The sequence below is a fragment of the Roseivirga thermotolerans genome, from assembly GCF_014653175.1.
GTDB lineage: Bacteria > Bacteroidota > Bacteroidia > Cytophagales > Cyclobacteriaceae > Roseivirga > Roseivirga thermotolerans.
On record NZ_BNAG01000003.1, the window covers coordinates 403,701 to 461,371 of the forward strand.

Annotated in this window: 45 protein-coding genes, 1 tRNA gene and 1 other RNA gene (2 of these 47 cut by a window edge); 23 read left to right on the forward strand and 24 right to left on the reverse strand. The window is 44.9% G+C overall.

The window, feature by feature from the left end; translation table 11 throughout:
- Positions 1-203: the 3' portion of a zinc-ribbon domain-containing protein gene (locus IE164_RS11815; RefSeq protein WP_189630442.1), read on the forward strand. The gene continues 334 nt to the left of window position 1, outside the view; the window shows 203 of its 537 coding nt (coding positions 335-537); the start codon falls outside the window, past its left edge; it ends in the stop codon at positions 201-203.
- Positions 200-967 (forward strand): CPBP family intramembrane glutamic endopeptidase, encoded by a 768-nt coding sequence (locus tag IE164_RS11820; RefSeq protein WP_189630443.1) that lies wholly within the window; start codon positions 200-202, stop codon positions 965-967. The genes IE164_RS11815 and IE164_RS11820 overlap by 4 nt, the downstream gene beginning before the upstream one ends.
- 22 nt (positions 968-989) lie before the next feature.
- Here IE164_RS11820 and ruvC read toward each other — a convergent pair whose 3' ends face one another.
- Positions 990-1,547, reverse strand: coding sequence for a crossover junction endodeoxyribonuclease RuvC (gene ruvC, locus IE164_RS11825; protein ID WP_370299173.1), 558 nt, complete (start codon positions 1,545-1,547; stop codon positions 990-992).
- Between the two features lie 68 nt (positions 1,548-1,615).
- On the opposite strand from ruvC, the gene IE164_RS11830 reads away from it, so the two are divergent.
- The 15 genes from IE164_RS11830 to IE164_RS11900 all read left to right on the forward strand — a co-directional run bounded on the left by IE164_RS11830 (position 1,616) and on the right by IE164_RS11900 (position 16,429).
- Positions 1,616-2,719, forward strand: coding sequence for a glycosyltransferase (locus tag IE164_RS11830; RefSeq protein WP_189630444.1), 1,104 nt, complete (start codon positions 1,616-1,618; stop codon positions 2,717-2,719).
- Positions 2,720-2,728: 9 nt separating this feature from the next.
- Positions 2,729-2,983: a hypothetical protein gene (locus IE164_RS11835; RefSeq protein WP_189630445.1), complete on the forward strand. Its 255-nt coding sequence runs from the start codon at positions 2,729-2,731 to the stop codon at positions 2,981-2,983.
- 3 nt (positions 2,984-2,986) lie between these two features.
- Positions 2,987-4,213: a GAF domain-containing SpoIIE family protein phosphatase gene (locus IE164_RS11840; protein WP_189630446.1), complete on the forward strand. Its 1,227-nt coding sequence runs from the start codon at positions 2,987-2,989 to the stop codon at positions 4,211-4,213.
- Entirely contained in the window at positions 4,200-4,823 is a 624-nt protein-coding gene (locus tag IE164_RS11845; RefSeq protein ID WP_189630447.1) for a polysaccharide deacetylase family protein, read from the forward strand. The genes IE164_RS11840 and IE164_RS11845 overlap by 14 nt, the downstream gene beginning before the upstream one ends.
- A gap of 2 nt (positions 4,824-4,825) precedes the next feature.
- Positions 4,826-5,911, forward strand: coding sequence for a glycosyltransferase family 2 protein (locus IE164_RS11850; protein WP_189630448.1), 1,086 nt, complete (start codon positions 4,826-4,828; stop codon positions 5,909-5,911).
- Between the two features lies 1 nt (position 5,912).
- Positions 5,913-6,680 (forward strand): TatD family hydrolase, encoded by a 768-nt coding sequence (locus tag IE164_RS11855; protein ID WP_189630449.1) that lies wholly within the window; start codon positions 5,913-5,915, stop codon positions 6,678-6,680.
- Positions 6,673-7,734 (forward strand): asparaginase, encoded by a 1,062-nt coding sequence (locus tag IE164_RS11860; RefSeq protein WP_189630450.1) that lies wholly within the window; start codon positions 6,673-6,675, stop codon positions 7,732-7,734. The genes IE164_RS11855 and IE164_RS11860 overlap by 8 nt, the downstream gene beginning before the upstream one ends.
- Positions 7,735-7,823: 89 nt before the next feature.
- Positions 7,824-7,911 (forward strand) — tRNA-Ser (locus IE164_RS11865).
- Between the two features lie 155 nt (positions 7,912-8,066).
- A complete protein-coding gene (locus tag IE164_RS11870) occupies positions 8,067-8,861 on the forward strand; it encodes a MotA/TolQ/ExbB proton channel family protein (RefSeq protein WP_189630451.1) in 795 nt (264 codons plus the stop codon).
- Positions 8,862-8,885: 24 nt separating this feature from the next.
- The gene (locus IE164_RS11875; RefSeq protein WP_189630452.1) at positions 8,886-9,248 is read left to right on the forward strand and encodes a hypothetical protein; all 363 of its coding nucleotides are present in this window, start codon (positions 8,886-8,888) and stop codon (positions 9,246-9,248) included.
- A gap of 4 nt (positions 9,249-9,252) precedes the next feature.
- Entirely contained in the window at positions 9,253-9,915 is a 663-nt protein-coding gene (locus IE164_RS11880; protein WP_189630453.1) for an ExbD/TolR family protein, read from the forward strand.
- A gap of 1 nt (position 9,916) precedes the next feature.
- Positions 9,917-10,378: an ExbD/TolR family protein gene (locus IE164_RS11885; protein WP_189630454.1), complete on the forward strand. Its 462-nt coding sequence runs from the start codon at positions 9,917-9,919 to the stop codon at positions 10,376-10,378.
- A 138-nt stretch (positions 10,379-10,516) separates the two neighbouring features.
- On the forward strand, positions 10,517-11,812 hold the full coding sequence (locus IE164_RS11890) for an MFS transporter (RefSeq protein WP_189630455.1): 1,296 nt from the start codon (positions 10,517-10,519) through the stop codon (positions 11,810-11,812).
- 147 nt (positions 11,813-11,959) lie between these two features.
- Entirely contained in the window at positions 11,960-12,688 is a 729-nt protein-coding gene (locus tag IE164_RS11895; RefSeq protein WP_189630456.1) for a hypothetical protein, read from the forward strand.
- 93 nt (positions 12,689-12,781) lie between these two features.
- Positions 12,782-16,429: a DUF8578 domain-containing protein gene (locus IE164_RS11900; protein ID WP_189630457.1), complete on the forward strand. Its 3,648-nt coding sequence runs from the start codon at positions 12,782-12,784 to the stop codon at positions 16,427-16,429.
- A gap of 194 nt (positions 16,430-16,623) precedes the next feature.
- Here IE164_RS11900 and IE164_RS11905 read toward each other — a convergent pair whose 3' ends face one another.
- Positions 16,624-17,397: an AMP nucleosidase gene (locus IE164_RS11905; protein ID WP_189630458.1), complete on the reverse strand. Its 774-nt coding sequence runs from the start codon at positions 17,395-17,397 to the stop codon at positions 16,624-16,626.
- 32 nt (positions 17,398-17,429) lie between these two features.
- On the opposite strand from IE164_RS11905, the gene IE164_RS11910 reads away from it, so the two are divergent.
- Together IE164_RS11910 and IE164_RS11915 are read left to right on the forward strand one after the other, a co-directional pair.
- Positions 17,430-17,888, forward strand: a complete 459-nt coding sequence (locus tag IE164_RS11910) for a type I restriction enzyme HsdR N-terminal domain-containing protein (RefSeq protein WP_189630459.1) — start codon at positions 17,430-17,432, stop codon at positions 17,886-17,888.
- A gap of 19 nt (positions 17,889-17,907) precedes the next feature.
- Entirely contained in the window at positions 17,908-19,002 is a 1,095-nt protein-coding gene (locus IE164_RS11915; RefSeq protein WP_189630460.1) for an alkane 1-monooxygenase, read from the forward strand.
- A gap of 43 nt (positions 19,003-19,045) precedes the next feature.
- On the opposite strand, the gene IE164_RS11920 is transcribed toward IE164_RS11915, so the two are convergent.
- The 15 genes from IE164_RS11920 to ald all read right to left on the reverse strand — a co-directional run bounded on the left by IE164_RS11920 (position 19,046) and on the right by ald (position 42,991).
- The gene (locus IE164_RS11920; protein ID WP_229838648.1) at positions 19,046-20,050 is read right to left on the reverse strand and encodes a formylglycine-generating enzyme family protein; all 1,005 of its coding nucleotides are present in this window, start codon (positions 20,048-20,050) and stop codon (positions 19,046-19,048) included.
- 175 nt (positions 20,051-20,225) lie between these two features.
- On the reverse strand, positions 20,226-20,825 hold the full coding sequence (locus IE164_RS11925) for a dioxygenase family protein (protein WP_189630462.1): 600 nt from the start codon (positions 20,823-20,825) through the stop codon (positions 20,226-20,228).
- Positions 20,826-21,432: 607 nt separating this feature from the next.
- Positions 21,433-23,265: a family 43 glycosylhydrolase gene (locus tag IE164_RS11930; protein WP_229838649.1), complete on the reverse strand. Its 1,833-nt coding sequence runs from the start codon at positions 23,263-23,265 to the stop codon at positions 21,433-21,435.
- Between the two features lie 81 nt (positions 23,266-23,346).
- Entirely contained in the window at positions 23,347-24,099 is a 753-nt protein-coding gene (locus IE164_RS11935; protein WP_189630463.1) for a sulfite exporter TauE/SafE family protein, read from the reverse strand.
- A 3-nt stretch (positions 24,100-24,102) separates the two neighbouring features.
- Positions 24,103-25,617, reverse strand: coding sequence for a sulfatase family protein (locus IE164_RS11940; protein WP_189630464.1), 1,515 nt, complete (start codon positions 25,615-25,617; stop codon positions 24,103-24,105).
- 220 nt (positions 25,618-25,837) lie between these two features.
- Positions 25,838-28,099, reverse strand: a complete 2,262-nt coding sequence (gene bglX, locus IE164_RS11945; RefSeq protein ID WP_189630465.1) for a beta-glucosidase BglX — start codon at positions 28,097-28,099, stop codon at positions 25,838-25,840.
- A 12-nt stretch (positions 28,100-28,111) separates the two neighbouring features.
- Positions 28,112-28,900, reverse strand: coding sequence for a carboxylesterase family protein (locus IE164_RS11950; RefSeq protein ID WP_189630466.1), 789 nt, complete (start codon positions 28,898-28,900; stop codon positions 28,112-28,114).
- Entirely contained in the window at positions 28,890-30,245 is a 1,356-nt protein-coding gene (locus IE164_RS11955) for a glucoamylase family protein (RefSeq protein WP_229838651.1), read from the reverse strand. Before IE164_RS11955 ends, IE164_RS11950 begins: the two co-directional genes overlap by 11 nt.
- 29 nt (positions 30,246-30,274) lie before the next feature.
- Positions 30,275-32,227 carry a glucoamylase family protein gene (locus tag IE164_RS11960; RefSeq protein WP_189630467.1) on the reverse strand — a complete coding sequence of 651 codons (1,953 nt, stop codon included), beginning with the start codon at positions 32,225-32,227 and terminating at the stop codon, positions 30,275-30,277.
- 77 nt (positions 32,228-32,304) lie between these two features.
- On the reverse strand, positions 32,305-34,107 hold the full coding sequence (locus IE164_RS11965) for a LamG-like jellyroll fold domain-containing protein (RefSeq protein ID WP_229838653.1): 1,803 nt from the start codon (positions 34,105-34,107) through the stop codon (positions 32,305-32,307).
- Complete coding sequence (locus tag IE164_RS11970; RefSeq protein ID WP_189630468.1) at positions 34,097-35,638, reverse strand: RagB/SusD family nutrient uptake outer membrane protein; 1,542 nt, start codon at positions 35,636-35,638, stop codon at positions 34,097-34,099. Before IE164_RS11970 ends, IE164_RS11965 begins: the two co-directional genes overlap by 11 nt.
- 17 nt (positions 35,639-35,655) lie before the next feature.
- On the reverse strand, positions 35,656-38,709 hold the full coding sequence (locus tag IE164_RS11975) for a SusC/RagA family TonB-linked outer membrane protein (protein WP_189630469.1): 3,054 nt from the start codon (positions 38,707-38,709) through the stop codon (positions 35,656-35,658).
- Positions 38,710-38,969: 260 nt separating this feature from the next.
- Positions 38,970-40,823 (reverse strand): 7TM diverse intracellular signaling domain-containing protein, encoded by a 1,854-nt coding sequence (locus tag IE164_RS11980; protein WP_229838655.1) that lies wholly within the window; start codon positions 40,821-40,823, stop codon positions 38,970-38,972.
- Between the two features lie 92 nt (positions 40,824-40,915).
- Positions 40,916-41,728, reverse strand: a complete 813-nt coding sequence (locus IE164_RS11985) for an SDR family NAD(P)-dependent oxidoreductase (RefSeq protein ID WP_189630470.1) — start codon at positions 41,726-41,728, stop codon at positions 40,916-40,918.
- Between the two features lie 147 nt (positions 41,729-41,875).
- The gene (gene ald, locus IE164_RS11990; protein WP_189630471.1) at positions 41,876-42,991 is read right to left on the reverse strand and encodes an alanine dehydrogenase; all 1,116 of its coding nucleotides are present in this window, start codon (positions 42,989-42,991) and stop codon (positions 41,876-41,878) included.
- 335 nt (positions 42,992-43,326) lie between these two features.
- On the opposite strand from ald, the gene IE164_RS11995 reads away from it, so the two are divergent.
- On the forward strand, positions 43,327-45,732 hold the full coding sequence (locus IE164_RS11995; protein WP_229838656.1) for an alpha-ketoacid dehydrogenase subunit alpha/beta: 2,406 nt from the start codon (positions 43,327-43,329) through the stop codon (positions 45,730-45,732).
- A gap of 25 nt (positions 45,733-45,757) precedes the next feature.
- Here IE164_RS11995 and IE164_RS12000 read toward each other — a convergent pair whose 3' ends face one another.
- Positions 45,758-46,519, reverse strand: a complete 762-nt coding sequence (locus IE164_RS12000) for a hypothetical protein (RefSeq protein ID WP_189630472.1) — start codon at positions 46,517-46,519, stop codon at positions 45,758-45,760.
- Positions 46,520-46,591: 72 nt separating this feature from the next.
- On the opposite strand from IE164_RS12000, the gene IE164_RS12005 reads away from it, so the two are divergent.
- Together IE164_RS12005 and IE164_RS12010 are read left to right on the forward strand one after the other, a co-directional pair.
- Positions 46,592-47,581: a LuxE/PaaK family acyltransferase gene (locus tag IE164_RS12005; RefSeq protein WP_189630473.1), complete on the forward strand. Its 990-nt coding sequence runs from the start codon at positions 46,592-46,594 to the stop codon at positions 47,579-47,581.
- A gap of 97 nt (positions 47,582-47,678) precedes the next feature.
- Positions 47,679-47,819, forward strand: a complete 141-nt coding sequence (locus tag IE164_RS12010; protein WP_189630474.1) for a hypothetical protein — start codon at positions 47,679-47,681, stop codon at positions 47,817-47,819.
- A 1-nt stretch (position 47,820) separates the two neighbouring features.
- Here IE164_RS12010 and IE164_RS12015 read toward each other — a convergent pair whose 3' ends face one another.
- From IE164_RS12015 to IE164_RS12040, 6 genes are all read right to left on the reverse strand, one after another.
- Complete coding sequence (locus tag IE164_RS12015; RefSeq protein ID WP_189630475.1) at positions 47,821-48,975, reverse strand: sigma-54-dependent transcriptional regulator; 1,155 nt, start codon at positions 48,973-48,975, stop codon at positions 47,821-47,823.
- A 155-nt stretch (positions 48,976-49,130) separates the two neighbouring features.
- Positions 49,131-49,452, reverse strand: an RNA gene (gene rnpB, locus IE164_RS12020) — RNase P RNA component class A.
- Between the two features lie 28 nt (positions 49,453-49,480).
- Positions 49,481-50,353, reverse strand: coding sequence for a hypothetical protein (locus IE164_RS12025; RefSeq protein WP_189630476.1), 873 nt, complete (start codon positions 50,351-50,353; stop codon positions 49,481-49,483).
- Positions 50,354-50,400: 47 nt separating this feature from the next.
- Positions 50,401-51,294, reverse strand: a complete 894-nt coding sequence (locus IE164_RS12030) for a DUF2279 domain-containing protein (RefSeq protein WP_189630477.1) — start codon at positions 51,292-51,294, stop codon at positions 50,401-50,403.
- 17 nt (positions 51,295-51,311) lie between these two features.
- Complete coding sequence (locus IE164_RS12035) at positions 51,312-52,610, reverse strand: cryptochrome/photolyase family protein (RefSeq protein ID WP_189630478.1); 1,299 nt, start codon at positions 52,608-52,610, stop codon at positions 51,312-51,314.
- 40 nt (positions 52,611-52,650) lie between these two features.
- Positions 52,651-57,144, reverse strand: a complete 4,494-nt coding sequence (locus IE164_RS12040; RefSeq protein WP_189630479.1) for a translocation/assembly module TamB domain-containing protein — start codon at positions 57,142-57,144, stop codon at positions 52,651-52,653.
- Between the two features lie 44 nt (positions 57,145-57,188).
- On the opposite strand from IE164_RS12040, the gene tsaD reads away from it, so the two are divergent.
- On the forward strand, positions 57,189-57,671 hold the beginning of the coding sequence (tsaD, locus tag IE164_RS12045; protein ID WP_189630480.1) for a tRNA (adenosine(37)-N6)-threonylcarbamoyltransferase complex transferase subunit TsaD. Its footprint extends 531 nt past the window's final position; the window shows 483 of its 1,014 coding nt (coding positions 1-483); it begins with the start codon at positions 57,189-57,191; its stop codon lies beyond the right edge, outside the window.

Consider the following 57,671-nt stretch of genomic DNA (forward strand, 5'->3'; position numbering starts at 1 on the left):
GCGATAAAGAACCTTTTGGTGCCGGCCTCACGGGTTTGATCGTTTACGGTACAATTGTACTCCTTCAGGCTGTGTTGGAAGGTGCAATTTTTAGAGGGATCGTCTGGAAGATACTCATCATTAGTCTTCTCATTCGCGGGTTAAAGTCGGGGCTTGAAGTGAAGAAGGTGAAGGCTGAATTAAAAGAGTTGGGCATTTCATGACAAACGGAGCTCCGATAGGTCCTTTGCTTACATGCCAGCATTGTGGGGCAGAGCATTTTAACGATTTTCGCTTTTGTGGCCACTGTGGTCAGAAAAAAGAAATAGAAGACAGTCAAAGAAGCCCATTAGAATCCAAAGAGCTTCGAATCATTATCTGGTATGTTTCCAGCTTGCTGCTAATACTCGTGGTCTATCAGACTACTTCTATTCTCGACCAATGGCAGGAGGATTTTGAGTTTGTAGAAATTCTCCTTATTGCACAAACATTATTGTTTGCATACCTGAGTGGAAAGAAAGCATTGAAGCTAGGGTTTAAACCCATTGACCCCGGGGTGATTGGACTGGTTCTTATCTGTGCGGTCCCCGCTGCGGTATTGGTTCACTATTTTGCCGATTTTATTAACTTCAATTTGCTGGGTATTGAGTGGGATTTCCCTCAATATACCATTTATGGATTTGCTTATGCCTTTTTATTTGTGGCTGTTGTGCCTGCTATTTTTGAGGAAATGGCTTTTAGGGGCTTCTTCTTTACCCATATGAAGGCTATGGCAGGTACTCAGGCGGCACTGGTGGTAACCAGCATAGTTTTTGGAATTTCCCACCTTTCCGTCATAAGTCTTTTGTGGTTAATACCTTTGGGCTATGTATTTGGATGGTTAAGACAAAGGTATGGCACAATAGTATATGGCATGTTGGCTCACTTTACTTATAACCTCACCATAGTTGTGCTCGAATACATGCAATACAATCTGGAGTCTTTTTAGTCCATCCACTTGATGGTGCGTCTTACTTCACCCGTCCCGGGTTTTCGCTAATAAAGCTCTTCCAGCTGGCCGAACGGGTTTGGGCCTGACCATTCTGGAAATGATGACAAACTGCCACGGCAAGTGCATCTGTGGCATCGAGCATTTTGGGTAGCTCCTTTATGTTTAGTAAGGTCTGCAGCATAGCTGCTACTTGCTCTTTAGAGGCATTGCCATTGCCCGTGACCGATTGTTTAACCTTTTTTGGGGCATATTCGGTAATGGGTATTTCCCGCGCCAGAGCAGCCGACATAGCCACACCCTGCGCCCGTCCGAGCTTGAGCATAGATTGCACGTTCTTGCCGTAAAAAGGGGCTTCCAGTGCCACTTCATCGGGGTGAAACTCTTCGATAATAGAGGTGACTCTCTCAAAAATCTTCTTGAGTTTGAGTTCGTGGCCAACGTATTTCTTCAGGTGGATGACGCCAAATTGGAGTAACGAAAGCTTTTTGCCTTCTACCTTTAATACGCCATAACCCATCACGCTTGTGCCCGGATCTATTCCTAAAACAATTTTCTCCTGAACGGCCTTGTCTTTCACAAGGGCAATATACGGAATCGGTTTTTTCCGAAGGTTTTTAATTTGTGGCAGATTAGCAATCTTGCAGCATGCTGGCCATAGGGCTTATTCTTACCACCTACATTTTACTCGTTTTACTTGCTCTGAAAAACTGGAGCAAGGTAGATGCGAAATATAGTGGAGGTTCAAAGCCTCCGGCAACAAGTCTTATTGTTCCCTTCAGGAATGAAGTGGCCAACCTGCCCCATTTGGTCAAGTGTTTGGAGCAGCAGAGTCATCCCGATTTCGAGGTCATTTTTGTAAACGATCACTCCACCGATGCAGGAGCAGAGTGGCTCAATAATTACTGTGCTGCTGAAAACAGTGTGTTTCGCTTGATTCACCTCCATGAACAAACCGGTAAGAAGGCAGCTATTGAGAAGGGCGTTGAGGCGGCTAAAAATGAGATTGTGGTGACTACCGATGCAGACTGCTCAATGTCTTCTAATTGGTTAAAGACCGTGGCAGCTCCATTTGGGCTAGGGCAGGTGCAAATGGTTTTGGGTCCTGTAATGCTAACCGGTGAGTGCTTATGGCAAAAAATGCAGTCCATAGAATTCAGCGCCCTGATTGGTGCCACTAAAGTGATGACCGATTACGGGAAACCATCCATGGCCAATGGTGCCAATTTGGCTTACAGGAAGGCTGCTTTCAATGAAGTTGGAGGCTTTGATAATATAAATACCACTCCCTCGGGTGATGATGAGCTGTTGCTACAAAAGGTACAGATGAAGCATCCCAAAGGCGTAGTGTTTTGTGCTTTGCCGGAGGTGCTGGTTACTACCGCTGCTGCTCCCAATTGGCAGGTTTTTCGGGAACAACGTTTACGTTGGGCTAGCAAGTGGAAGGAGAACAAACGAAAAAACACCATAGTGGCGGCTCTGGGTATTGTTCTGGTTCAGTGTGCTACACTTAGTATTCCTATTTTGCCGGTGCTAACCAACTCCACCAGTAGTTGGTTGTGGGGAGTGCTTCTGGCCAAGCTTCTGGCAGAATTTCTGTTTATACGAAAAGTACGTAAAGCATACGCCTTCAAAACTCCATTCCCTTATTTTCTCCTTTGCTTTATTGTATATCCCTTCTATGCCATTTATTTTGGACTTGCCGCTAACTTTAGGAAATTTGAGTGGAAGGGAAGAACTTATTCACCCTGAACTATGACAATGACCGATGCTGAATTTGATGTGATGGATGAGCTTTATTTCGTTCAGCCATATACATATTTGCTGGAAGAACTCACTCTTAAAGAGGAGGAATTAAAAGCTACTTTGCAAAGCCTACTCGAAAAAGGCTATATCAAGTGTTTTTTTAATATGAATGATGAGGTTTTCGAAGAACAGCTGAACTTTGAAAAAGAATATAAAATCTACTATTATCTGGCCACAAAAACGGGGCTTTTGGCTCACAATGGTCGCTAATTTATGAAGCAAGACTCTTTACAAACCAAGTTTTACCAGAAAGAACTGGAGGTTAATGCCCTGTTGGAAATTACGCAGGCTGTAAACAACAACCTGCCCGAAGAAGATCTATACAAAATTTATGAGTTTACCCTGCGGGCCAACCTTCAAATGGAAAAACTTTGTCTGTTTGTAATGGAAGAAGATTGGGAGTGTAAAGTGCAGTTTGGAACCACCAAAGATTTCACTAAAATCCCCTTGGGAGAGGCTTGCCTTCAGGTGAGAAAACCCACGTTTATTGAAAGTGTGTCTTTAGAACAGCCTTGTTTCGATGAGTTTGAAATCATTATCCCTGTTCTGCACAAAGACAGGCTGTTGGCTTTTGTGTTTATAAAGTCTAAAGGAGAAGGAGTTAATGTAGATACCACCTTTATTCAGGCGTTGAGTAATATTATGCTTGTGGCCATTGAGAATAAGCGGTTGGCCAGAAAGCAACTGGAACAGCAGGCCTTTCAGCGCGATATGGAAATTGCCAAAAATGTGCAGAATTATCTCTTTCCGAAAGACCTTCCGGCCACCGATAAAATTCACATTGAGGCATACTATCAGCCTTGTAGAACAGTTGGGGGCGATTATTACGACTACATTACCCTCGAACATGAAAATCAGTTTGTGGTATGTATAGCCGATGTTTCCGGTAAGGGTATTCCTGCAGCCATACTCATGAGTAATTTTCAGGCAGTGCTACGTACCATTTCGCGCACAGCCGAAAATCCCATAGATGTGGTAAAAGAGTTAAACTATCAGCTCTGTGTAAATGCCAATCGAGAGAACTTCATTACTTTCTTTTTGGCGGTTTACGATTATGAAAAGAAAAACCTCCGTTACATAAATGCAGGTCACAATCCGCCACTGCTCATGAACGGGCAGCCCAAAATAGAGCGTCTTACCACAGGAACAACGGTTTTAGGAGCCTTTGAGCCACTGCCTTTTATAGATATGGGCTGCGTTGAAAACTTGGAACACTTCTCGCTGTTTCTTTTTACCGATGGTGTCACTGAAACTTTTAATGAAAATGAAGAGGAGTTTGGCAATGAAAGGCTGGAATCGTTTCTCATAGAAAACTACGACACTCCGCTGGAAGAACTGCACAAGAAGCTTTTAACCGAGCTCAATACGTTCAATGCCGGCAAGACCTTTTCAGACGATCTTACCTTTCTATCTTGTAAGGTGAACAATGCTTCCGTTTAGAACACCCTTTCTTGCGCCCTATGCCTTCCCCAACTTATTGTGGAGGGTAAACACGTTGGAAAAACACATATATCTAACCTTTGACGATGGTCCCATTCCCGGCCTTACGGAGTGGGTTTTGGAACAGTTAAAAACTCATGAGGCCAACGCTACCTTTTTTTGTGTGGGAGAAAATATTGCCAGGCATAGCAGTATTTTCCGGCAAATTATAAGTGAGGGTCACACGGTGGGCAACCATACCCAGCACCATCTGAACGGTAAGAATACCCCCAAAGGTGCCTATTTGGCCGATGTACAGGCCTGTGATGCAACCATGCAGCAACTGCAAGTATCATCTAAATGGTTTAGGCCACCCTACGGCAGACTCACGCGGGCTCAGCGCAAACCTTTGCTTAAAGAAAAAAAAGTGGTGATGTGGGATGTGCTTACGCAAGACTATGATCAATCCCTCAGTGCCGAAACAATTCTTACGAAGTCAATTCAGGCTACACGAAAGGGATCTGTTGTGGTTTTTCATGACAACCTGAAGGCAGAGAAAAACCTCAAAAAGGTGCTGCCCAAGTACATCGATTACTTTAAGCAGGCCGGATATCAATTCAAAGCGCTATGACGATGCTCATAGTTGCGATTACATTGGTATATCTGGTGCTCATACTTACTGAGTTGGTACTGACTTTACTTTTTAGTACTCGATTTAAGAATGTCTCTCAGCAGCCCAACGAGTGGCCTCATGTGTCGGTGCTCATATGTGCCAGAAATGAAGAGCTGAATCTCGATCGTTGTTTGGAGTCTCTTATTCGCCAAGACTATCCCCGTGAGCACATGCAACTCCTGATAGGGAATGATAATTCCGAAGATGGCACAGCAGAGAAAATAGCCGGTTATACAAGTAGTTATTCTTTTATTAAAGAGATCGAAATTACTCATGAAAAAGATGGGCTTATAGCCAAGGCCAATGTGCTCAATCAGCTCATTGATGCTACCGATGATGAGTATATTGTAATTCTTGATGCAGATATGAAAGCCCGACCGGGGTGGCTAAGGAGCATGGTTTCGGCCTTGGGACACAGTCCATTAGTAAGCGGTTATACCCGTATAGATCCGCATAGCTTCCGTGCACAAATTCAGGCTTTCGATTGGCAGATAGTGCTACACAGCATGAAGGCTATGGCCGATACTTTTCGACCTATATCCATACTTGGCAATAACATGGGCTTTAGACGATCGGCCTACGATCAGGTTGGAGGATTCAGAGCACTTGGCCCAACCGATGTGGAAGATTTAGGGTTGTTGCAGCGCTTTCAGAAAGCAGGGCTTTCTACTCTACAACTCATCGATGGACAGGGCAGTGCCTACACACTGCCCCAGGCCACATGGACAGAGATAATTGTGCAGCGGTGCCGGTGGATGAACGGGGTCTTTACTCATCATTGGCTGCTGGCCATACCGGCTTTTTTTGCCCGCTTATGGCTTCCTGTGGCTTTGTTAATGTTCTTCTTCCATCCAGAGGTGGCACTCTTTATAGTTCTTTATGCCTATGGAGCCTCGCTGGTCAAGTATATACAAGTGAGCCATCGTTCGGCAGGAGCGTTTAAACTATTGCTTGGTGAACCTTTTTTTATAAGTCTTTTAGATACTTTTGCGTTGCTGAGAATTCTCATTTTCGGTAAAGTAAGTTGGAAAGGAAGAAAGTTCTGAAATGATAGAAACTCACGCCCATATATACGCAGAGCAGTTTAAAGAAGATATTAGTGAGGTGTTAGAAAGGGCACAAGAAGTTGGTGTTCAAAAAATTATAATGCCCAACATAGACCACACCTCTATAGATGCCATGTTGGAATTGGAGCATCGCAACCCAAGCCTTTGTATAGCCACAATGGGATTGCACCCCTGTTCGGTGAATAAGCATTTTGAGAAAGAACTCTATGTGGTAGAAGAATGGATCAATAAGCGACCCTTTGTAGCGATTGGAGAAATTGGAACCGATCTTTACTGGGATAAAACGTTTAAAGATCAGCAAATAGAGGCGTTCAAAATACAGGCCGATTGGGCTAAAAAACTTAAAAAACCCATTATAATCCATTGCCGCGAATCTCTCGATTTGACCATCGATCTGGTGGAATCAATGAAAGACCAAGAATTTACTGGTGTGTTTCATTGTTTCAACGGCACGGTTGAACAAGCACAACGCATTGTAGATATGGGTTTTTACCTTGGGTTGGGAGGGGTTTCAACCTTTAAAAATGCAGGCATGGATAAAGTAGTGCCGGAGCTGGATGCCCAAAGAATTGTTTTAGAAACCGATAGTCCATATTTGGCTCCGGTACCTTATAGGGGCAAGCGCAACGAGCCGTCATACCTCAATGTAATTGCCCAAAAACTGGCCGATTACCGTCAAGTGTCCCTAACCGACCTGATAGAACAAACTACAGCCAACGCCCGAAAACTTTTCCAAGTCCATGATTAAAGTAAAAAACATAGAGCACTTTGAGTTTACTCAAAAGCCTAAGGCACACATACTCCTTATATATACCGGGGGCACCTTGGGAATGGACTTGAACGAAGAAGGAGCTCTGGTACCTTGTGGTTTTGAGCAGATACTGAATAGAGTACCTGTAATTAAGGAATTGCAGGTTAATATATCGGTAGTGAGTTTTAGCGAACCAATCGACTCATCCAATGTGCAGGTAGAACATTGGCAACTTTTGGCCGGACTGGTTTATGAACACTACGACCACTTCGATGCTTTTCTGATTTTGCATGGCACAGACACCATGGCCTATACTGCTTCAGCTATGAGCTTTATGCTCGAAGGCGTTAACAAGCCCGTGATATTCACAGGAGCCCAGTTGCCCATTGCTTCTCCGCGTTCCGATGCTACTGAAAATTTGGTGACCTCTTTGGAAATAGCAGCCGATAAAAAAGATGGCAAGCCAATCATTACCGAAGTGTGTATCTTTTTTAATCATGTGCTTTTGCGCGGTAATCGGTCTAAAAAAGTAGAAAGTCAGCATTTCGATGCGTTCGAGTCCGAAAACTATCCCATTCTGGCGGAGGCAGGTATTTCCATCGATTATCAGTGGTCTTACCTTAAACCTTATGCAAAAGACTTTATACAATACCAATCGGAAATGGATACCCACATAGCCGTACTCAAATTGTTTCCCGGACTCAACGAATCTACCGTTGCACACACCGTTTTAGCCGAATCTGTAAAAGGTATCATTTTAGAAAGTTATGGCTCCGGTAATGTGCCGCAAGAACCGTGGTTTCTGGACTTGCTCAGAGAAAGTGTAAAGCAAGGCAAAATTATTCTCAACGTATCGCAGTGTAATGGTGGCCGGGTGATGCACGGTAAGTATGAGACTAGCAGTGAGTTAGATAAGATAGGTGTAGTGAGCGGTCATGATCTTACCTTTGAAGCGGCCACTACCAAAATGATGTACGTGTTGGCAAGATACCCGAATACCAGAGATGCAAAAAAATGCCTAAGAACTCCAATTAGGGGCGAAATGAACTGATTTTTTGTGCCTTACAAAAACAGAATAGCGCTTGCATCATGAGATAATTATTGATTTATTTGTTGCCCTGCGAGAAGCGCAAAGATTAGGGAGAGGTGTCCGAGTGGTTGAAGGAGCACGCCTGGAAAGTGTGTATACCCCTAAAGGGTATCGAGGGTTCGAATCCCTCTCTCTCCGCAACTCAAAGTGTTAAGTGTTGGATTAGGGGCCTCGCACGACTATGGTTGAGTATCCTACTTTCTATCAACTAAAACTTTAAGTATAAATTTCTTTTAATCATAATAATTAATAATTTAGAAACCGTTTTAACCTTTATTAATCAAAACTAGACTATGAAAAAGTTATTCTCTTTACTGATGATCCTGGGTGTCTTTGCCTTCGGATTTAACGCAGTTGCACAAGACGATACGACAGGTACCGACTCTACTGCAGTTGAGGACACTTACCCAGAATCTCCAGATTATTCTGCTGAGACTGAAACGGAAGAAGCTCAGTCCTTCGATCAGATCATCAAAGAAAAATTTATTGAAGGTGACCCAGCGTTCATGGTTTACCCTCTAATCTGTTTGATCCTGGGATTGGCTATCGCCATCGAAAGAATTATCAGCTTGAACCTTTCTACAACGAATACAGCAAAACTTCTGAGCAAAGTGGAAGACGCTTTGGAATCAGGCGGAGTTGAAGCTGCTAAAGAGGTAACTAAAAACACCAGAGGTCCTGTGGCTTCTATCTTTACCCAAGGTTTGATGAGAATGTCTGAAGGCATTGAAATGGTTGAAAAATCAGTGATTGCCTACGGTTCTGTAGAAATGGGTCGTTTGGAAAGAGGACTTGTTTGGATCTCACTTTTCATCTCACTAGCCCCAATGTTGGGTTTCATGGGTACTGTAATTGGTATGATCGATGCCTTCGATGCTATTCAAGCAGCTGGAGATATCTCTCCTTCTTTGGTTGCCGGTGGTATTAAAGTGGCCCTTTTAACAACAGTTGCTGGTTTGATCGTTGCGATTATCCTTCAGTTGTTCTACAACTACTGTATATCTAAAATCGATTCAATCGTAAACTCTATGGAAGATGCTTCAATCTCATTGGTAGACCTATTGGTGAAGCACAACCTTTCAAAATAATTTCCATCTTAAAAGACATTAAATATGGATCAGGAACAGTGGATTGATATAGGGCTATATGCGGCTTACATCCTTATTGGAGTAGCTATTGTAGCAGCTATAGTAATGAACCTGATCAATGCCTTTGGAAACCCTAAGTCATTGATCAAAGGTGGAATTGGAGCTTTAGTTTTAGTAGCTATTTTCTTCATCGGCTACAGCATGGCTCCGGCCGAGTTTGGTGCTTCTACAGCAAGTGTTATGGAGGCAGCCAAAATGGATCCAACCAGTGAAAGCGCTGTAACAACCTACAAACTTGTGGGTGGTGCTATGACCACAACCTTAGTTTTAGTAACTATAGCTGTTGTGGGCTTGATTTACTCATCAATTGCAAGAATAGTAAGATAATTTTATGGCTAGAAGTAAAAACAAAGGAAGTCAGGAAGTGAATGCAGGCTCAATGGCAGACATTGCGTTCCTTCTTTTGATCTTCTTCCTTGTAACTACGCAAATTGCCACAAACAAAGGTCTTACCCTATTGCTTCCTCCGAAAAACGAAGACGATGAGCCAATCGAGATCAAGCAAAACCAAAAGAACGTTTTCAAAATTCAGGTAAACTCTGCCGACCGTTTGTTGGTAGAAGATGAGCCTTTGGAAGACGTTGCGCTGATCGAAGATATGGTTTATGATTTCGTATTAAACTTCGGTAACCCAAGCAATACCAAAAAGGGTAACGACAAAATGAGTGATGTAGATGTTTACAATACCTTGCCGGCTTCTATGAAATCGTACATTTCTAGAAATTTGGGAAGCAAAGAATCATCAGATGGACCGACTTCGGCCATCGTATCTCTCAAGGCAGACCGTGGTAGTAGCTACGAGATATTTATTGAGATATTGGATGCCCTTAATGCTGCTTACAATAGAATTTATGGTGAGCGAGTAGGGCTGACAGCGGAAGAATTCAGAAAGCTGAATCGAAACAACCCAAAAGAGCAAGAACTGTATGACAGAGCGCGATTGGGGATTCCTAAGGCTATTTCGATAGCAGAACCAACAACACAAGGAGGGTAATATGTCAAAGTTTAAGAAAAAGAGTACATCGAGTCAGGATATACCTACCGCAGCTTTGCCGGATATTATTTTCATGCTCCTGTTTTTCTTCATGGTAACAACTGTGTTGAGAGAAACAGAAATTAAAGTAGAGCAGAGAATTCCACGTGCAGAGCAGTTGGTAAAGCTCGAGAAGAAAAAACTGGTGACTTACCTTTATGTTGGTAAGCCTAAGGATAAGTCTTTAGGAACTGAGCCGCTTATTCAGGCCAATGATGCCTTTATTGGCATTGAAAACATTGTGCAGTGGATCAACGAGGAGAAATCTAAGTTGGCAGAGAATGAGCGTGACCAGATTACCGTTTCAATGAAAGTTGACAATGAAACCAAAATGGGGATCATTGTAGATATTCAAACGGAGCTGAGAGAGGCTAATGCTCGTAAGATCATGTACGCCACTCCGCAGAAGACTGAAGACAATTAAGCGAATAACTACCGAATCATATAAAAAGAGACTGCTCATGCAGTCTCTTTTTGTTTATGGTATTCATTGCCTTTTATAGAAGAGTCTTTCTTCCTTATCTTACCAAGCGGTTTCTAAACCGAATTTCAAACCTTAGCCATGGCCACCGGAATTGAACTGAACGATAAGAGAACAACCAATGGATGGTGTATGTATGACTGGGCCAATTCGGTCTACTCACTTACCATAACCACAGCAGTTTTTCCTATTTACTATGAGGCCGTAACCACACAGCCCGATGGCACCGCAATGGTCGATTTCTATGGCTGGAGTTTGCCCAACACGGTACTTTATTCATATGCTCTGAGTGTTTCTTTTTTACTCACAGCTATGCTTATCCCGTTGCTTTCGGGTATTGCCGATTACTCCGGTCGGAAAAGGAGTTTTCTGAGGTTTTTTGCCTACTTCGGAGCATTGTGTTGCGCGGGTATGTACTTCTTTACCGGTCAAAATGTAGAGTTTGGTATTCTCATGGCCGTATTGGCCAGTGTAGGTTACTCCGCCAGTTTAGTATTTTACGATGCTTTTTTACCCGAGATTGCTACTCCCAATCGATTCGATGAATTAAGTGCCAAAGGCTACTCCATGGGTTATGTAGGTAGCGTTATTCTTCTAATTCTTAACCTTGCTATAATCGAATCGCCTGCTACCTTCGGAATCCCGGAAGGCGACCTCCCGGCTCGGCTTTCCTTCCTGTCGGTAGGCCTTTGGTGGATGGGTTTTGCTACCTATTCTCTCAACCGCCTTCCCGCCAACCCTTACCACAAGCGGCCTGAGGGGCACTGGTTGCTCAATGGCTATAAAGAACTTCGGCTGGTTTATAGCCGGATTAGAAAATTGAGTCAAATGAAGCAGTTTGTTTTGGGCTTTTTCTTTTACAATGCAGGAGTACAGGCAGTTATGTATCTGGCCTCTTTGTTTGGAGCAAAAGAGCTGAATATGGAAACACGCGACCTAATTATGACCGTTCTCATCATTCAGTTGGTGGCCATAGGAGGCGCTTATGCCTTCGCCTATCTTTCAAAAAGAAAAGGCAATATATACTCGCTGTCAGTGATGATAGTCATATGGATTGCTGTATGCATACTCGCCTTCTTTGTGAGTACCAACTATCAGTTTTTTGGGTTGGCTTTTCTCGTTGGTGTCATTATGGGAGGCATTCAGGCGCTGTCCAGAGCTACCTTTTCTAAACTCATTCCTGAAGATACCACAGATCACGCTTCCTTCTTTAGTTTTTACGATGTCACCTTCAATGTATCCATAGTATTTGGCACCATTGCCTATGGCACAGTAGAGTGGTTTACAGGTTCTATGCGATATAGTGCGCTGGTACTCAGTGTGTTCTTTGTTATAGGACTTCTGCTTATTAGAAGAGTAAGAAGTAACTGGGCTTAATTTTATCCATTTTAATTGTTCAAGGTTAGGAACCTCGTTTTCGCAAACGTTTGCAACGCGGAAATGTCTCAGATCATTTACAAAGCGGTTTTTTTATCCTTATTCTTGGTTAAGAAACTTCTTTAATCAACCTAATCTTAAACGATAATGAAAAATTTAATTCGAGCCATAATGGCCCTGGCTGTGACCAGTTTGACACTCACTTCTTGTGGAGATGATGAAGACGATGCGGTAGCAATTGCGATTAGTGCACCAGCCGAAATTACCCTCGGAGCAGGCTTTCAGCAGACCCTTGCTATCGATGCTACCGGTAGTGGTCTTGCTTCAGCTACGGTAACAATATCTAAAGAGGGAACCAATGTACTTACTGATGAACTGACCCTTTCAGGAGATGAGGCCGACCTGGACTTTTCCTTTACCATTAATGAGACAGGCGATTATACCGCTGTGGTTACTGTAACAGACGGTAGTGGGGCTACTCAAAGTGCCAACATAGCTTTAACCATTGCCTGCATGCCTACACCAGACCATGTGGTGGCGTCAAAGATTTCGTTTGTGGCCGAAGTACCTTCCTTTACCACCGGTTCTGTAGGAGTTGTAGGTCAGTTTACAGATTGGGGAAATAACCCGGATGTCAGCCTGACTAAAGTGGGAGAATCGGATTGCTACTGTGGTACCGTAGAAACCACTATTGCTGATGGTGGATTTAAATTGAGGCTTGATGGTACCTGGGATAAAGTTGAAAAAACATCAGATTGTCAGGAAATTTTGAACGGTGAAAACCGTACAACTACGGCTGTTGCCGGAGATACCGTGGCTGTAGTAGTAGCCGAGTGGAGAAACAGCGACCAATTCGGAGGAGGCTGCGGAAACTAATATCCGGTTTCATACAATCCGCTTGGGGAGACTGTCTACCCTCATCTATGGTCAATTGCAGTCTTCCCTTGCAACTCAACAAAGTTACCCTTCATGCGAAATTTCTTTTCAGCACTTCTTCTTCTTCTTCTTTTGCAGTCTGTTGCTACTGCGCAAATTGTGCGGATAGAACCGGCCAGTGCCACAGCCGATGATCAGATTAAAATAATTTATGATGCCACTCAGGGAACCGGAGGTTTGGTGGGGGCATCAAAAGTATATATGCATGGTGGAGTAATAACCAGCTCGCCAACGGCTACAACCTGGGACGAAAACTACGTAAAGGGTAACTGGGGCAAAGACGATGGAATTGGTCTGATGACTAAGGTACAAGGTCAGAACGATTTATGGGAAATAACCCTTGATGCTCCTGCCAGAGCTTACTACGGAGTACCATCTACCACTACTGTTTTTCGTTTGGCCATGGTTTTCCGAAATGCCGATGGCTCGGCAGAAGGCAAAGGAACACCAGGAAGCTTTGAGGGAGGACAGGTAGCTTCTAATGGCGATATATTTATAGATATTGCAGTTGATAATTTTGTAACTATAAAGCAGCCTGCTACTACTACCCACTTTATAAAATCGGGTGAGCACATAACCATTAGTGCCGAAGCTTCTTCAACCGTGAGTCAAATGACAATAGCCATTGATCAAGGGCAGGGTTTCGAAAATAAAGCCAATGTAAACACGGGGACTACCATTAGCTACAATTTTAGCCCTTCAGAAAGCTTTAGAGGAACCCTTCGGGTAACGGCCACCATCAACGGAGAGCAAGTACAAGACGAACAACCGTTCAATGTAAACATTACCGATGCCACCACTGTGGCCGAACTTCCGCAGGGAGTACAGAAAGGAATTAACTATGATGATGAGGATCATAGCCGGGTAACCCTCGTTCTGGAAGCTCCTGGCAAAGACTTTGTCTACGTGGTAGGTGATATGAGCAACTGGGAGGTTCAGCCTGAGTACCTGATGAATAAAACACCCGATGGAGAGCTATTTTGGCTTACACTGACCAACCTGACGGCAGGAAAAGAATATGTATTTCAATACTGGGTAGAAGGAGCCATTAAAGTGGGAGATCCTTATGCCGATAAAGTGGCCGACCCCTGGAACGATCAATACATACCCTTATCGGTAAACAATCAGATACCAGACTACAACCTGACCGAAAACGCCATTGCCACCACCTTTCAAACAGGTCAGGCACTCTACCAATGGCCGGCAACCGAGCAAAACTGGGAAAGACCGGACGCCAAAGACCTGGTGGTGTATGAACTTTTGGTGCGCGATTTTGTGGGCAGCAGAAGCTACAAAGATCTCATAGATACGTTGGACTATATTCAAAATCTGGGCGTAAATGCTATTGAGCTAATGCCGGTTATGGAGTTTGAAGGCAATGAATCATGGGGGTATAATCCTATGTACTTTTTTGCTCCCGACAAATACTATGGTACCAAAAACGACTTAAAGGATTTTATAGCAGCCTGCCATCAGCGTGGATTAGCGGTTATTCTGGATATGGTGCTCAACCATGCTTTTGGACTTAACCCAATGGTGCGTATGTATTGGGACGGCTCTAAACCTTCGGCAGAAAGTCCCTGGTTCAATACCGAGGCAACCCACCCATTTAATGTCGGGTACGACTTCAACCATGAGAGCCCTTATACTCAGGCTTTTGTTGATTCAGTGAATGCCTACTGGCTGAGGGAATATCATTTTGATGGTTATCGTTTCGATTTATCTAAGGGCTTCACCCAGACCAAAAATACCGATGTAGGTGCTTGGTCTGCCTATGATCAGTCCAGGGTAAACCTGCTCAAGCGCATGGCCAATAAGCTGTGGCAGGTAGACGAAAAAGCCTATGTAATACTGGAACATTTTGCGGCTTCCAACGAGGAAGATGAACTGGCAGAGGCCGGTATGCTCCTTTGGCGAAATATGGGCTACAACTACTGGACGGCTTTGGGAGGAGAAGCTAACTCTTCTTTCGATGGGGCTACTGCCGAAACACATGTGAGCTATATGGAAAGCCACGATGAGCAACGCCAATTGTGGGAAGTGTATGAAAACGGACTTGCCCACGGTGTTTATAACACACGCGATACCACCATTGCTTTGGAACGATTAAAAATGAATGCTGCCTTTCTCTACACTCTGCCCGGCCCTAAAATGCTGTGGCAATTTGGAGAGCTTGGCTACGATATAGATATTAACTTCAACGGAAGAGTGGGCAACAAACCTTTGCCATGGGGGCAAGACGGCCTGCAATACTATAATGATCAGCTGAGGAAGCATGTATACAATGCCTTTTCTGCCATTTTGAATCTTAGGAAACAAATCAATGCCCAAGATAACGTTTCCTATACCTATGATTTTTCAGGGAATGAAAGGTTCATACATGCTGACTCAGACGATCTTGATGTGTTGATTGTAGGGAATTATGGTTTGGAGGCATCATCAATTAACCCATCCATAGCCACAGGCAGCTCTTGGTACAACTATTTTTCTGGTGAGACCATACCGGCCGGAGCTTTTGAAAAAGACATAAACCTCGCACCCGGTGAATTTCGAATATATACCTCAAATAAAATTTCAGATGGATTTCATCAGGTGGTTGAGGCCTATGAGTTACCGGTTACTATTAGCCCGGCCAGCTTCTTTGTTGAAGATGAGATAACCATTACGTTCGATGCCACCAAAGCTCATCCGGCAGGTACTGAGGGTCTGGTGGGAGCCGAAAAGGTATATATGCATGCCGGTATAGTGTTTGAAGATTTCAATGCTACAACACTGGAAAACGAAGTGGGCAACCATACCGATGATGGTGTAGGTTTAATGACTCGTGTGGATGGAGAAAATGACATGTGGCAAATAACCCTTACCCCGAAAGACTATTTCTCTATTACATCGGGAGAGGCGGTTAAATTAGGCATGTATTTCCAAAATGCCGATAACTCTAAACTTGGTAAAGGCTTTAGAGGCCAAACTATATTTTTTGCAATAGAAGTTGATGGGGAGTTAATTACCATTACTCCACAGCAGTTTGATCAGGATACGGAAATAACACTAACCTATGATGCTCGCTTTGGCAACCGCGGATTGCTTAACGCGCAGCAGGTATATATGCATTCGGGCGTTATTACAAGCTCGGCCAATGGAACTTCATGGGATGAACAACACGTGGTGGGTAACTGGGGAGCAGATGATGGAGTTGGTGAAATGACACGCTCCACAACCAATAATAATCAGTGGCAAATTACCCTTACGCCCAGTAACTATTACGGTTTGGGACAAACTAAGCTTGCCTATCGCCTGGCCTTCGTTTTCAGGAATGCCGATGGTAGTAGAAAAGGCACTGGTACTGCAGGCGACTTTGAACACGGAGTGGTATTAGAAAACGGAGACATACTTTACGATGTTCCGGTATTGAAACAGATCACGGGCTTGGAGGAGGAACTGCCCGGCTTCCGGTATTATCCTAACCCCGCCAGCGGTATCATTCATTTCGATGGAGAAATCCCGGGCCAGATCAAAGGTATTGAGCTGCACACTCTAAAAGGAGAAGTGGTTGTTCATCAGTCTGTTGCAAACAACAGTCTCAGTCCATTAGATATTTCCGAACTTCCAAATGGCCTTTACCTGCTTAGGATAATTACCGAACAAAAAGGATATACGCTCAAGGTATTGGTAAGTCGTTGAAAGCATAAGGCGGTGCAGGCCAATGGCCCGCACCGAATTTTTTTTATAGGGTTACTTACTTATGTCGCAAGAAGTGCATTTCTGAACCTTACCTCCATTTGTGTCTTCACAAATGGTTGTAACGCTGTGAGGACACAGCTTATGGCTGGTATACTGGGGCTAACAAATGCGATCTAAATGAGTAACCCTATTTTTTATTCAAAGCGCATGTGCTTCACAGAGTCACCCGAATCTCTCAATTCGCGCAACGCGTCAATACCAATTTCCAGGTGAGCGTTCACATAATCAGCACTAACCTTCTTGTCGCTTTCTTCGGTTTTTACACCCTCAGGAATCATAGGGTTATCCGACACAAGCAGTAGGGCACCTCGCGGAATTTCATTCACAAAACCTACGGTAAACAAGGTGGCCGTTTCCATATCTATGGCCATAGCCCTGATTTTCCGCAGGTATTTCTTAAAGGCCTTGTCGTGCTCCCACACCCTTCGGTTGGTGGTGTAGCAAGTGCCTGTCCAATAGTCCATGGCGTGCTTCTTAATCATGGAAGATACTGCCCGCTGCAAACGGAAGGAGGGAAGAGCAGGTATTTCCACCGGCATATATTCATTGCTGGTTCCTTCGCCACGAATAGCGGCAATAGGCAAAATAAGATCGCCCAGTTGGGTTTTCTTTTTCAACCCCCCACATTTACCAAGAAATAGAACGGCACGTGGGTGAATGCTGGAAAGCAGGTCCATAATAGTGGCAGCCATTGCACTCCCCATACCAAAATTGATTATGGTTATGTTCTCGGCTGTAGCACTTTGCATGGGTTTTCCTTCTCCCATTACTTCCACGCCAAACTTATCTGCAAACATTTCTACATACGAAATGAAATTGGTAAGTAGAATGTATTCTCCAAAATCCTCCAGAGCCACACCTGTGTAGCGGGGTAGCCAGTTTTCAACTATTTCTTGCTTGTTTTTCATAGAATAATGTTTGGTGTAATTAGATTTGCCCAATGTTGCAACTCAACCTGCCGACATACGCCTATCGGCTTGAGAATAGAGGCGGCAAGTTATTTATTTTCGATCCCATTCGAAAGAAGTTCGTTCAATTGACTCCTGAAGAATGGGTTAGGCAGCACATGCTCAACCATCTTATGGTCAATTTGGGTTATCCTGCGGCCCGTACTCGCGTGGAGTCGGGCTTAAAATATAATGAACTGCAAAAACGCAGCGATATTCTCATTTATGACCAGAAGCTCAAACCATTGGTACTGGTAGAATGTAAAGCACCTTCTGTGGCTTTGGGACAAAACGTGGTGGAGCAAATTGCCGCGTACAACAAGGTGTGTCAATCCAGGCTGGTAATTATTAGTAACGGTATACAAACCTATGCTGGTTTATGCACAGGCGCCAATGAGCCAACCCAAATGTTGAGTACCATACCTGACTACCAACAGTTGAAAGTGATGTAGGGAAATTGTATTTTTCTACATGAGTTGGATCAAGAAGATTGGTTTTCTTACGGCTTTTATCATTCCCTCGCTCACTGTGCTGGGCTTTTATTCCGGGGGTTATTGGAACTGGTTGACGGTTGCCTTTGTGTTTGTGCTCATTCCTTTGGCCGATCATCTGATAGGAGAAGACCCTGAAAATTTAAGTGAGAATGAAAGTTTGCTTCTGGCCGAACAGTTCTATTATCGATTTATCACTTACGTATGGACTTTTTTTCAGGTAGCCTTTGTCTTATGGGCATGTTGGATGGTTGCCTCACATTCCCTCGACCTTATGGAGTGGATTGGCTTTACCCTTAGCTGTGCCCTGGTAACCGGGGGCATAGGCATTACTGTAGCTCATGAGTTAGGCCACAAGAAGTCGGGCTGGGAGCGGTTTTGTTCCAAACTACTACTAATGACGGTATGCTATATGCATTTTTATATTGAGCATAACCGTGGACATCATGTCTATGTGGCCACACCTAGAGACCCGGCTACGAGTCGTAAAAATGAGCCTTTTTATCGTTTTTGGATACGCTCGGTTTTCGGTAGTTATTTTAGTGCCTGGAAACTGGAAAAGGAAAGGTTGAGCCGCAGAAAGCAAGGGTTTTTGAGCCTTAGGAATAATATGCTCTGGTTTACTGTTCTACCCCTTATTTTTTGCGCCCTGATTGTGCTGGCCGCAACCTGGTATTTGCAGGAAATGGCCTGGCCGGTGGTGGTGTTCTTCTTTGGTCAAAGTATTTTGGCATTCACACTCCTGGAGCTGGTAAATTACATTGAGCATTATGGAATAGTGCGAAAAGAGCTTGCCCCCGGGCGATATGAAAAGGTGAACCCAATGCATTCCTGGAATTCTAACCATCGGTTGAGCAATTTTTTTCTTTTTCAATTACAACGGCATTCCGATCACCATGCCTATGCCATTAAGCGCTATCAGGTATTGAAGCACTACGATGAATCGCCCCAGTTGCCTTCAGGTTATCCGGCCATGATTTTACTGGCGGCCTGTCCTCCATTATGGTTTCGGTGGATGAATCCAAAGCTAAAGGCCTGGGAGGAAGAAGTATACAACGCTAAAGGCAGTGGATGAAGCCCACTGGGTGATTGATGGCTCATGAACTGTCAGGGATAGGTTAGGGACGCAAGAGGGTTCGGAACCCCAGGTGAGGCATTCCGGTATCCGGTGCCGCAGGCATTTTGGCCGATACTCTGTAGCTGGAGCAATAGCTGTCGTTACATAAAAATGAACCGCCTTTGATCACATGTTTAATTGCATACGGAGCTGCCGGATCATAACTTCTTTCAGGGCCTTGCGGGTTACTAATAGTTCCTTTTAATGCCAGTTGCTGATAATAGTTGGCATCGTAAAAGTCGCTGCACCATTCCCATACGTTACCTGCCATATCGAACAGACCGTATCCATTGGCCGCAAAGACCCCGACAGGACTGGTGTGCTCAAATCCATCGTCTACCGTGTTATTTATAGGAAAATTGCCCTGCCAGTAGTTGGCCATAGGCTTGTTCTCAGGGATTAATTCATTACCCCAGGGGTAAATATGGCCTTCCTTTCCGCCCCGGGCAGCAAACTCCCACTCTGCTTCTGTAGGTAGCTCTTTACCTGCCCATTGGCAGTAGGCAAGCGCATCGTAGTAGGCAATGTGAACTACCGGATGGTTCATACGGTCTTCAATGCTGCTTCCCGGGCCCTCCGGCTGGCGCCAGTTTACATGGTTTTTCCATTGCCACCATTGAGCATAGTTATGCATGTCTTCTACTTGCGGGGGACTGTAGAATACCAATGAGCCCGGGGCTAACAGGCTGTCAGGCGGTTTTGGAGTGTCGGGAGGCAGCTCTTTTTTCATGGTTTCCCAGTCCAGTGCCCGTTCGGCTAAGGTCTTGTATCCGGTGGCTTGGGTAAAGGCCAAAAATTCTGCATTGGTGACCTCGTACTTATCCATCCAGAAACCTCCTACTTGTACTCTATGTGGTGGTTTTTCATGGGCCATTGCCATATTATGCTCTGCTCCCATGGTAAAAGTTCCCCCTTTTATCCACACCATATGGGTGGTATCTGTATAGCCTCTATAGGGTATTTGTGCTATTTCCGTTGCGTAAGGTTCGGGTATATAGGCGCGCACTGAAGACGCAGATTGCTCTGTTGTGGGTTTGGGCTGACAGCTTACTATGAGCCAAAAGCAGGAACAGATTGAAAGCACAAATTGCCGCATATTCGATGCCTTATTTAGTCAGAGGGCAATTTAGGCATTAACAGGCTTTTTAATAGATTATAGGCCGACCAATTGAGAATGAAAATTAGCGGTAGTTTGGGATATTTAAGCCCAGAAAAATGTCGCGTCTTGCCCAAAAGAAACCATTCTCTTCTTTGAGATTAACAATACCATTTCCGCCTCTGTTTTTCCTGTCTTTGCGAATACTTTGGCTCAAGAGTTCGTCATCTTCAAACATTATATCGTCAATGTAATATTCTCTTTTGCCGGGCTCTTTTATGGTAAGGTGTACATGGGCTGGAGCTGTTCGGCCGGGATAGCTTCCGGGCCTGAAGGTATAGAAGGTATATTGGCCGTTTTTATCGGTTATAGCCCATCCTCTTATGTAGCCATGTCTTCGGCCCCAACCTGTTTCATTGCCCCGGGTGGGGTATATTCCTTCACTATTGGTGTGGTAAGCATAAATAATAACGCCTTCGGCAGGGGTATGGCCGTCTTTTTGAAATACGGTTCCCCGAATAATCATTTGAGGAGCCCCTTCTTTAAACCCCGGTAGAGTATCGGTAGATGTCAACGTTTTGTTGCCGTACTCTAATAATGCCTCGCAACCTTCGCAGGGGCCTCCGAGTATCTGTGCCTGAGAGTAGAGAGGCCACAGAAGTAAGCCAATGAACAAGTTTCTCATAGCTGGGTGAACGATAACTACCTTGGTCAGTTGGTTCTTTTCGATCAACAACCGGGTTCGCAGGACATATAGAAGCTTATTCAAGTACTACCCGTTCTTGGTGTTGTTAGCGGTGAGGAGCTAGTTGGTTGTTTAGTCTACATGTCGAATAGTATTAGGGCTTTAATCCGTAAGATGGATATAAGAGTATATTGGATTGATTGCTTCCATTTTCTTTTTAACGTCAGAAAATATGCGGCACGTTGGTTCTGACAAAAACCATAGTCCATTTTATCTCTCAGATAAGAAAGGAATACCCTTTTGATTTATATTTTTTTCTCTTTCTCCTTCTTCTTCTCGAAGAGCTTGGTCTCATGTGATATAGAATGAACCCTAGAGCAATACCAATGAATAAACCTTACAGATTGGTAGTCGGTGGTCATGCAAAGGATTTTATCTAAAGTAATGCATAGTAATGATGTTTTATCTTTAAATACTTCTTTTTGACCCGATACCGATGGGCAAGGGCTTTATTTGGGTTGAATTTATTGATAAAAGAAATTCTGGTCTTAGTCTGGAAAATATTGGGTGGTTTTTATCACAAAACCTTCTTGGTACCCAACAGATCCTATTGAGTAAATAGTATTTCGCTTCTTTCCGAAATTCCGTTTTCATCAAAAGCTTCCACCTGGTAGTAGTAGCCGGTGTCTGTATTGAGAGCTCTAAGTTCATAGCTATTCGTTCCATAGATCATGGCAGAAAGGTTCAGTTTGTCTTCGGCTATACCCCAATAAATGACATAGCCTGTGGCACCCTCAACGGTATCCCAGCTCAAGTCTGCATTTCTCCGGTCTTTTTGTCGGCTCACCTTAAAATTGGCAGGGGTTTCGGGTAGGTCCTCTTTGCCGTTGCCAAATACCCTGAACTCGGAGATGGAGAGGTACTCATTGGTGCAGTATACATGGTTGTAGCGCACATAGCGGGCTTCAATAGCTTGGGGTAACTCAATGTATCCGTGGGGCATGTCGCGCATGTTTTCAGAGTAGTCTGCAATGGTCTGCCACTTGTTGCCATCAATAGAGGCCTCTATTGTAAATTGCTGTCTCAGCGTATCCGGACGCCCGAATATTTTACTGTTAAAGTCCTGAAAGTTGATCTGGATAGCTTTTACATCCATGGTTTTCTCTAAATCTACTTCCACAAAAATGGAATCGTTGTTGGCCTCCGATACCCAATAGGAGCGAATTTCTTCATCGTTTATTTTACGGATATCGAACTCCCTAATTTGCCCGAGCATATAGCCCGACTCGCTTTCATCTACCACGTTGATTTCCTGACTCACCAGGCCTGAGTTTGTGCGTACCGGCTTGTTGTAGCTAAGGAGCATCCACCCGGTAAATCGGTTTTTGTGATCTTCCACGGGTGTGCCGGGCAAATAGTGAGGATAGTCTCCATAGGCAGTATTCACGTACATTTGACCGTTTTCTTCGAATCCGGCAGGGTACATCCCTATTCTTCGCTCAAACTTATAGTTTACTGAAATGGCCATTGTAGCGTAGTGCCAGTAATTGCCATTATTATCGCGTACGGTGCTGCCATGCCCCGAGCCTTTCAGAAATCCTCCGGGTTTGTAAGAAATTGGGTTGTAAGGAGCATATTCAAACGGCCCCAAAGGGCTTTTGCTGGTATACACCCCATCGGCATACACGTTCCACTGAGTTCCCGGAGCACCATATTCCAGGTAGTAGGTGTCTCCATGCTTTACCATCCAGGGACCCTCTATAAATGGCTGGATGTCCGATTTATGATCTTGCCCAAAACGTTCCCACCCATGTTTTTCGGGCTGAAGATAAAGTAAATCAGTCTGTTCTCCTTTGGGAATGTAGTAGTTGTCCGGGTCTAGCTCTACCCCCCTGATAGGGAATTTGTTAGACGACTCCTCGTAGAGGTATACTCGGCCATCATCGTCAGTAAATAGCATTGGGTCCTGCACGCCATTGGGCGTATTAATCACGGCAAAGTTGGTTTTCCAATCGCCCAATTCCGGGTTGTCTGTTTCGATGACCGCGCCCCTACCCGAAGGGTCGCCTAATACCAGAATTTTTCCGTCTCTTACAGTGGCAGCAGGAGCATTACTGCCGTTGAAATACCAACTCTGGGGTCTGATAAACCGCCAATTGCTCATGTCTTCAGAGGCCCAATAGCCGTGAGAACGGGTAACAAACATGTAGTAGGTGCCCTTAAAGTTCACAATGGCCGGGTCGGCACCCGAGCGATAGGAAACGTTGTTGTTGGCTCTGTAATGCGACATGTAGGTGTAATCGATGTCTAGTGGGTTGCAATATGTTTTGTAGTTCTTTTGCTCCTGAGCCGTAGCAAATGACACTTTTGGCTGATGCTGTTCTGGGCCTGAGCAGGCGAGAAGGAGCAGAAGTGGGAAGAACAGGTTAATGCTTTTCATAGAAATATATGTATTGATCCTTATAGGGTTGTGATTAGGGTTGAAATGATTATTCTGACACGTTTGTTGCGGTCGATATACTCAATAAAACCATACCTTGATGAGCGTAGCCACAATCATTAAAACCGAAATAACTTTGGCCCACAAGTGGGCTTTAGTGTTTACTCTTATAAACCGGGCCACACCATAGGCACCTATTACCTGACCTATGGCCAGCAACAGGGCTGGCTTCCAGAGAATGTGGTTGGTAAAGGCAAAATACAGTGTAGTGGGAATGGTATAAATGAGTACGATAAGCAGTTTGTACGTATTGGCCTCCTGATAGGGCATACGGTATACTCCGGAAAGTATAACCAGAATGAGAATCCCCACGCCTATCTGTATAAAACCACCGTACAGACCACCGAGAAATAGCAAAATTGCAGCCCAGCCCGAACTACCGGAAAATGATAGTTTCGATCTTCTGGTTAGTGAGCCGGGTAAAAGAAACGAAATCAGCAAGGCTACCATTACTATCGTAGCCATTAGGTTGAAGGATGCGTTGGACACCTGAGTTGCGCACCAGGCACCCGCCATAGCTCCGGCTACGGTAGAGAGAATTGGAGTGAGTTTAAACTTACCATGCTGTGAAGAAATAGTCTTTCGAAGCACCAACACGCCCGTTAGGTTTTGAAAGAAAACCCCGGGGCGTGTAGTGGTATTGGCCATTACCAACGGAATACCCGTGAGGGTCATTACTCCCATGCTGAACAGTGTGCCACTACCGGAAATGGTGTTCACTATTCCCGCCAATATGCCTCCGGCTATAAGTAATATTTCGTTGGTCCAATTCACTCTTTAAAAGGTGCCCCTGTACAAATGGTCGAACCGCGCTCCCGTGCCATCAGTCTTTAGTGGAATTTGCATTCCGCCTGTTTCTTCAAGCCAGTTAAAAAGGTCGGTGCGAAGTTGTTTGGCAATGTCGCGATACGCTTCGTTCCTGATTAGATTATTCATCTCCCAAGGGTCGTTCTCCAGATCATAAAGCTCGTTAATGTCCCACAAACCATAGTAGCGTATAAACTTATATTTGTCTGTTCTTACCGCATGTACTGTAGGAGTTTGCGGAAATGGCCGCTCCCAGAAGTACTCATAATAAATGCGTTTTCTCCAGTTATCGGGATTCTCCCCTTTAAGAATAGGTAAAAAGCTCTCTCCATCCATATTGGTGGGTTTTTCTAAACCGGCCATGGCTAATATGGTGGGGCCAATGTCTATGTTCTGAATCATTTGCTTCACCTTATTCTGCTTAATTACATCTTTTCCGCCATAAATGAGCAGCGGCACCCGAATGGATTCTTCATAGGCATGTCGCTTGTCAATAAGGCCGTGCTCACCAAACGAAAAGCCATTATCGCCCATATAGAATACAATGGTATTGTCAATCTGTCCGCTCTTCTCCAGTTGGTCAAGCACGGCTGCAATGCTTTCATCTACCGAAAGTAGCGTTTCGGTATAAAGCTGGTAAAACTCATCGAAACCAATCTGACCATGATACATATAGTCTACACCATGCCAGCTGTTGCGTTGTTTTTTTACCCAATCGGGTACATCGGCATAGTTGTAGTCTTTGTTCTTTTCAGGAAACATGGTAGGCGGATAACTCGGTTTGGCATTGGCATATACTCCCTGGTGTCGTTTGGCCGGTTTAAAGTCGGCATGTACGCCTTTGTGTGATAAATAGAGGAAAAAGGGCTTTTGGCCGTCTCTTTCGCTTAGCCATTTAACAGCCTCTTCGGTAAGTAAATCGGTAATGTATGTGCTGTCGCTAAAGGTTTTTTCAACCCCATTGATGTTAATGAGTGGGTTGTAATAATTGCCCTGACCTTTAAGGCTAAACCAATGATCAAAGCCCTTTCGAGGGTCTGCATGGTGTTCACCCATATGCCATTTGCCCATAAAGGCTGTTTCGTAACCGGCTGCCTGAAGGTATTGGGGGAAGAACTTTATACTATCAGCAATAAGCGACTGATTGTCTACCACCTGGTGGTGGTGCGATAGTTGCCCCGTGAGAATGGAAGCCCGGCTGGGCGAACATAGCGAGGTGGTAACGAATGCATTTTCAATATGGGCCCCTTCGCGTGCCATTTTGTCCATTGCAGGAGTTTCTAAGAAAGGTACTTTACCAGTAAAACCCATGAAGTCGTAGCGATGGTCATCGCTAAGAATAAAAACTACATTCATGGGTTCTGTCCCTTCAATGTGCTTTAAAATCAAGTCGTTTTTTTGTTCGCCCCTTGGGGCAGAGCAAGCCAATGCTACCAGATGCACCAGCGCCAGCAGACTTAAAAGTTTGGTTGTGGAATTAGTCATGGTCTTAGTTTTTGATTGTACAATGGCATAGGTGAGGTCGATGGTTGCCCAGCGTGCAGGGTTCCCACCGACCTACCCATAAGATGCCGTCCGCATTGAATTTCCAGTTTTCACTCACGGCTGTATTTTTTCTGCCTTGCCCATTGACAGAAATTCCGGTGAATGATTCCAAGGGGGCTGAAACGATGATTGCACTTCTGGAAAAGGACGGCATTTTTCTTTACTTAAGCTTAAAGTCGGCCTCAAGTCCTGTGGAAGAGTTGGGGCCAATAAATACTTTGAAATCCCCCGGTTCGGCTTCAAAGCGCATATCTAAAGTATAGAATGCCAGGTCTTTAGCGCTAAGGTTAAACGACACGCGCTTCGATTCTCCGGGTTTAAGTTTAATTTTCTCGAATCCTTTGAGCTCTTTTACCGGGCGGGTTACGCTGCCCACCATGTCTCGCACATAGAGCTGTACTACCTCTTGGCCCTCATAGGTTCCCGTGTTGGTTACCGTGGCCGAAACGGTAAGGGAGCTATCGAACGATAGCTCAGAGCTGCTCAAGCTAATGTTGCTGTACTCAAAGGTGGTGTAGCTCAGTCCGTAGCCGAAAGGATAGAGCGGCTCGTTAGAAACATCCAGGTATTTACTGGTGTATTTGTTGTCGGCACTAAAAGGGCGGCCTGTATTCTTCATGTTATAGTATATGGGAATCTGACCCACGTTTTTAGGAAAAGTTATGGTGAGTTTGCCGGCCGGATTATGGTCTCCGAAAAGCGTTTCAGCAATGGCTTTTCCAGACATTGTGCCCAGATGCCAGGCGTTCATAACAGCAGGAATGTGTTCGTCAATCCAATTGATGGTGAGTGGCCTGCCAGCCATTACCACTGCGACTATGGGTTTACCAAGCGCATGTATAGCTTCTATAAGCTCTTGTTGCGGTCCTGGCAGTCCTATTTCCGATCGGCTGGCTGCTTCTCCGCTTTGGGTATAGTCTTCACCTATGGCCATTATAACTACATCCGATTTTCTGGCTGCTGCCAGAGCTTCAGCAAAACCCGACCGGTTGTCTCCACTAAAGCCGGCACCACGTGCATAGTTGATTTTTACTCCGGGAGCAATTTGCGCTATGCCTTCTTTTAGAGTAATCACTTTAGAGGCATCGCCAGCTACATGCCAGGTGCCTAGCATATCTTTGCGGTTATCGGCCAATGGACCAATAAGCGCTACTGAGCCAAGTTTTTTAGAAAGTGGCAAAAGATTACTTTGGCCTTTGCTTGCCGGTTGGTTTTTGAGCAGAACAATAGACTCTTTTGCGGCCAATAACGCATGATTCATTAATTCTTGAGAATATAGCGTTTGTTGCTCCCTGTCTTTGTTTAGGTATCGGTAGGGGTCTTCAAACAATCCCAGTTTGTACTTCATTTCCAACACCTGTCTTACATACTCATTCAGTGTAGACTCTTCAATCTTTCCTTCGGCAATCAGTTCCGGAATGTAACGGCTGTAAAGCCCTCCCTGCATATCCATTTGTACGCCTGCTTTAAAGGCCAGCTCTGCGGCCTCTTTCTCGTTGGCTACTACTCCATGAGGCACCATTTCATTGATAGATGTGTAGTCGGTTACCACAAAGCCATCAAAACCCCATTCATTGCGCAATATTTCTGTCATCAGGTAGCGGTTGCCAGAAGCAGGCACTCCATCCAATTCGTTAAAGCTGGTCATTACTGTGGCGGCACCGGCCTCCAGAGCGGCTTTGTAGGGAGGTAAATAGTTCTGCCTCAATTCCCGGTCAGACATATCCACTGTATGATAGTCGCGCCCTGCCTGGGAAGCTCCATAGGCGGCAAAGTGCTTTACGCAGGCCAAAATGGTGGTAGGGTCGGCAAGGTTTTTACCCTGTATGCCCCTAACCTTGGCAGCACCAATGAGTGCACCTAGGAAGGGGTCTTCGCCACTACCTTCTGCAATGCGGCCCCAACGAGGGTCGCGCGCAATATCAACCATGGGGTTGAAGGTCCAGTTGACTCCGGCAGAGGCGGCTTCTTTGGCGGCCAGGTGAGCCGATTTTTCAATAATATCAAGGTCCCAACTAGAAGCCTCGGCCAGAGGAATTGGGAAGGTGGTTTTATAACCATGAATTACATCCAAGCCAAAGAGTAGAGGAATACCCAGCCGTGTTTCTTCAACGGCTATGCGCTGCAGTTCACGGGCGTAGTCTACGGTATGGGCATTAAAGAGATTACCGGCTCTGCCAGCCCTCAATTCGTCCATGTAGTCATCGCGCAATACAGGTCCTGTTACATCCCAGCCACTGGTGTAGAGGGTGAGTTGTCCGGCTTTTTCTTCGATGGTCATTTCTTGAATGAGCGAATCGATGAACCGGCTCATAGGGTCTGAGCTGCCCGATGGGTTTTCGCAGCCATTTAGGGCCATGAACCCCATGATGCTTACCAGGAGTATAAGAGGTGTGCTTTTATGGATGTTGAATGAATGCATTGCGGGTATAGGTTACTTGGAATGAGAAAATAGCCAGGGCAATAGTTCAGGTTCGGCAAATGCAGGATCCCAGCTGTTGTGGTTGGCATTGGGGTAAAGGGTGAGTTTTACCCGACCGCCCTTTTCTTCAATAGCACTGGCCATTTCTTTAGAAAAATGAGGAGGCACTACATCGTCTTTCAGGCCATGGAATATCCAGAAGGGTACTTTTTTGGCGTACTTTCTGGCACTTTTTGGGTGGTCGCCACCACAAATGGGTGCGGCAGCCGCAAACGTTTTGGGTCTGCGGCTCACAAGCTCAAATGTGCCCATTCCTCCCATGGAAAGGCCCATTACATACATTCTGTCTTTATCTATATGAGCAACCCGACTAAGCGAATCGACCAATGAAAGAAGGCCTTTCATGGCCAATGTATGTTCTGTTTTGGTGGTGAAATAGGTAAACTGACGTTTTCCATTCTCATCGAGTGGTCTGTGTACATTGGCCCAGTAGTCTTCCGGTGGGCATTGAGGAAAAACGACAATGGCCGGAAACTTTTCCCGATTGGAAGGGTCGAGAAACAGTTTGCTGCCATGCACCAACTGTTTCTCATTGTTGGTACCACGTTCACCAGCGCCATGAAGAAAAAGTACCAGTGGATATTCCTTTGTGGAATCGAACCCTTCCGGATAAAGTACTCTATAGTTGAGCGAACCTTCTTCATAGGTGTGTTTTGCCGCTCTAAAGTCTTCCTTTGTTTGGGCCAGGCTAATGTTTAATACCCCGGCCAAAGTACAGATGAGCAGTAGCTTAATCTTCATAGTAGAAACCTAGTTTTTTAAGTCCTTGCTGTATTTCCGGAGCCGACATAAACAGATCCCAGATTAGCCCGCTGCGGTAGTTTTCGATCATTACTGGAATTGGGCCCTGATCGATGGCCAGGTAGCGTGGGAGGTACCAATTTTCGTGGAAGCTAAAAGCATCGTAAGGACCAAATTCGCCTACAAGGGAATCGGCTTCGGTATAGAGTTTTTTGAGCATGGCCATGCTTTCTTCCGGAGTGTATGGGAAAGAAGAAAGGGCAGCAGTTGGCGAAATTACCCCAAGATCGCGGTCAGGTCTATGGCCGGCATAGCCTCTCATGGAGTAGCTGGAGGTAAAGCCCCACATGTCAGGCCCGTATCCTTTGAATTCATTGGGATTGGCTACTGCATGTTTGTGATGAATGAGGGCATGGTTGCGGTTGAGCTTCCAGTAGTCTCCATACTTGTCTTTCAGGCCTTTTGGGTTAAGGCCGAGGTAAGAGTAGTGTGCCCAAAAGAGCGGACCCACGGGTGAGTCGTTGGTTTCGTAGTGGTTAAGTACAGTTTCGAGCCCATAGTAGGTAGTATCGTTGGCAATGGCACCATTCATGGCCCAACCTTCATGATACACAGCAGGGTCTACCGAATGGGTTGGCGATGAAGCTGCCAGCACATACATAATGAGGCACTCATTGTAACCTCTAACATCAAAGTTCATTTCCCACTCATAGTTGGGCGACCAGTGCCAGTAGAGTACATTTTCGCCTTTGGTGTGCCAGTCGAACTCAATGTTTTCCCAAAGGGTATTCATGCGTTCGGCCAGCTGTTTTTCTCGCTTATCGTTTTTGTCCAGGTATTGTCTCACGGTAAGCAGGCCGGCTGCCAGAAAAGAGGTTTCTACCAGGTCGCCCCCATCGTCTTTTTTGCTAAAGGCCGAAACCTTACCGGTTTTGCCATCCCACCAGTGAGGGAATACTCCATGGAACGAATCGGCTTTTTCCAGAAAGTCTACGATCTTCTCAAAGCGCTCAATACCTTCTTCCCGGGTAATAAAGCCTCTTTCTATACCCACAATTAGTGCCATGAGCCCAAAACCTGAGCCGCCCGATGTAATAATGTCTTTGTCGTGACTGGGATAAATATCGTCCATGTGATATCGCTCGCGGGCCATGCCGCTGTTGGGCTCGGCACCATTCCAGAAATACTGAAAGGTTTGATATTGCACCAGGTTGAGCAAAGAGTCTTCTTCGCTTTGGGTTTTTATAGAGTCGGCCTGCTGGCTGCCTTTGGATTGACTGCAAGCCCATAAAAAGGCGCCCAGAGCCAGGGCCATCAAACATTGAAGTATTGTTCTTTTGTTCATCTTAGTTTAGGGTTATTCTAGGGTTTGGTTCAGTAGCTTGTAAATCCGAGTTTCTTTAGTCCGTTAGTTATTTCACTGCTTTTCATAAATAGGTTCCACAGCAAGCCTGTCCTGTGATTTTCTATCATCAGTACAATAGGCCCCTGGTCAATGGCCAGATATGAGCTGGCAACCCAGCTTTCAGTCAGGTTAAAGGCATCGTAGAAGCCATATTCTCCCCAAAGCATATCGCCCATAATGTAGTAGAAGTGTTTAAGTGCCTTCATGGATTCATCGGGTGTATAGGGGAAAGACGAAAGGGCGGCTGTGGGGGTAATTACCCCCAGGTCGTTGGTGGGAGAGTGGGCAGAGTAGCCCTGATGGTTGTCGCTGGCGGTAAGTCCCCAGGCGTTTTCATTATAGCCAACAAAGTTTTTGGGGTTGGCAACAGCGTATGCATAATTTATCTTGCTGTGGGCTACGTTTTGATCCCAATAGTTGGCGTATTGATCTTCGAGCTGCCGCGGATCCAAGCCAAGGAAAGAGTAGTGGCTAAAGAATAGTGGCCCTCCATAGGAGTAGCCTAGTGGCAAGGTGGTCCCAAAGTATTCTTCACCATTAGCCATATTGCCATTTCTGGCCCAACCCTCATGGTATACATTGGCTGAAATAGGGTGGGTGGGAGAAGAAGCGGCCAGTACATAGACTATTAGCGATTCGTTCCAGCCCTGAATTTTCAGGTTCTTTTCCCAGCCTACATTGGGCGACCAATGCCAGTACAATACGTTCTGGCCGCCTCTGGTGTACCAATCCCATTCTACCTCTTCCCAAAGTTCTGTAATGGTATCTATAATGGCTTTTTCCTGAGTATTGGAGCCGTTGAGGTATTCTCTAACGGTGAGGAGCCCCTGAATCATAAAAGCCGTTTCTACAAGGTCGCCTCCATCGTCTGTAGCACTAAAAGGAATAGTCTTACCGGTATTGCCGTTCATCCAGTGAGGCCATACCCCATGAAAACGATCGGCATTTTTTAAGAAGTTCACAATGGTCTGGAGCCTGTCTATTCCTTGTTGCCGGCTAATAAAACCGCGTTCTATGCCTACCAGTATGGCCATAACACCAAAGCCCGAACCTCCAATGGTTACAGTATTGCCACTGCTGTTGCGCTCTCTGGCCAATCCGCTGGTAGGATGAGCAAAATCCCAGAAGTATTTAAAGGTTTGCTCCTGAACCTTGGTGAGTAATTCGCTTTCAGAGATTTGCGGAAATTTATTGGCCGGGTTTAATTGTGTGTAGAACTCCAGGGAGTACCCTTCAAAGTCTCTGCCTTCGCTGCTCTTTAATTCTTCTGAGAGGGTGATTTTATATTTTTTAATGTAGTCTAGGGCTGTGGTTGGGGTAACGGAAACCACTCTGTTTTCATCAGAACTGCTTATGCTCACGGAGCGTCCTGTTAGCCTAAATGCTTTCTGAAAACTTTGAAGGCTTACCCCGGTGCTAAAATTGAAGGTAATAGTGGGTTGCACACCAATGTCTTGTACTCTGGGGTTGTTGCCTACCGTTTCTCCATCTATTTCAATGGAGATTAGGCTGAGGGCTCCTGCCAGTGTTTTGAATTGAATAGTGGTGGGAGTTGTGCTTGCTCCCGCGGTGCTTTTTAGGTTTTGGTTGATGGATATGGTGTATAGGGTGTTGTCTTTAAGTGTACCGTTAACGAGTAGTAGGGCTGATTTGCCTTGGGATGAAAGGGAGATGGTTTTTGAAACTTCGTTGTCGTTTTCACTCAATAGTATTCCTGATTGAGTAGTAGACTCATCGAGGGCAGCAGAAAATACCAAAGATATAGTTCGGTCTACAGGAACTCCTTCTGTAACACTACCAGTGCTCAGTTCAAGGTCACCGGCAAAGGCATTTTTGAGCACAAGGGGTTCTGCGCCAGGCTCATCTTTGCTACAGGCTAGCATGCTTAAAAACACTAAAGACAGAAGGTAGTGGAGCTTCATTATTAACTGGTTTAGATGAAATTGGGGATTTCAGCCAGGCTGAATTCCCCAATTCATAGTAATTATTCGATTGCTACTTAGCGAGCATTAATGATTGTCTGTATTTCTGTTTGTGTAATTACACGGTCGAAAATGCGCAACTCGTCCATCACACTATGGTCGGCATTGTGTCCCCATCCGGTAAAGCGCGGAGCCCCCGACATAATGGACATAATATCGCAATCGGTCCAGTCTATGCCATCGAAAGTGCCTTCGCTTACCAGCTGACCATTGATATAGACCTTAGCTTCTGTTTGCGATATGGTAAAGGCCATGTGAATCCAGTCTGTATTGGTAAGGGGAACATCGGCTGCATCGCCTCCATCGAACCAGCTGTCGGAGGCACCGGTACCTATATTGAGTTTAAAACGCTGCTCTCCACCCGCATTTTCTCTAAAGAATCTAAAGCCGCTGGTGCGCTTGTTCTGTGCTGTGGGGTTGGCATCGTCCGGAGGTCCTATTACCAAAATACCGGCTCTGTCCGGATCGCCATTTACCTTATACCAGAAAGAAGCGCTAAACTCATCGTTTTCAAGTGCCTCCGAAGGGAATGTCAGGTAAGAGTCGGCCGCTCCTTTGTAGGCATTGGTTCCTCTCAAACCCGATCCGGCAAAAGAAGGAGATCCCACTGCAGTAGCGTTACTGCCAGATGCTGCCTCTGTATAGTTGCCATCGAATGGCATATAGAAAATTTCACCAAATTCCCCCTGATAAGGCACATTGCCTCCTTCGTCTCTAATAATGTTCTGAATTTCGGTTTGCGAGAGTGCCTTGTTGAATAAACGGAGCTCATCCATAAAGCTTTGATCTGAAAGGTGGTTCCACGCGGTGAACCTTGGAGCTCCTGACATAATGGATATAATGTCGCAGTTGGTCCAGTCTACTCCTGCAAACGCTCCTGTTTTCACTACCTGACCGTTTATGTATACGGTGGCCTCTGACTGAGAAATGGTAAAGGCCATGTGCACCCATTCGTCTTTGGTGGGGTCTACATCGGCCGCAGCGCCTCCATCGAACCAGCTATCGGAGGCACCGGTACCCACATTGAGTTTAAAGCGTTGTTTGCCTCCTGCATTTTCTCTGAAGAAACGGAAACCGGCCTTTCTGTTGTTCGGGTTGGTAGGGTTGGCTTCATCGGGTGGCCCAATAACCAATACACCGGCTCTGTCAGGAGTTGCATTTACCTTCATCCAGAAAACAGCACTGAATTCATCTTCCAACAGGCCATTGGTTGGGAAAGTAAGGTACGACCCGCTGGCACCTGCAAGAGCATTACCACCAACTTTCCCCTGTCCGGCAAAGCCCATGTTGCCTACTTCCGTAGGGTAGGTTACGCTTACCAGCTCTATGTTGTCACCATCAAAAGGCATGTAGAATATTTCTCCATCATATTTGGCCTGATAAGGTGGTACTTTGGAGAAATTCACGCTTCTGGTAGTGGTTTTACCGTCAATGTCGGTGGCTACTATAGAGAGTGTATGATCACCGTCTACCAATTCTTCGTAGAGGTATTCGCCTACAAAACGTCTGTAGTCTTTAAAATCGCTGTAGCTAACAATTTCGTTGTCGTTCAACCTCACTGAGATGTTGTCTACTTCGATGTCGTCAGTCACCTCAAATTGAATGTTTATGGAGGTTACCGATTCGTAGACCTGAATTTGGGTGCCCTCAGTAGGGTAGGAGATGGTGACGGCCGGTGCCGACTCGTCTGCACCGGGGTCAACCGCCTCTATTTCGTCTATAAAGCTGTTGTCGCAACCCACCAATACGAGTAGCAGGGCGAAGCTTGTTACGATTGATTTAAATAGTTTCATAATGCTTTGTGTTTTCTTAGTTGCCATTGAGTTGGGTTAACAGATCCAATTGAGCCAATGGATAAGGAATGAATCGCGCAGCAGGCGTATAGGTTCTTCCATCGTGAGTCAGCTCTGAGGTGCGCTCGTAGCGCGCCAAATCGTAGAAGCGAATACCCCATTCCATCCCAAACTCAGCGAATTTTTCGTTGAGTACTTCATTGAGAGTTACTCCGCTAATATCGGGCAGCCCGGCTCTGTTGCGTACTTCGTTCACGGCATCATCGGCCGACATAACAGTGCTTGTGGCTCCATTCACCAGTGCTTCGGCATGCATGAGCAGAATTTCTGCATAGCGTATAACCAGGAAGTTCTTGTTTTCACCATATCTGGTTCTGCCCGGAGTTAACTGATTTGAGGGCAGGTAGTGCTTTCCGCTGGAGAAAATGGCTCGCGGGTTAGGCTGGTTGTCTGTTCGGCCTATTACATCGCCATCTCTGGTGGTATTGGAAACGAAGGCTGGCAGGTTGGCATAATTGGGGTCTTCCTGAATGCGCTGAATACCTTCTCTGGTAAATAAAACGCTTGTTTCCAGTCGTACAGTCTCGTTTCGGTCCAGCATAAACTTGATGTACTTCATGGTAGGCTCCCAAAAACCCCATCCACCGCTGGAACCGGCTACTGCAGGGGTCCAGTTGTTTGGTCCAAAGAAGGCATGAAGGTAGTATTCGGCTTCGCCAGAGCTCTGACCAAAGTCTGAGTACTGGAACTCCAGGAGGCTTTCGTTGCTTAGTTTCCCCGGAATTTTGAATAGCTCATAAAAATCAGGGTATAGCTCAAAGGCATTGGAGCTAATGATGGCTCCGGTGGCATCGGCAACGGCCTGGTAGTTTTTAAGCTCCAGATTGGCCATGGCTTTTACAGCCAGAGCAGTGTATCGGGTAATTCCACCCTTAATATCAGTGCGCTGGTTAGGGCGAACATTCGGAAGGAGAGGGATAGCGGCATCCATTTCTTCAGAAATGTGGGTCATTACCTCTTCGAAGCTAGAAACCGGGGTCGTATAGAGTCCATCGGTTTGCGAGCTGGTAGGGAGCAATATATTGCCCCAGAGCCTGGCTAGCTGAAAGAGTTCAAAGGCCCGCATTACGCGAATCTCTGCAATGTACTGGTCGGCCGTGGCAGGGTTGGCGGCAAACTCCTTGTACTTCTCAATTTCTTCCATTGTGGCATGAAACTTAATGATGTCGTCATAGAAGTTGAGCCATGTGGAGTTGTACATCCAGAAAGATCTGTCGTAGCGGAAAAAGTCGGTTTCTGTGAGTGGAAACTGGTCTCCGGCTGCGTTTACATCATCGCCTCTTACGGATAGCAAAGGGAAGGTTTCCCATTGCAGAGCGTAGAGCAATTCGTAGGCTCCTGTAATAAGCTGAGCCATGTTTTCCGTTTTGGTGTAGTCTGTGTCTTCTACTAACACACGTTGTTCCAGCGGATCGTTGAGCTTGTCGTCACAGCCGGTTGCCAGTACCATGGCCAGGCTTAGTGCTGTGAGCTTCTTAACTATATTTAATGCTTTCATTGTCTGTTTCTTTCGTTTTAAAACTTAATGTTCAAACCAAGGGTGTATACCGCAGGAATTGGGTAAGTCTGTCTGTCTATTCCGTTGGCTACTTCCGGGTTAAATCCATTGTAGTTAAAGACAGTTAATGGACGCTCTGCCGTAAAGGTTATGCGGGCGTCAGGGATATCCGTGCCTAATACGGTTTTGTTACGAATGTTGTAGGCCAGGCGCACGTTCTGAATTCTGAAGTATGAACCGTCTTCCACGAAATAATCGCTCATGCTCTGGTTCCAGCCTTTTCTTAAACCTGCGGCCGAAGGATACTTGTTTGAAGTACCCTCGCCTGTCCAAAGGTTGGTGGCCAGTTCTGCATCAATGTTAGTATCGGTAGTGAAAATGATTTCACCTCTTTTACGGTTGAGAATGCTATGTCCTGATTGTCCCTGGAAATCGGCCGAAAAATCGAAGTTCTTATAACTAACCGCCAGGTTGAATCCATAGGTTAGCGTGGGTAAGAAAGAGCCCAATACCACACGATCCTGATCGTCTATCACACCGTCACCGTTCTGATCTTTGTATCGGAAATCTCCGGGCTCAATGCCCGAATCGTTAATGAACTCAGCGGTATATCCACTGTTGTTGATTTCGTTCTGGTTTTGGAAAATACCATCGGTTTCATATCCAAAGAATGCCTGTAGAGGCTGCCCTACAATAGAACGCTGACGGAATTCGGCCTGACCACCATCGAGGTATTGAGGGCCGCCAAGTGTGAGCACTTCGTTGTTTAGTGTGGCAAAGTTTCCGCCAACACGGTAGCTGATTCCGTTGGCGAGCTCATCGGACCAGTTCATGGCCACTTCAATACCGGAGTTTCTTATTCCGGCCGCACTTCTTCTTACATTTTCTCTAATGAGTGGGAGAATGATGGTTACGGCTGCATCTTTAGTGTCTCTCTGAAAATAATCAGCTTCAACTGATAGTCTTTCGTTGAACATTCTTGAGCTTACACCTATATTAAGTTCTTCGGTTGTTTCCCAACGATCCACATAGTCATAGGTAGGAATAACCACATTACCCGGAACTCTCACTCCATCTATAGCCAGGAATCTCTGTTCTACTGTTGGGGCACCTACAGATGGTGTAACGCCTGCGTTGCCAAGTTGTCCCCAGCCACCTCTTATTTTAAGGAAGTCTACACCGGAAAGGTTAAAGAAGTTCTCCTCTGAAAGTACCCATCCGGCACCAATGGTAAAGAAGTTGCCCCACTTTTGTTGGAAAATGTTGGTGCCATCTCTTCGGTAAGTTCCGTAAAGAAGATATCGGTCGTCATAGTTATAGGCCAAACGGGTAAAATAAGATGAACCGTAGGTTTTAGCACCAAAGTCGCCAACTCCACCCTGATCGATAACATCGGCCAGAGAAATGTACCACAGTTCTTCCTGAATACGGCTTGGTGAAGGGTCTAACTCCGTACCTCTGGCAAAGAGCCCTTCAGTACTTTCGCTTCGGAAAGAATAACCGGCCACTGCAGTAATGTTGTGCAGGCCAATGTTTTGCTTGTAAGTAAGGTAATTGTCCCAAATTTGGTTGAATGATGTAGCGTGGCTTCTTCTTATAGAAGACTGAAAATCAGTAACTCCATCGCTATACTCAAAATTGACATTTCTAGAGTTGATGTTCGAATAGCTGTAGTTATAAGCGGTTCGGAAAGTCAGGCGATCTGGAATAAGGTCTGCCTCTGCATAGAAGTTGGCCAGAAATTTACCGATTTTATTACGGTTGTCATTGTAGAGGAGGTCGTACATTGGGTTTTGAGAACCTCTATAACCAAGGGTTTGGGCATTGGAAAGCCTAACCGGAGTTGCGGCAGTGTTCAGGTCGTCATATACAGGCAATATGGGTACAGCAAAGTAAGTCTTAAACCAAACCGAGTTTTCGGCCACATATTGGGTTCCGTTGCTTATGTTAATGTTTCCACCTACTCTCAGGTTTTCGTTTACATCGAAGTCTATTTTAGACCGTAGGTTTAACCGCTCATATTCATTGCGGGTGCTTTTGAGTAGGCCGTCTTGCTGAAAATAATTGACTCCCAGTGAGTAACGTGTGTTGTCACTACCTCCGCTTACTGTTAAGGAGTGGTTTTGAATGGGGGCAGCAGTTTCCAAAACCTGGCCGTACCAATCGGTATTTACATTGGGTACGTTGGGGTTAATGCGGCTGCGACCAAAGCGCTGGAAGGCGTTGTCTATAAAGGCTGCATCGGCACTGGATCCAGTGGCCAGAGCATACTCCGTAAATTGTTGGGCATTGGCCAGCTTAAGTACATTTTGGGCAACTTGCACACCGTAGTATCCATCGTACACTACCTCGGCCTGCTTATTATAGCTACCCGACTTTGTTTCGATAAGTATAACTCCATTGGAAGCTCTTACCCCATAAATTGCCGAAGCCGAAGCATCTTTTAGAACTGAAATGGTTTCAATATCCGCTGGGTTAAGGAAGTCTATGCTTTCGAAGAACATTCCATCTACCACATAAAGAGGGGCTGCATTGCCTTCAAGCGAGCCAATTCCTCTCACCCTAACGGTTGGGGCTGCTCCGGGAGCACCACTACTTACTATTTGCAAGCCGGGCACTTTACCCTGAAGGGCCTGCATAGCCTGGGCAGTAGGTGTTTTATTTATTTCATCGGTTTTTACGGTTGAAATGGAGGAGGTAAGGTCTTTTTGTTCCTGACTACCATAACCAATAACTACCACCTCGCCCAATTCGCTAACATTGGGGTTAAGTGTAATGTTGATGGTGGTTTGATTACCCACTACCACCTCTTGTGTTACAAAGCCAACAAAGCTAAAGACCAATACTGCGTCTTTGCCAGAGACCGTTAACCGATACCGACCATTCATATCGGTTGTCATACCATTGTTAGTGTTCTTTTCGCGTACCGTTACTGTAGGCAACGGCTGTCCGTCTTCCGAAGATATGACGGTTCCCGTTACTACCACCGATTGTGCCCAGGCTGGCTGTGCCAGCGCACACATCAGCAGTACCGGGAGTACTTTTAAGTACGAGCGTAGAGTTTTTTTCATGCCTTAATCATTTTGTTTCAAATAGGTAATGTCGTTTCAGTAAATCGATTGATATACGTAGAGTAATTGTAATTACTTTCTTAGAAAATGCGCAAGTTCTCTGGTGTGAAAAGTTGATTTTTGGCCCTTAAATAAGGGGTAAAAAGATTGTTTTTTTGCGCGTTAGTCACATTAAAAAATTAGCTTTTAAAGCATTTTCAAGGGGAAAACGTTTGCATGTTGCGCTTAAAAAACAAAGTGAGAATGTCAACCAGAAACGACTAGTTGAGATGCGAGCTAAAGAGATTGTGGATGAGCACGGTTGAGGAGTTTTTAGAGTCGCCATCATATACCTTTTCAATCTTCTTCTTGAAGTTCCAAATGGTGTTCCTTCTCAACTCCAACATTTCCGAAAGCTGATCGAGCGTATACTCCTTCTGCCGGTTGTTGGTAATGTACAGAATGAAGAAAGCCTTTTCAATGGGGAATTTTATTCTATGGAATATGGTGTTGCTGGTTACCGACTCGTTGTAGCCGCACTTGGAGCAGCGTCTCATAAACTTGGTCTTACCTTCAAAGTATTTGGTATTGCCGCATTTGGAACAGTGATAGCCATTGCCCCATTTTAGTTTTTCTAAAAAACGATAACAGGTGAGCTCGTTCGGGAAAATTTTCTGGAATTGCTCCAGGTTTAGGTTCTTGTTGATGAGCCTGTCTTGCAGAATCTCTTTGATGTTGTTTTTGAGCTTCCAGTTGTCCAGATCGAGTTTGGAATTGATGGCGTTGATCTCCTTGGTTTGCTCAATGAGCTTTTGGTTGGTGTTGGCCAGAAGCAGGTTTTTTTCTTCGAGCTGCCGCGTTCTTTCTTTGATTTTTTCTTCCAGTTCTTTGTTTACCCGGTCTTTGAGTTCGGCATTTTCCTTTTGCTGATTAATTATGCGTTTGAAGGCTTTATCGCGGTTTGATTTCAGAATTCGCACTCTGTCGCTAAGTGCAAAGGTGAGAAAGATCATCTCTAGCAAGAAACAAATATGCAAACTGTAGTAGGTGATGGTGGTAAACGGAATAACCGACAAATAGAGTAAGGCCTTGGCCAAAAATCCCAAAAAGAGCACGCCATAGGCCACAACGAAGAAACGGGCCGGCTTGTAACCTTTTTTCCATACGTGAATACTCGAGTAGAATATAAGCGAAAGGGGAATGATTTCTATGTTGCGGTATTCGAACAGGCTATGATCGAAAAGCAATACGTATATAAACAGTGCCGTGCGCAATACCAGTGCCCAGGTGAGTGCTCTATCGATTATAGGGGCCTTTATGTTGGTGCTTAAAAAGCGCTTGGAAAAGAGCAACGACCAGAAAATCAATGAAAACAGTGCTGTACCATAGGCAATCTGATTCCATTCGGGCCATTGAGGCCATAAGAACTGATAAGCAATACCATCGACACACATGGCATATACGCCTACACTAAGAATGTAAAAAGTGTAGAAGAGGTACTTCTGCTCGCGGATGGCAAAGTATATGAGCATGTTGTAAATGGATATGATGAAGATCATACCATAGAAAATACCATAAAGAAAGTACTCATTGAGCGAATAGCGCACAAACGCATTGACCGTACGAATGTTGATGCGCACATCGGCATAGGTGTGCGATTGTATTTTGAAGTAGAGATTTTGCTGGCCTTTTATGCTCGTGTCTATGATCCACTGAAAGTTTTTGTGCTCAAAAGGTTTTTGGTTGAAGGCTATGGCATCTCCAACGTGGTCTTGCTCGTAGCTACCGTCTGCCGTAGGGAAGTAGGCCCAGATATGGTCTATGGTTTGGTCGTAGAACTCCAGCATCCACTGTTTGTCCAGGCTGTTGGCAATGAGCAGAGGTACTTTTACCCAATAGGTGCAGTCTACACAATAATCCTTGGGTTTATAGCCCGGATTAATAATGAATTGTTTTTGTGAGTTGACTACCTCCTGAAATGTCATTGTGCCGGTGCTGTCTACCAAAATGGGGAGGTCATTGAAGGCGAGCAACACCTGTTCGCTGGAGTTGTCTATAAAGATGCGTTCTCTTTCATTGCCCTGAAAGAGGAGCATTACGAACATGCCAAGAAAACCACTTTTAATCAATGCCATAGACCTGAGTTAGGCTGTGCTTTGCAAAATACAAATTTTGAAAGCATCCTGTTTTTTGGAACAGAATGTCTGTGAAAAGGCCGAATGGCTATTTATATGGCTACACGGGCCTTGCCGTCTTGCCGCTTTGCATGATTTTTACGCTGAATATTCCCTACCATTTTTGTTACTCTTCCTCGTGAAAGCAGGCGTGGCAAGAAAGCGCTCAACTTATTCCAAATGCCAGGGACCAATACTACTTTACCGTGCATGAGCCCCTGGAATCCGAAGGTGGCAACGGTGTGTGCATCGGCAATATTGAATTTTATATTAGGGTTTTCGTTGCCATTGGCTTTGGCAAAATTGGTACGGGTCATGCCGGGGCAAAGTACACTCACATGTATGCCATGCGAGCGAACCTCATTGGCCAATGCTTGCGAAAAGTTGAGTAAATAGGCTTTAGAAGCGTGATAAGTAGACATGAGCGGCCCGGGTACAAATGCCGCTACCGAGGCATTGTTGAGAATGTAGCCTTTGCCTCTTCGAATCATGCCCGGTAAAAATCGCTTAATCAGATCTGTGGCAGTAACCATATGTACCTGAAGCATGGCCCGATCTTTTTCCCAACTGCTTTGGGCAAAATATCCAAAGTTACCAAAGCCGGCATTGTTGAATAGCAGCTCTACTTCAATCTCCTGAAACTGTGCAAAACCGAAGATATTGGAGGCAGCGTCTTCGGTAGAAAGGTCTTGGGTAAATACTTCAATCTGAACAGAGAAAGAGCTTAGTAGCGTTTCTTTGGTCTGTATAAGGTGGGGTTCATTTATATCTACTAAAAGCAAATTGTAACCTTGAGCGGCAGCAATTCTGGCAAACTCAAATCCAATACCTCCAGCGGCTCCGGTAATTAATGCCGTCTTTTTCATCGAACAAAAATAAAGAGGGTTTCTTAAAAGTACCGTTTCTTTTTGTTTTTCGTGTCGGCTATAGCCCGGGTCGAGCTATAAAGAGTTGAAAAACCAGTTTTGCGGTGTTTTTTAGAAACCCTCTTTCGAAACTATTTTCTGTCTGGCTTAGGCCAGGTATTTTTCTACTGGCACGTATGGAAGATCAAACGCTTCGGCAACGGCCTTGTAAACTACTTCACCTCCAATAACGTTCAGACCTTTTTCCAGTTCTTTATTATCCTGACAAGCCTTTTTCCATCCTTTATTAGCCAATTGAATGGCATAAGGAAGAGTAGCGTTGGTTAGGGCTATAGTTGAGGTGTAAGGCACTGCCCCAGGCATGTTGGCTACGCAGTAGTGTACAATGTCATCGATGATGAACGTTGGGTTTTCATGAGTGGTTGGTGTACATGTTTCAATACATCCGCCCTGATCTACTGCTACATCAACCAATACAGTACCCGGTTGCATTTCCTTAAGCATATCGCGAGTAATTAACTTAGGTGCTTTGGCTCCAGGAATCAGTACCGCACCAATAATCAGGTCCATGTGAGGGATTAACTCTCTGATGTTAACCTCATTAGAGTAGCGAGTTACTACGTTTGGAGGCATTACATCGTTGAGGTACCGCATGCGGTCCAGGTTCACATCCATAATAGTTACCTGAGCCCCAAGGCCAGCGGCCATTTTAGCGGCTTGAGTACCAACAACTCCACCACCTAGAACCAATACCTTACCGGGAGATACACCAGGAACACCGCCCAGAAGAACTCCTTTACCCATAATTGGTTTTTCAAGGTATTTGGCTCCCTGCTGAGTTGCCATTCTGCCGGCTACTTCCGACATTGGAATAAGAAGAGGGAGGCTACCATCTGCTTTTTCAACGGTTTCATAGGCCAGACAAACAGCTCCACTTTCTACCATTGCATGAGTAAGTGGTTCGTAAGAGGCAAAGTGGAAATAGGTAAATACCAATTGATCTTTTTTGATGAGTTTGTACTCAGGTTCAATTGGCTCTTTTACTTTCATGATCATTTCGGCCTTCTCATAGACAGCCTCAATGGATGGTAAAATTTTAGCGCCAACTTCTTCGTAGGCTTCATCTGGGAATCCACTGTTTAGACCCGCATTGGTTTGCACGTATACTTCGTGACCACGCTTAATGAGCTCCAGTGCTCCACCTGGTGTTAGAGACACCCGGTTCTCGTTATTTTTGATTTCTATTGGAACGCCAATGATCATGTTTTGAACTGTTTAAATTTTTGAGTGGCAAATATAGCAAGCGGAACCAACAAACGTTTGCAAAACGGCCTAAAAACCCTGTTTTCATTGATAATCAGAAGTATATATTTCCAAATGTGGAAATCAGGAAATTATCTTTCTTGTAATTACTTTTCAGAGGAATGAAATTCTGATATAAATAATATGGCAGACTAAAACATAAGTTATGACTATTAATTCGATATAATATTTGTTCAAACTCAAAAAAAATAAGGGTTTACCAAATTTGATTTGTCTTGGAACTGTATTACATTTGTTAGACGTAGAAATGTCTATTAACCATTAAATTAATTCGTGTGGGAGTATCAAAGGCTGTGAGCAAAAAGAAGATCAATGTGGAGGAAGTATTGGCCGATTATCGATTGGCCGTTGAGAGTCGCGAGGCAAGTATAATAGGTAGAAAGGAAGTGTTTATGGGGAAAGCCAAGTTTGGCATTTTCGGAGACGGTAAAGAGCTTCCTCAAATAGCTATGGCCAAGGTTTTCAGAAATGGTGATTTTCGTTCCGGTTACTACAGAGATCAGACTTTCATGTTTGCTATTGGAGCACTCACGGTGCAGCAATACTTTGCTCAGCTCTATGCTCATACCTCCATTGAGGCCGATCCCGCTTCAGGCGGCCGATTAATGAATGGGCATTTTGCCAATCGCTTGCTCGATGAATCGGGAAAGTGGAAGGCGCAAACTTCCATGAAAAACTCCAGTGCCGACATTTCTCCTACAGCCGGCCAGATGCCCCGATTGGTTGGCTTGGCCTATGCCAGCAAACTATACCGCCACATTGACGAGCTCAAAGACCTTTCTGATTTTTCGATCAACGGAAACGAGATTGCCTTTGGAACCATTGGCAATGCCTCCACTTCAGAAGGTCACTTCTTTGAAGCCATAAATGCTGCCGGAGTACTTCAGGTGCCAATGGTTATGGCCGTTTGGGACGATGATTATGGTATTTCGGTGCCTAAGGAATATCATACTACTAAAGGAAGCATTTCAGAGTTTCTGGCAGGTTTGCAACGTAATAAGGATGGCCAGGGCTATGAAATCATCAAGGTGCATGGCTGGGACTATGAGGCCCTGATAGCCGCTTTCCAAAAGGCAGAACAAATTGCCCGCAATGAACATGTACCGGTATTGGTTCATGTAGATCAGGTTACCCAACCGCAAGGGCATTCAACCTCCGGTTCTCACGAACGCTACAAGTCGAAGGAGCGTCTGGAGTGGGAGAAAGAACATGACTGCCTTGTGAAGTTCCGGGAGTGGATATTATCCAATGAACTAGCTTCTGAAGAACAACTCGATGAGTTGGAGAAAGACGCTAAAGAATCGGCTAAGACAGCCAGGGTTAATGCCTGGAACGCCTTTATAAATGATATTAAGAAAGATCAGGAGACCGCTGTGGTTATTCTTGAAGCCCTGGCTGAAGAGAGTGAGCACGGAGGACAAATCATACAGATCATTTCTGAATTAAAGAAGACGCTAAATCCTATTCGCCTAGATACATACAAGGCCGTGAAAAAAGTGTTGCGTATTACCCGCAACGAACAAACCTCGGCCAGAGCTTCTCTGGTTGCTTGGTTGAAAAAGGCCGATGAAGAGAACTTTAAACGGTTTAGCTCCCATGTAATGAGCGAATCGGAAGAAGCTTCGTTGAAAGTGCCGGAAGTAAAGCCGGTGTTTTCTGAGAACTCTCCTTTAGTTGATGGCAGAGAGGTGCTCCAGGCCTGTTTTGATGCTGCTTTGAGTCGCGACCCCCGAGTGTTTGCTATTGGAGAAGATGTGGGTAAAATTGGCGATGTGAACCAGGCTTTTGCCGGTTTGCAGGAGAAATATGGTGAGCTACGAGTTACAGATACCGGTATTCGTGAAACAACCATTATTGGCCAGGGAATTGGTGCCGCTTTGCGTGGCTTGCGTCCTATTACGGAAATACAATATCTGGACTATTTACTGTATGCCATACAAACTCTGAGTGACGATTTGGCCACTCTACAGTACCGAACCGTAGGGGGACAGAAAGCTCCACTCATAATTAGAACTCGAGGCCATAGATTAGAAGGGGTTTGGCACTCAGGTTCGCCCATTGGCATGATATTGAACTCTTTGCGTGGAATTAATGTGTTGGTGCCGAGAGACATGACACAAGCGGCCGGTTTTTACAACACCATGCTGCAGTCTGACGATCCCGCGCTTATTATAGAATGCCTGAACGGTTATCGTCTTAAAGAGCGTATTCCAGACAATATCGGTGAATTTACAGTACCTGTTGGAGTACCTGAAGTCATAAGAGAGGGAGCCGATGTGACGGTAGTTACCTATGGTTCTATGTGCCGCATTGTTATGCAGGCAGCTGAGGAGCTGGCCGAGTATGGCATCTCTGTAGAGATTGTAGATGTTCAGTCGCTTTTACCTTTCGATGTTCACCACACCATAGTAGAGTCGTTGAAGAAGACCAATAGAGTGGTGTTTGCCGATGAAGATGTGCCGGGTGGAGCTTCTGCGTTTATGATGCAAAAGGTGCTGGAAGAACAAGGGGGATATTACCATTTGGATTCTCAGCCGGTTACTATTACCGCTGCAGAACACAGGCCTGCCTATGCTTCTGACGGAGATTATTGGTCTAAGCCCAATGTTGAAACGGTGTTCGACAAAATCTACGAATTGATGAGTGAAGCGGAGCCTGACCGATTTCCACCTATTTATTAATGATTCAGATAAGGAGTAAGGAAAATTACCTTTCTACCCGAATACCCTGAAGTGTAAATTCAGGGGTTTCTCCCACATTACTGGTGTGCAAGGCTCTGTCGCGAATAATGAATTGCAATTTCAGTGTGTCGGTTCGGAAAATAGGTAGGAATATCCCAGACTTCATATCGTAGGTAATTACACCTTCAATAGGTCGTTTGTTATTTCTCACCACGGCACAGGGATTTTCTTCGGAAGAAAGACAAGGGAATCGTCCATCGAAGCTAATGCCACAAAGTGTGCTTTCGTTGGCACTTCCCCTGGGTTGAGCCCTCAGGTCTACCTCCTGAAAGGTGCCATTGCGTTTCACAAAGAAGTCAACCTCTATATTGTATTGGTTTCTGTTAAAGTCAATGAGAAGGGTGTCTAGCAAATCATTGTCTCCATTGATGTCTTGGTTCTCCCGGTCTTCAATTATGTAGTCCAGGCAAGTAAACGGAGGGTCGTTGGGCCGCTGTCCAAATTCCACCGGCTGGTTGTTTTCCAATACCAGGTGGTAGGGAGCATAGGGGCCAAAGTCTTCGTCACCATCTAGCCCAAGGTCGCCATCTCCATCTTTCACATTTATGGATAAACGGAGAATGTTCTCCTCGAACAGCGGGTCGCCTGCATTTCTAACTTCAAATTCAATGTTAGAAAAGCTTACTTCCGGTTCAATGGGTAGGTCTGGTGGGCGGTTGCAGGCAACACCCAATGCCAGAGCAAACACTAATACCAAAACTTGAGAAGACGATAGCTTTATTCTCATGGATTACTTTATATAAGTACAATTATAGCAATATTTGCCCTAAGTGAACGGAAAACACCAGCTCTATAACGTATGGCCGAAATCAATAGTTTAATCGATCGGATAAAAAGCGTTTCAGAAGAGGAATTTAATGCGCTTGCTCTCGATGTTTATCGGTTTCAGTATCGGTATAACAAGGTGTATCGAGCCTGGTGCAATCATTTGAAGCGCAGCCCACAGCATGTGAGCCGGCTGGAAGAGGTGCCTTTTCTACCCATTAGTTTTTTTAAAGCATTTGAAATAAAAACAGGGCAATGGCAAGCTGCATCTGTTTTTGAAAGTAGTGGAACCACCGGAACAGAGCCGAGCAGGCACTTTGTGGCCGATAATCAGCTCTATTTAGATAATTGTAAAAAGGCCTTTGAGGCTATCTATGGTCCTTTGAATGACTACGTTATTCTTGCTCTTTTGCCTTCTTATCTGGAGAGGGGCAATAGTGGTTTGGTGGCTATGGTCAATAGATTTATAGAATGTACTGATGACACCCAGTCAGGATTTTACCTGAATAATTTAGAGCAACTGGCTCATCAACTCCAGACTTTGAACAAGGGAACTAAAAAAGTGCTTCTTTGGGGAGTTACTTTTGCCTTGCTCGATTTTGCGGAGCAATATTCAATGCACTTTCCGGAGTTGCTGGTTATGGAAACTGGCGGCATGAAGGGCAGAAGAGAGGAGTTAGTTCGGGAAGAGGTACACGACCGCATTAAACGTGCATTTGGTGTAAAAGAGGTGCACTCGGAGTATGGCATGACCGAGCTTTTCTCTCAGGGCTACTCCACCGGCAATGGGCTCTTTAGACCTTCGGAAACCCTCAAAGTAGTTGGGCGAGAATTAAATGATCCACTATCTTATCCCAGTTTTCAGCATACTGTGGCTTTCAATATTGTGGATTTGGCCAATGTACATACCTGTTCATTTATAGAAACCAAAGACATTGGTCGGGTGCTTCCTGATGGTCGTTTTGAGGTAAAAGGAAGGATGGATAACTCGGATCTTCGGGGTTGTAATTTGATGGTGGTCTAAAATTTTCCGGCCAACCACCCGTTGAAGGGTAAGATAAATGCATTCAATAGATTAAAAACACGATTGAATTTTTATCTTTAACGCTCAAATTTACATCATGAATAAGAAGAAAATCTTTCTTTTGTTGATTGCCGTGTCCTTTTTAGGTATTACCTCTTGTGCCCAATCTATTTGTGCTGCCTATGCCAAGGCCGATACTGAAGAGGTAAAGAAGGAAAAAAAGGAAGGGCAGTTCTGATCTAAATCAGATACTTTTTTACGTCCTCTTCCCCAATTTCATCTCCACACATAATCACGAGTCGTTCCGTAACATTACGTAACTCCCGAATGTTGCCCGACCAATCATAGGCCTGAAGAGCCTTAAGTCCATCGGCCGATACTTTCTTTTTCTTGGTTCCGTACTCATCGGCTATGTCGTCCAGAAATTTATCCACCAACATTGGAATGTCTTCTTTACGGTCTTTTAGAGGGGGAACCTGAATGACAATGACGCTGAGTCTATGGTATAGGTCTTCACGAAAACGATTCTCCGCAATTTCTTTTCTTAGGTCTTTGTTAGTGGCTGCCAATACCCTCACATTCACATTGATATCTTTGTCGCCACCCACCCGGGTAATCTTATGTTCTTGTAGTGCCCTTAACACCTTGGCTTGAGCAGAAAGGCTCATGTCACCAATTTCATCAAGGAAAAGAGTGCCTTCATTGGCTTGTTCAAACTTGCCAATGCGCTGTTTGTGAGCCGAAGTAAATGCGCCCTTTTCATGCCCAAAAAGTTCGCTTTCTATGAGTTCGGCAGGGATAGCCGCACAGTTAACCTCCACAAAGGGAGTGCTGGCCCGATTGCTTCGCTCATGAATTCCTCTGGCTACCAGTTCCTTGCCGCTGCCATTAGGGCCGGTAATCAGAACCCTGGCATCGGTAGGACCAACTTTGTCCATCATTTCCTTTACTTCAGCAAGGGCTTTGGATTCGCCCACCATCTCATATTTCTTAGAGAGTTTTCGTTTGAGAGTTTTTGTTTCGGTAACTAACGAAGACTTGTCAAGCGCATTTTTTACCGTAAGTAGCAAACGGTTCAAGTCGGGCGGTTTGGGCACAAAGTCAAAAGCGCCCATTTTGGTGGCGTCTACTGCGGTTTCAATGGTGCCGTGGGCCGAAATCATGATGAATTGCGTATCTATTCCAGCCATTTGCACTCGTTCCAGCAACTCAATACCATCCATTTTAGGCATTTTCACATCGCATAGCGCAATATCGAACTTATCGGCAATCAGTTTTTCCAGCCCCTCTTGCCCATCTTTGGCTTCTTCTATTGAGTATTTTTCATACTCTAGTATTTCCCTAAGAGTGCTGCGAATACTTTGTTCGTCATCGATGATCAGAATTTTTGCCATGCTTTTTAGTGGATTAGGAAAATGGGTAATTAGTGAATTGGTTCTAACTCGTTCTTTCAAGCGAAAATAGTGCTAAAATTGAAATCTGGCAGATAATCAAGTGATCATTTCCTAATTAACCAGTTGCCCAATCACCAAATTCACTGAAAGGAAAAAAAAGATATAGACCTGTAAGCCGGGTTCTGTCTACTCCTCTTTTGAGGATGATCTTATCATTTATCTGGCCGCGGTATTACTACCGAAGTCTATCTGCCTACCCTCCTGCATTGGACGGGAACCCTCAAACGCAAGTATACGTGGCATTTCACCGCATAGAGTTTACCTGATTTCACTACAGCATTACCTGTACATACTTTCTGTTGCACTTGTCCTCTCCGTCAGTTGACGGATGACGGCCGTTAGCCGCTATGCTTCCCTGTGGTGCCCGGACTTTCCTCACTCCCGATAAATCGGGAGAGCGATAAGACGGTCTATATCGCGGCAAAGATACAATAAATGATGCGATTTAAAGGCTCTCGCGCAAATCGTGAAGAACTGGGATTCCATTTTCAGATTGCCAGTAAAACAAGAAGTCACAAGCATTAGTGTTCAGGTCTATCTGCAAGGTAGTTTCTCCATTGTCGACCTGCAGACTCCCTCTGGCCGGGAGGTATACTTTGTGGAGCCAACAGCTAAAGGTACTCAGGTTAGGGCCTGTGTTAATGAGCTCAAAGGTTGTACCTGAGGGAAGAGTAAAATGCCATGAGTTGGAGGTCAGGTAGTTGGCCTTGGTGTCAAGATGATCGCGTCCATTGGTTTTTTCATATTGAATGTTGCGACTTCCTTCAAAAGGAGTGCTTTTGCCTCTCAGCGTTAGCATTAAATCATCGAATTCGAGCCTATAGCTTTTTTGTGTATCGCTATTGTTTTCTGAGGTGTTGGTTAGTTCCAACACTCCATTTAGAGAAATATTATTGAGTTCAAAATCAGTAAGAGTAATGCGTATGGTGTTTCCCGGAGTGTCTGCCGGGTGATCGTAGTCTAGTAGAATAGAGCCTTTTAAAGTATAACCAGTGCCATCAATACATCCTTTGCCAAAACTAAGCAACAGTTGATTGTTGGAAGTATCCAGAAACTGACCTCCACATGTTCCTCTGTCGGAAAAAATATTAAAGTTGATGTGTGTGTTGGCTGCGCCCCGGTCTCTTTCGCTAAGGGAGTGCAACACATTGAGAGTGGTGCTTTCTACCTGATGAACGAGTAGTTCAAAAGCGAGGGCTTCTGAAATACCTTCCGGCAAGGGAATATTAGGTTCGTTGAGTACCACCACATCGTCCTTATTGCAAGAGGCGAATAACAGGGCCATAATCAATGGTAAAAACAAGATCCTTGTGCGCATATTATGGTGTTTGTCTCATAAAACGTGAATTACCGGTTTTAAGTGCATCAGTGGTATAGCCAGTGGCCGGTAATTTTTCCTTGTTGTAGTTGTATAGCCGGGGCAGGTAGCCTAATGAAGTCTGCCAGAAAGAGAATGGTTTTTAAGAACTTGCTGTTGGTTTGTATGTAGCTCAGGTCAAAGTCTAATCCAAGGAAATACTGTCGGGAATTGCTATAGCCGGCAGATGCATTTTCTCCATTGCGCGCAAAAACCATTCCTTCGGCACCGTATCCTATGGCCAGGTTGAGCCATTTGGGCCAGTAGGACTCTTTAGCAAAAGCGTGAATATCGAAAGAAAACCAGTAGCTCTGTCCATTGTAGTCTTTGAGTAGCTGTTCAGGTAAGGACTTGCCAAGAATTTGAGGCCGCATGTCTGGGTATGCCGTGCTTCTAAAGCTAAACTTTGGTTTTATACGCTGTTCTTTCCAGCTCTTTTGTTGAATAAAAAACAGGGCCGAACCAGCTGCATTGGCCAACATATCGCCATAAGAAAATCCGTAGTCCGGTGAAAACCCATCGAGTACTTCAATTGGCAAAAAGAGCGCTGTACTTAATAGCGAGGACCACATAAGGGCTTTGTTGTGGGTCAATTCTGTTCGGCTTAGTAGCTCATAGTTTACCCGAGAAAAATGATAAGTGCTATAGGTATGCCCCAATTTATCTACCTGAAGCCACTCTGCATTGTCGTTAAAAAACTTGAAGCGATCGAAGCCGTTTTCGGCATACCAGGCCTGACTCAACACCAGAAGGCCTGTGCCATAACCAATGCCTCCATAGAGTTTTACTTTATTTAAAGGCAGGCGATGTGTTGCTTCTGCCGGACTAACGGGTTCTGTTTGGGCATGAACAAGATTGCCCATAAGCCCCAAAAGAAAGATCAGAAGCAACTTTTTGTACATGCCGAAAGATACACAAACTAGTTAGCCAAAGCTTGTTTGTAGGTATCAATTGCGCGTTGGCGTGCTAGTTTGTGGTCTACAATGGGCGCAGGATATGCATCTGTTCCATACTCAGGAACCCACTTTTTAATGTATTCTAGTTGAGGGTCGAACTTTTCTGTTTGAGACTGTGGGTTGAACACTCTAAAGTAGGGTTGAGCGTCAGTGCCCGTACCTGCCGCCCACTGCCAACCTCCATTGTTAGAGGCCAAATCAAAATCGAGCAGTTTTTCAGCAAAGTAGGTTTCTCCCCAGCGCCAATCTATGAGCAAATGCTTGGTTAAAAAACTAGCCACTATCATTCGTACCCGGTTGTGCATGTATCCGGTTTGGTTAAGTTGCCTCATGCCAGCATCTACTATCGGGTAGCCGGTTTTTCCTTGGCACCACTTCTCAAAACCTTCTTCGTCTTGTCTCCAGGGTATCCTGTCATATTCCGGTTTAAAGGCTTGGTCTATTACTCTTGGGTTGTTGGCCAGAATCATGGCATAGAAATCTCTCCAAATCAATTCATTTAGAAAGGTTTCGTTCAGATTCAAAGCTTTTTCGGCCAGTTGCCTGATGCTAATGGTGCCAAAGCGTAAATGAATACCTAGTCTGGAAGTAGCATCCAGGGCGGGAATGTCTCTTTTTTCGCTGTAGTGCTTTATTATCTCTTCGTCTACCGTGTTAGATGGAATGGTTATGTCCGTATGTCTGAAGCCCATGGCCTCAAGGGAATGTACTTTTTCTTCTTTCAGGGGTACCCAATTATCGAAATAGAGCGCACTGGGCTTGGTTTCAGGCGGATTGGCTTTGTATTTCTCTTTCCAGCTTTTACTATACGGGGTAAAGACCTTGTAGAAACTGCCTGAGCCGGACACAATTTCTTCTTTCTCGTAAATCACATGATCTTTGAAAGTGAAGAAGCTCACACCCTGTTCCTTAAGAAAGTTCTCTATTTCCCTGTCTCGCTCAAGGGCATAAGGCTCATAGTCTCTGTTGGTGTATACTGCCTCGAGGGTATATGTTTTGCTAAGTTCTTTGAAGGCTTCAATGGGAGTGGTGTAAAAGGTTTTTATCCCACTGTTTTTATCCTTAAGGGGTTTGTTTAGCTGTTCCAGAGTGCGTTGAATAAATTCAACTCTTGCATCGGCCTTGGGTAGTTTATCTAATATGTTTCTATCGAAAATGAAAATAGGGAGTACCGGATTTCTCTCGCTCAAAGCATAATAGAGGCCGGTGTTATCTATGAATCTAAGGTCTCTCCGAAACCAAAAAATACTGATCTTTTCCATGAAAGAGTGTTTCCAATAAACCTAACCCTCTAAAGGTATTTTAGTTTGTGTTTCCTTCAGTATTGTTATCCTTCTTTTCTTCTTTTCTCTTTTTGCGGCTGTTATTTACACCATTAAAGAATTCGCGAAGATTATTGAAACTGGTGGTTTGCGAAATGCTCACGCCTTGTGTTTGATTGGTGGGCTGTTGGCTCAGGGCACGGTCGGCCGGGTTATAGTTGTTTTGCGAAAATACCTTTACTTTATATTTCCCATCTGTAGTAAGCAGGTACTCTGCGGTAATGTCTCCGGCAATGTTGTTAATATCTCCTGAGATGGCTCCTTCACGAGTTACCCTCAATCGTCCATCGAGAAAGGTGTAGCTCAAGCGGAGCCTGAAGGTGTTAAAGGCATCCTGATCCAAATCGGCCAGGTCGAAGTTGACTTCCAGGTTTTCATCGAGCTGGGCTACCAGTTGGCTCAATTGGTTAGAAAGCAACTGACTTACGTTTTGGGTGGTGGTTCTGCCTCCAATGTTGCGAAGCCCGCCTTGTTCTGAAAAGCGGTTGAGTACAATAAGGCTAAGAACCTGCCGGTTTAGCTCCTGCTCATCGCTCTGTACCCGGTTTTTAAAGGCATTGATGGCCGTGGTTAGCTGGTAGTCGTTTACGTTCAGGTCGGTAAAGTCAATATCGAAACCAATGTTTGGAGAAAGCATTGGGCCGTCTAGGTAGAGCAGCACTTTGGTGGGCACTCTGCGGCTTATACCACCATTTTGGCTTACACTTCCTCCCGATTGCTCCAAAAGAGGAGCCAGAGAAGTGTTTTGGGTATAGGAGGCTTTAATGTCCATGACAGCTGCATAGGGGTCGCCATACCAGGTTATGGTACTGGGCTGTTCTATTTGAAACTCTTTGGTAATGAGGTTGTACAGACTGAAGTTGTAGGCGCCTTCGGTAATGTCTAGTTCACCGGTCATTTGAAAATCGCCCTGCGTATCGATGAGCAGGCGAAGCTGTCCATCGCCTCTTCCTCTGATAATATCGCCTGTGCGCGGATCGATGATAATTTCTACGTAAGCTTCCGGTGTTACTTCTATGTCAAGGTCTAGTTTTAGACCCTCTATTTTTATTTTATTTACTTCATTGATCAGCGAATCCTTGGTGCTGGTAGTGTCTTGAACAGTGCGGTCTACAAAAGTGATGTATTCGGGCACATCGTTGTTGCCGGTATCTTCTGTAATGGGTATGTAAATGCGGGTGTCTCTTTCGGTTTTTACCTTGGCCGAAATATTGAGGCTGGAAGCCTCTCCGCTCAACGATACCTGACCTGTAGCTATGGCACTTCCATAATAAGCATCGCCATTATCGACATTGGTATTGAGCACCTGAAACTGATTCAACTGCCCGATAAGGTCTAAGCGAAAGTCTTTGAACGAATTATGGCTAATACGCCCTCCGAATTGTGCCGTCTGATTTCGGGCATCTACAAACTGCAGGTTTTCCAGGGCTATTACGTCTTTACTAAAGTCTATACCGCCTTCAAAATTATAGCTTGTGTTGAGGTAGTTAATCTTCATTCTACCTTCTTTTATAGCTCCCTGGCCTTTCATTAGGGGTGAGTCTATGTTGCCGCTTATGGTGTACCGACCATCAATAAATCCGCCCAGGTTCGAAAAGTAATCGTCTATATATGGTTCGGCTATGTTCAGGTTGGCTTCGTTGAGACGCAGGTTGATGGCCAATTGGTTTTCAGATCGGGCCGGATAAAACTGGCCATTCATTGCAATGATTCTTCGGTTGAGCCGGTTCACCTCAAAGTCTACATCGAACCGCTGGCGAAAGTCGTTCCAGGTAATACTGCCGTCCAGATTGCCTACCAGAAACTCGTTGATTTTGAAGTCTATGACTTCTATATCGCCAAAGATAATGGGGTTGTAATAAAGGTTCTGAGCATTGACAGTGCCACTTAATTTACCGGTGTACGACTCGGAGGTAAGTGGATTGATATTGGCCACTTCCACATCGCTAAAGTTTACGGTTAGGGTTTGCGAACTGTCTTGGGTAATGGCAATTTGACCGTTGAAGCTAATGGACTGATCGGTATTGTATATGCTCAGGTTTTCGAAGTCTATGCGCTGGTTGCCAAACACAACTACATTTTCTTCGGTGATCTTCCAGGTTTCATTAAGAGCGGTAATGTTCGAGTCTTCAAACCTCAGTTCAGTTCGGTCCGGGTAGAAATTTATGCCGGCACTAATTTCAGCATAGTTGCCTGTGCTTGCCTGGGTAAGTGTTTGCTTAATATCCATGCGCTTTCCATCCCATACGGCTTCCAATACCAGCTTATTGGTTTCTGAAGAGTTCGAGAATATTTGTTTTTCGCTGGAAAGGTAGCCTTGTGCAAAGACCTTTTCCGGGTCGCGAATGTCTTTGGTGTTGATATATAAATCGTTTTCGAGCATGTAAATTTTACCAAACTGAACGGTATCTACCTGCGAGCTGAGCACAAGCGACTGCCCTTGCCTGTTGTCAAAGCGGCCTTCTATTTTGGTGTTTTTAGCTACATAAATGGTGCTATCAAAAAGCTGTATGAGTGGGCTAATATTGTGCAGATCGACCGAGTAGTTGAGGTTAAATTTTTTCTTTGTTGGTGGGCTTCTGCGCAAAAAAGAATTTACCTCTTCCGACCTGCTGGAAAACTGCAATCTGTATTGTTCGTTGATGTTGGAGAGTTCTTTGGCAATACCTGTAAATTCGAAATCGCCACTGAAGTCGGCATCAAATAGGTCAGAAACGATGGTGAACTTGCGGCCGTTGCTGTTTCTGGAGGCTTCAAAAAACACCGAGTCCAGTTCTATATCTTTTTGTTTAAAGCGATAGTAGGTATCGGAGAGGCTAATACTTCCTCTAATACTATCTAACTTAAGTCCGGTGATGTCCAGGTTAAAGTTGGTAGAGACCAACATTTCTTCTTCAGTGAGCTCTACCTCTTTTAAAAGTGCAGTGTCTAGCCTACCCCTGAGCTTAAAGAGCTTATTGCCTTCCCGCAAGTCTACCGAACCGGTAGCAAAGAGCTTAAACATAGGGTCGTCTACATCAATTTGACCAGAGAAGAACGACTCTGCAAAAGCACCATCGGTTTCTATATTGGTGTAATTGTAGCCATTAATACCCACTTTTGGAATTACTGCGTCTAGTTCAAAGTTGGCGGTTTCCAGAGTAAATCCGGTGCCTTCTACCCGACCATCTAAATCAATTTTCTGAAAATTGCTTACCTCCGTAAATCGACCTATATCGAAGTTTTGTAAAAACAGATCGCCCCGGTAATATGGGGCTTCACCTTCTATAATCCGAATCTGGATGTTCGATTCAAGTCTACCAATTCGGGTTTGAAAGGAGCCATCGGCCACAAAATCGTTCAGCAGACCATCGAACTGTCCGGACATTCGGATGAGCCCAAACTTATTAGAGATTCGAAAGGCTTCCGGCCCTATGTATTTACGCAGGTCCGTTGCTTTTAGGGTAGACTCTCTCAAGGTTAGGCCAAAGATGGTCTGATCAATATTCGGCAGTCCTTCAATGTCTATGGCTCCTTTAAAACGGCTGTCTTGTCCGAAAGAAATGGAAAAATTGTCGGAGAAAAACTTATTTACGCGTCCCTGAAACAGTCCGTTTATGTTGACGGATTGATTGTATTTTTTTAACTCCGGAACAAAAAAGCCCAGCTCATCTGTATGGATGCGTGTCTCATCAAAATCAGCTTTAATGTTTACGCTGTCTACGAAGTAGCCCATTTGTGAAGGCCTTTCATGTCGAAGTTCAATGAAGTCTTTAATGTGTGTATTACCCATTTTCAGATCCAGATCGAAGAAAACAAGTCCTTTGCTGGAGTTCCTGAAAAATGTTTGAAGATTATCGATCGTCAAGCCGGTAACAGGATCCCGGGTAGAAAGGCTTTTTACATCGATCTGAAAGGTGTCAGACACTACTTTAAGGTTTAACAGGTCTGCATTCAGGTCTACCAGCTGAAAATGGTTGTAATCGAACCCGTTGGTTATACTGTCTTTGCGACTGTCAGATATACTAAACCGGGAATCTAGCAGCGTAATCTGGTCGATGGAAAAAGTGCCTGCGGGAGCATCAGAAGGAGTGTCAGAGGCGGTGAGTTTTCCAATTCGGTCGGCCCATTCGTCAATATTCAGCCCTCCGGTGGAGTCATCGCGCAGATTCACATTGGCTCCTTTTAGCCATGCTTCGCGTGTTCGAATGTTCTTTTTTCCAATTAAGTCGGCCAAATCGAAAGTGACTACCAACTCATCTACACCAATCATTAGCACCTCGTTCTGATCATAAATTTGAGTGTTGTCGAGTGCTATGGCATTGAACCACTTGATGTTAGCATAGCCAATTTCAGTTCTAAAGCCGGTGCCTTCGGTGAGGTAGGCGGTAGCCTTTCCTACAATGTAATTTTGAACCGGAGGTAGGTGAATAAGAATAGCGGCAAGGATAAGTAAGATGAATGGAGTGGCAAGCATCCAAAGGATTGATTTCACAATCCGTTTTTTAATAACTTGCGATCTTTTAATTTTCTCCTTCAATGCCTTCCTCTGATATCAAAATCCTGGCCATCGAATCATCTTGTGACGAGACATCTGCGGCTGTTGCAGTCAACGGCAAAGTACTTAATAATATAGTCGCAACACAATCTGTACACGAAAATTATGGTGGTGTTGTGCCTGAGCTGGCCAGCCGTGCCCATCAGCAAAACATTGTGCCAGTTGTAGACCAGGCGCTCAAAAATGCTGCCATAAGTAGAGAAGAGCTTACGGCTGTGGCTTTTACCCGCGGACCAGGGCTTATGGGAGCCTTACTGGTGGGAACTTCTTTTGCCAAAGGCCTTGCTCTGGCACTGGATATTCCGCTTATAGAGGTAAATCATATGCAAGCACATATACTTGCTCATTTTATCGATGATCCTAAGCCTAAGTTTCCATTTCTCTGTTTAACGGTGAGTGGAGGACATACACAAATAGTGTTGGTAAAGGACTACAATCTTATGGAGGTTGTGGGCGAAACTCAA

Excerpts from the sequence above, each read along its gene's own strand:
- IE164_RS11820 (WP_189630443.1), top strand. The coding sequence starts at position 200 with ATGACAAACGGAGCTCCGATAGGTCCTTTGCTTACATGCCAGCATTGT.
- IE164_RS11830 (WP_189630444.1), top strand. The coding sequence starts at position 1,616 with ATGCTGGCCATAGGGCTTATTCTTACCACCTACATTTTACTCGTTTTA.
- IE164_RS11835 (WP_189630445.1), top strand. The coding sequence starts at position 2,729 with ATGACCGATGCTGAATTTGATGTGATGGATGAGCTTTATTTCGTTCAG.
- IE164_RS11840 (WP_189630446.1), top strand. The coding sequence starts at position 2,987 with ATGAAGCAAGACTCTTTACAAACCAAGTTTTACCAGAAAGAACTGGAG.
- IE164_RS11845 (WP_189630447.1), top strand. The coding sequence starts at position 4,200 with ATGCTTCCGTTTAGAACACCCTTTCTTGCGCCCTATGCCTTCCCCAAC.
- IE164_RS11850 (WP_189630448.1), top strand. The coding sequence starts at position 4,826 with ATGCTCATAGTTGCGATTACATTGGTATATCTGGTGCTCATACTTACT.
- IE164_RS11855 (WP_189630449.1), top strand. The coding sequence starts at position 5,913 with ATGATAGAAACTCACGCCCATATATACGCAGAGCAGTTTAAAGAAGAT.
- IE164_RS11860 (WP_189630450.1), top strand. The coding sequence starts at position 6,673 with ATGATTAAAGTAAAAAACATAGAGCACTTTGAGTTTACTCAAAAGCCT.
- IE164_RS11870 (WP_189630451.1), top strand. The coding sequence starts at position 8,067 with ATGAAAAAGTTATTCTCTTTACTGATGATCCTGGGTGTCTTTGCCTTC.
- IE164_RS11875 (WP_189630452.1), top strand. The coding sequence starts at position 8,886 with ATGGATCAGGAACAGTGGATTGATATAGGGCTATATGCGGCTTACATC.
- IE164_RS11880 (WP_189630453.1), top strand. The coding sequence starts at position 9,253 with ATGGCTAGAAGTAAAAACAAAGGAAGTCAGGAAGTGAATGCAGGCTCA.
- IE164_RS11885 (WP_189630454.1), top strand. The coding sequence starts at position 9,917 with ATGTCAAAGTTTAAGAAAAAGAGTACATCGAGTCAGGATATACCTACC.
- IE164_RS11890 (WP_189630455.1), top strand. The coding sequence starts at position 10,517 with ATGGCCACCGGAATTGAACTGAACGATAAGAGAACAACCAATGGATGG.
- IE164_RS11895 (WP_189630456.1), top strand. The coding sequence starts at position 11,960 with ATGAAAAATTTAATTCGAGCCATAATGGCCCTGGCTGTGACCAGTTTG.
- IE164_RS11900 (WP_189630457.1), top strand. The coding sequence starts at position 12,782 with ATGCGAAATTTCTTTTCAGCACTTCTTCTTCTTCTTCTTTTGCAGTCT.
- IE164_RS11905 (WP_189630458.1), bottom strand. The coding sequence starts at position 17,397 with ATGAAAAACAAGCAAGAAATAGTTGAAAACTGGCTACCCCGCTACACA.
- IE164_RS11910 (WP_189630459.1), top strand. The coding sequence starts at position 17,430 with ATGTTGCAACTCAACCTGCCGACATACGCCTATCGGCTTGAGAATAGA.
- IE164_RS11915 (WP_189630460.1), top strand. The coding sequence starts at position 17,908 with ATGAGTTGGATCAAGAAGATTGGTTTTCTTACGGCTTTTATCATTCCC.
- IE164_RS11925 (WP_189630462.1), bottom strand. The coding sequence starts at position 20,825 with ATGAGAAACTTGTTCATTGGCTTACTTCTGTGGCCTCTCTACTCTCAG.
- IE164_RS11930 (WP_229838649.1), bottom strand. The coding sequence starts at position 23,265 with ATGAAAAGCATTAACCTGTTCTTCCCACTTCTGCTCCTTCTCGCCTGC.
- IE164_RS11940 (WP_189630464.1), bottom strand. The coding sequence starts at position 25,617 with ATGACTAATTCCACAACCAAACTTTTAAGTCTGCTGGCGCTGGTGCAT.
- bglX (WP_189630465.1), bottom strand. The coding sequence starts at position 28,099 with ATGCATTCATTCAACATCCATAAAAGCACACCTCTTATACTCCTGGTA.
- IE164_RS11950 (WP_189630466.1), bottom strand. The coding sequence starts at position 28,900 with ATGAAGATTAAGCTACTGCTCATCTGTACTTTGGCCGGGGTATTAAAC.
- IE164_RS11955 (WP_229838651.1), bottom strand. The coding sequence starts at position 30,245 with ATGAACAAAAGAACAATACTTCAATGTTTGATGGCCCTGGCTCTGGGC.
- IE164_RS11960 (WP_189630467.1), bottom strand. The coding sequence starts at position 32,227 with ATGAAGCTCCACTACCTTCTGTCTTTAGTGTTTTTAAGCATGCTAGCC.
- IE164_RS11965 (WP_229838653.1), bottom strand. The coding sequence starts at position 34,107 with ATGGCAACTAAGAAAACACAAAGCATTATGAAACTATTTAAATCAATC.
- IE164_RS11970 (WP_189630468.1), bottom strand. The coding sequence starts at position 35,638 with ATGAAAGCATTAAATATAGTTAAGAAGCTCACAGCACTAAGCCTGGCC.
- IE164_RS11975 (WP_189630469.1), bottom strand. The coding sequence starts at position 38,709 with ATGAAAAAAACTCTACGCTCGTACTTAAAAGTACTCCCGGTACTGCTG.
- IE164_RS11980 (WP_229838655.1), bottom strand. The coding sequence starts at position 40,823 with ATGGCATTGATTAAAAGTGGTTTTCTTGGCATGTTCGTAATGCTCCTC.
- IE164_RS11985 (WP_189630470.1), bottom strand. The coding sequence starts at position 41,728 with ATGAAAAAGACGGCATTAATTACCGGAGCCGCTGGAGGTATTGGATTT.
- ald (WP_189630471.1), bottom strand. The coding sequence starts at position 42,991 with ATGATCATTGGCGTTCCAATAGAAATCAAAAATAACGAGAACCGGGTG.
- IE164_RS12000 (WP_189630472.1), bottom strand. The coding sequence starts at position 46,519 with ATGAGAATAAAGCTATCGTCTTCTCAAGTTTTGGTATTAGTGTTTGCT.
- IE164_RS12005 (WP_189630473.1), top strand. The coding sequence starts at position 46,592 with ATGGCCGAAATCAATAGTTTAATCGATCGGATAAAAAGCGTTTCAGAA.
- IE164_RS12010 (WP_189630474.1), top strand. The coding sequence starts at position 47,679 with ATGAATAAGAAGAAAATCTTTCTTTTGTTGATTGCCGTGTCCTTTTTA.
- IE164_RS12015 (WP_189630475.1), bottom strand. The coding sequence starts at position 48,975 with ATGGCAAAAATTCTGATCATCGATGACGAACAAAGTATTCGCAGCACT.
- IE164_RS12025 (WP_189630476.1), bottom strand. The coding sequence starts at position 50,353 with ATGCGCACAAGGATCTTGTTTTTACCATTGATTATGGCCCTGTTATTC.
- IE164_RS12030 (WP_189630477.1), bottom strand. The coding sequence starts at position 51,294 with ATGTACAAAAAGTTGCTTCTGATCTTTCTTTTGGGGCTTATGGGCAAT.
- IE164_RS12035 (WP_189630478.1), bottom strand. The coding sequence starts at position 52,610 with ATGGAAAAGATCAGTATTTTTTGGTTTCGGAGAGACCTTAGATTCATA.